Annotated in this window: 45 protein-coding genes, 1 tRNA gene and 7 pseudogenes (1 of these 53 cut by a window edge); 9 read left to right on the top strand and 44 right to left on the bottom strand. The window is 40.7% G+C overall.

Going from position 1 to position 57,671, the window contains the following annotated elements; all coding sequences use genetic code 11:
• The coding region (locus tag HMPREF0851_RS16285) for a YSIRK-type signal peptide-containing protein (RefSeq protein WP_009014218.1) at nt 1-2,016 on the bottom strand (2,016 nt) is incomplete at its 3' end.
• A 242-nt stretch (nt 2,017-2,258) separates the two neighbouring features.
• Between HMPREF0851_RS16285 and HMPREF0851_RS16180 the strand changes: the two are divergent.
• Nucleotides 2,259-2,336, top strand: a pseudogene (locus tag HMPREF0851_RS16180) (DNA-binding transcriptional regulator); the annotation flags it as partial.
• Here HMPREF0851_RS16180 and HMPREF0851_RS07450 read toward each other — a convergent pair.
• The 5 genes from HMPREF0851_RS07450 to HMPREF0851_RS07470 form a co-directional block, all read right to left on the bottom strand.
• The gene (locus HMPREF0851_RS07450; RefSeq protein ID WP_009014219.1) at nt 2,333-2,800 is read right to left on the bottom strand and encodes an 8-oxo-dGTP diphosphatase; all 468 of its coding nucleotides are present in this window, start codon (nt 2,798-2,800) and stop codon (nt 2,333-2,335) included. The pseudogene HMPREF0851_RS16180 and the gene HMPREF0851_RS07450 sit on opposite strands and share 4 nt — an antisense overlap.
• Nucleotides 2,801-2,871: 71 nt before the next feature.
• Complete coding sequence (locus tag HMPREF0851_RS07455; RefSeq protein WP_000216004.1) at nt 2,872-3,360, bottom strand: GNAT family N-acetyltransferase; 489 nt, start codon at nt 3,358-3,360, stop codon at nt 2,872-2,874.
• A gap of 14 nt (nt 3,361-3,374) precedes the next feature.
• Nucleotides 3,375-4,001: an NAD(P)H-dependent oxidoreductase gene (locus tag HMPREF0851_RS07460; protein ID WP_001024109.1), complete on the bottom strand. Its 627-nt coding sequence runs from the start codon at nt 3,999-4,001 to the stop codon at nt 3,375-3,377.
• 9 nt (nt 4,002-4,010) lie between these two features.
• Nucleotides 4,011-5,999, bottom strand: coding sequence for an excinuclease ABC subunit UvrB (gene uvrB / locus HMPREF0851_RS07465; RefSeq protein WP_000610434.1), 1,989 nt, complete (start codon nt 5,997-5,999; stop codon nt 4,011-4,013).
• A gap of 76 nt (nt 6,000-6,075) precedes the next feature.
• Complete coding sequence (locus HMPREF0851_RS07470) at nt 6,076-7,029, bottom strand: CPBP family intramembrane glutamic endopeptidase (RefSeq protein WP_000792093.1); 954 nt, start codon at nt 7,027-7,029, stop codon at nt 6,076-6,078.
• Nucleotides 7,030-7,201: 172 nt separating this feature from the next.
• On the opposite strand from HMPREF0851_RS07470, the gene HMPREF0851_RS07475 reads away from it, so the two are divergent.
• The 3 genes from HMPREF0851_RS07475 to zwf all read left to right on the top strand — a co-directional run bounded on the left by HMPREF0851_RS07475 (nt 7,202) and on the right by zwf (nt 11,745).
• Nucleotides 7,202-9,367, top strand: a complete 2,166-nt coding sequence (locus tag HMPREF0851_RS07475) for an ABC transporter substrate-binding protein/permease (RefSeq protein WP_000726250.1) — start codon at nt 7,202-7,204, stop codon at nt 9,365-9,367.
• A complete protein-coding gene (locus HMPREF0851_RS07480; protein ID WP_001096328.1) occupies nt 9,367-10,107 on the top strand; it encodes an amino acid ABC transporter ATP-binding protein in 741 nt (246 codons plus the stop codon). The genes HMPREF0851_RS07475 and HMPREF0851_RS07480 overlap by 1 nt, the downstream gene beginning before the upstream one ends.
• Before the next feature lie 150 nt (nt 10,108-10,257).
• On the top strand, nt 10,258-11,745 hold the full coding sequence (gene zwf, locus HMPREF0851_RS07485) for a glucose-6-phosphate dehydrogenase (RefSeq protein ID WP_000096101.1): 1,488 nt from the start codon (nt 10,258-10,260) through the stop codon (nt 11,743-11,745).
• Between the two features lie 45 nt (nt 11,746-11,790).
• Here the strand turns inward: zwf and ftsY are convergent, their stop codons facing one another.
• From ftsY to HMPREF0851_RS07645, 33 genes and pseudogenes are all read right to left on the bottom strand, one after another.
• Nucleotides 11,791-13,053 (bottom strand): signal recognition particle-docking protein FtsY, encoded by a 1,263-nt coding sequence (ftsY, locus tag HMPREF0851_RS07490; protein ID WP_000522296.1) that lies wholly within the window; start codon nt 13,051-13,053, stop codon nt 11,791-11,793.
• 3 nt (nt 13,054-13,056) lie between these two features.
• Nucleotides 13,057-13,875 carry a Cof-type HAD-IIB family hydrolase gene (locus tag HMPREF0851_RS07495; RefSeq protein WP_000763412.1) on the bottom strand — a complete coding sequence of 273 codons (819 nt, stop codon included), beginning with the start codon at nt 13,873-13,875 and terminating at the stop codon, nt 13,057-13,059.
• Nucleotides 13,875-14,669 carry a Cof-type HAD-IIB family hydrolase gene (locus HMPREF0851_RS07500; protein ID WP_000153025.1) on the bottom strand — a complete coding sequence of 265 codons (795 nt, stop codon included), beginning with the start codon at nt 14,667-14,669 and terminating at the stop codon, nt 13,875-13,877. The genes HMPREF0851_RS07495 and HMPREF0851_RS07500 overlap by 1 nt, the downstream gene beginning before the upstream one ends.
• Nucleotides 14,666-18,205, bottom strand: a complete 3,540-nt coding sequence (gene smc / locus HMPREF0851_RS07505) for a chromosome segregation protein SMC (RefSeq protein ID WP_000280968.1) — start codon at nt 18,203-18,205, stop codon at nt 14,666-14,668. The genes HMPREF0851_RS07500 and smc overlap by 4 nt, the downstream gene beginning before the upstream one ends.
• The gene (rnc, locus tag HMPREF0851_RS07510; RefSeq protein ID WP_000661491.1) at nt 18,196-18,894 is read right to left on the bottom strand and encodes a ribonuclease III; all 699 of its coding nucleotides are present in this window, start codon (nt 18,892-18,894) and stop codon (nt 18,196-18,198) included. The genes smc and rnc overlap by 10 nt, the downstream gene beginning before the upstream one ends.
• A gap of 321 nt (nt 18,895-19,215) precedes the next feature.
• Nucleotides 19,216-19,287: transfer RNA gene (locus tag HMPREF0851_RS07515), tRNA-Arg, on the bottom strand.
• Between the two features lie 66 nt (nt 19,288-19,353).
• On the bottom strand, nt 19,354-20,340 hold the full coding sequence (locus HMPREF0851_RS07520; protein ID WP_000931143.1) for a GMP reductase: 987 nt from the start codon (nt 20,338-20,340) through the stop codon (nt 19,354-19,356).
• 174 nt (nt 20,341-20,514) lie between these two features.
• Nucleotides 20,515-21,832, bottom strand: a pseudogene (locus HMPREF0851_RS07525) (McrC family protein).
• Nucleotides 21,816-22,469 (bottom strand): annotated as a pseudogene (locus HMPREF0851_RS16765) (AAA family ATPase); the annotation flags it as partial. The pseudogenes HMPREF0851_RS07525 and HMPREF0851_RS16765, both read right to left, overlap by 17 nt.
• Before the next feature lie 65 nt (nt 22,470-22,534).
• A pseudogene (locus tag HMPREF0851_RS16770) lies at nt 22,535-23,726 on the bottom strand (AAA family ATPase); the annotation flags it as partial.
• A 151-nt stretch (nt 23,727-23,877) separates the two neighbouring features.
• Nucleotides 23,878-24,657: an L-threonylcarbamoyladenylate synthase gene (locus HMPREF0851_RS07535; protein WP_000160498.1), complete on the bottom strand. Its 780-nt coding sequence runs from the start codon at nt 24,655-24,657 to the stop codon at nt 23,878-23,880.
• Between the two features lie 25 nt (nt 24,658-24,682).
• The gene (gene leuD, locus HMPREF0851_RS07540; protein ID WP_000410631.1) at nt 24,683-25,276 is read right to left on the bottom strand and encodes a 3-isopropylmalate dehydratase small subunit; all 594 of its coding nucleotides are present in this window, start codon (nt 25,274-25,276) and stop codon (nt 24,683-24,685) included.
• Between the two features lie 9 nt (nt 25,277-25,285).
• A complete protein-coding gene (leuC, locus tag HMPREF0851_RS07545) occupies nt 25,286-26,668 on the bottom strand; it encodes a 3-isopropylmalate dehydratase large subunit (protein ID WP_000907562.1) in 1,383 nt (460 codons plus the stop codon).
• Between the two features lie 3 nt (nt 26,669-26,671).
• A complete protein-coding gene (locus HMPREF0851_RS07550) occupies nt 26,672-26,941 on the bottom strand; it encodes a DUF1294 domain-containing protein (RefSeq protein WP_000762446.1) in 270 nt (89 codons plus the stop codon).
• A complete protein-coding gene (leuB, locus tag HMPREF0851_RS07555) occupies nt 26,938-27,975 on the bottom strand; it encodes a 3-isopropylmalate dehydrogenase (RefSeq protein WP_000162516.1) in 1,038 nt (345 codons plus the stop codon). The genes HMPREF0851_RS07550 and leuB overlap by 4 nt, the downstream gene beginning before the upstream one ends.
• 11 nt (nt 27,976-27,986) lie before the next feature.
• On the bottom strand, nt 27,987-29,549 hold the full coding sequence (locus HMPREF0851_RS07560; RefSeq protein WP_001261089.1) for a 2-isopropylmalate synthase: 1,563 nt from the start codon (nt 29,547-29,549) through the stop codon (nt 27,987-27,989).
• 303 nt (nt 29,550-29,852) lie between these two features.
• Complete coding sequence (locus HMPREF0851_RS07565; RefSeq protein ID WP_000461593.1) at nt 29,853-30,509, bottom strand: MmcQ/YjbR family DNA-binding protein; 657 nt, start codon at nt 30,507-30,509, stop codon at nt 29,853-29,855.
• A gap of 43 nt (nt 30,510-30,552) precedes the next feature.
• Entirely contained in the window at nt 30,553-31,185 is a 633-nt protein-coding gene (locus HMPREF0851_RS07570) for a copper homeostasis protein CutC (RefSeq protein WP_000638816.1), read from the bottom strand.
• A gap of 90 nt (nt 31,186-31,275) precedes the next feature.
• The gene (locus HMPREF0851_RS07575; protein ID WP_001223805.1) at nt 31,276-31,635 is read right to left on the bottom strand and encodes a YbaN family protein; all 360 of its coding nucleotides are present in this window, start codon (nt 31,633-31,635) and stop codon (nt 31,276-31,278) included.
• A gap of 258 nt (nt 31,636-31,893) precedes the next feature.
• Nucleotides 31,894-33,981, bottom strand: coding sequence for a type I DNA topoisomerase (gene topA / locus HMPREF0851_RS07580; protein WP_000179662.1), 2,088 nt, complete (start codon nt 33,979-33,981; stop codon nt 31,894-31,896).
• A 117-nt stretch (nt 33,982-34,098) separates the two neighbouring features.
• Complete coding sequence (dprA, locus tag HMPREF0851_RS07585) at nt 34,099-34,947, bottom strand: DNA-processing protein DprA (protein ID WP_000705313.1); 849 nt, start codon at nt 34,945-34,947, stop codon at nt 34,099-34,101.
• Between the two features lie 87 nt (nt 34,948-35,034).
• A pseudogene (locus tag HMPREF0851_RS07590) lies at nt 35,035-35,520 on the bottom strand (CTP--phosphocholine cytidylyltransferase); the annotation flags it as partial.
• On the bottom strand, nt 35,501-36,331 hold the full coding sequence (locus tag HMPREF0851_RS07595; protein ID WP_025169850.1) for a DMT family transporter: 831 nt from the start codon (nt 36,329-36,331) through the stop codon (nt 35,501-35,503). The gene HMPREF0851_RS07595 and the pseudogene HMPREF0851_RS07590, both read right to left, overlap by 20 nt.
• Nucleotides 36,321-37,189, bottom strand: a pseudogene (locus tag HMPREF0851_RS07600) (phosphotransferase). The gene HMPREF0851_RS07595 and the pseudogene HMPREF0851_RS07600 overlap by 11 nt, the downstream one beginning before the upstream one ends.
• A 16-nt stretch (nt 37,190-37,205) precedes the next feature.
• Nucleotides 37,206-38,228, bottom strand: a complete 1,023-nt coding sequence (locus HMPREF0851_RS07605; RefSeq protein ID WP_000609876.1) for a ribitol-5-phosphate dehydrogenase — start codon at nt 38,226-38,228, stop codon at nt 37,206-37,208.
• A 4-nt stretch (nt 38,229-38,232) separates the two neighbouring features.
• Nucleotides 38,233-38,940, bottom strand: coding sequence for a 2-C-methyl-D-erythritol 4-phosphate cytidylyltransferase (locus HMPREF0851_RS07610; RefSeq protein ID WP_000638490.1), 708 nt, complete (start codon nt 38,938-38,940; stop codon nt 38,233-38,235).
• Nucleotides 38,941-39,186: 246 nt separating this feature from the next.
• Nucleotides 39,187-39,921 (bottom strand): annotated as a pseudogene (locus tag HMPREF0851_RS07615) (alpha/beta fold hydrolase); the annotation flags it as partial.
• 168 nt (nt 39,922-40,089) lie between these two features.
• Nucleotides 40,090-43,266 carry a carbamoyl-phosphate synthase large subunit gene (gene carB, locus HMPREF0851_RS07620; protein WP_009014226.1) on the bottom strand — a complete coding sequence of 1,059 codons (3,177 nt, stop codon included), beginning with the start codon at nt 43,264-43,266 and terminating at the stop codon, nt 40,090-40,092.
• 448 nt (nt 43,267-43,714) lie between these two features.
• The gene (locus HMPREF0851_RS07625; RefSeq protein ID WP_000166837.1) at nt 43,715-44,794 is read right to left on the bottom strand and encodes a carbamoyl phosphate synthase small subunit; all 1,080 of its coding nucleotides are present in this window, start codon (nt 44,792-44,794) and stop codon (nt 43,715-43,717) included.
• Between the two features lie 49 nt (nt 44,795-44,843).
• Nucleotides 44,844-45,767 carry an aspartate carbamoyltransferase catalytic subunit gene (locus HMPREF0851_RS07630; protein ID WP_001293843.1) on the bottom strand — a complete coding sequence of 308 codons (924 nt, stop codon included), beginning with the start codon at nt 45,765-45,767 and terminating at the stop codon, nt 44,844-44,846.
• Nucleotides 45,768-45,785: 18 nt separating this feature from the next.
• Nucleotides 45,786-46,307, bottom strand: coding sequence for a bifunctional pyr operon transcriptional regulator/uracil phosphoribosyltransferase PyrR (pyrR, locus tag HMPREF0851_RS07635; RefSeq protein WP_000850022.1), 522 nt, complete (start codon nt 46,305-46,307; stop codon nt 45,786-45,788).
• A gap of 210 nt (nt 46,308-46,517) precedes the next feature.
• Complete coding sequence (gene nth, locus HMPREF0851_RS07640) at nt 46,518-47,147, bottom strand: endonuclease III (RefSeq protein WP_000244440.1); 630 nt, start codon at nt 47,145-47,147, stop codon at nt 46,518-46,520.
• A complete protein-coding gene (locus HMPREF0851_RS07645; protein WP_000773212.1) occupies nt 47,147-47,689 on the bottom strand; it encodes a YceD family protein in 543 nt (180 codons plus the stop codon). The genes nth and HMPREF0851_RS07645 overlap by 1 nt, the downstream gene beginning before the upstream one ends.
• A 553-nt stretch (nt 47,690-48,242) precedes the next feature.
• Here HMPREF0851_RS07645 and HMPREF0851_RS07650 point away from each other — a divergent pair.
• The gene (locus tag HMPREF0851_RS07650; protein ID WP_009014227.1) at nt 48,243-49,802 is read left to right on the top strand and encodes an ATP-binding cassette domain-containing protein; all 1,560 of its coding nucleotides are present in this window, start codon (nt 48,243-48,245) and stop codon (nt 49,800-49,802) included.
• Nucleotides 49,803-49,846: 44 nt separating this feature from the next.
• Here HMPREF0851_RS07650 and htpX read toward each other — a convergent pair whose 3' ends face one another.
• Both htpX and HMPREF0851_RS07660 read right to left on the bottom strand, forming a co-directional pair.
• Complete coding sequence (gene htpX / locus HMPREF0851_RS07655; protein ID WP_000895739.1) at nt 49,847-50,746, bottom strand: zinc metalloprotease HtpX; 900 nt, start codon at nt 50,744-50,746, stop codon at nt 49,847-49,849.
• A 1-nt stretch (nt 50,747) separates the two neighbouring features.
• Nucleotides 50,748-51,308: a LemA family protein gene (locus tag HMPREF0851_RS07660; protein WP_000219844.1), complete on the bottom strand. Its 561-nt coding sequence runs from the start codon at nt 51,306-51,308 to the stop codon at nt 50,748-50,750.
• Nucleotides 51,309-51,401: 93 nt separating this feature from the next.
• On the opposite strand from HMPREF0851_RS07660, the gene rsmG reads away from it, so the two are divergent.
• On the top strand, nt 51,402-52,115 hold the full coding sequence (gene rsmG, locus HMPREF0851_RS07665) for a 16S rRNA (guanine(527)-N(7))-methyltransferase RsmG (protein WP_000801939.1): 714 nt from the start codon (nt 51,402-51,404) through the stop codon (nt 52,113-52,115).
• A 301-nt stretch (nt 52,116-52,416) separates the two neighbouring features.
• Nucleotides 52,417-53,700 carry a uracil-xanthine permease family protein gene (locus HMPREF0851_RS07670; RefSeq protein WP_025169851.1) on the top strand — a complete coding sequence of 428 codons (1,284 nt, stop codon included), beginning with the start codon at nt 52,417-52,419 and terminating at the stop codon, nt 53,698-53,700.
• Between the two features lie 95 nt (nt 53,701-53,795).
• On the opposite strand, the gene ffh is transcribed toward HMPREF0851_RS07670, so the two are convergent.
• The 3 genes from ffh to HMPREF0851_RS07685 form a co-directional block, all read right to left on the bottom strand.
• Entirely contained in the window at nt 53,796-55,367 is a 1,572-nt protein-coding gene (gene ffh / locus HMPREF0851_RS07675) for a signal recognition particle protein (RefSeq protein ID WP_000863646.1), read from the bottom strand.
• A gap of 11 nt (nt 55,368-55,378) precedes the next feature.
• Nucleotides 55,379-55,711: a putative DNA-binding protein gene (locus tag HMPREF0851_RS07680; RefSeq protein WP_000402066.1), complete on the bottom strand. Its 333-nt coding sequence runs from the start codon at nt 55,709-55,711 to the stop codon at nt 55,379-55,381.
• A gap of 90 nt (nt 55,712-55,801) precedes the next feature.
• Nucleotides 55,802-56,179, bottom strand: a complete 378-nt coding sequence (locus HMPREF0851_RS07685) for a DUF1934 domain-containing protein (protein WP_000702214.1) — start codon at nt 56,177-56,179, stop codon at nt 55,802-55,804.
• Between the two features lie 71 nt (nt 56,180-56,250).
• On the opposite strand from HMPREF0851_RS07685, the gene HMPREF0851_RS07690 reads away from it, so the two are divergent.
• Together HMPREF0851_RS07690 and yidA are read left to right on the top strand one after the other, a co-directional pair.
• The gene (locus HMPREF0851_RS07690; RefSeq protein WP_001003514.1) at nt 56,251-57,555 is read left to right on the top strand and encodes an HD domain-containing protein; all 1,305 of its coding nucleotides are present in this window, start codon (nt 56,251-56,253) and stop codon (nt 57,553-57,555) included.
• Between the two features lie 12 nt (nt 57,556-57,567).
• Nucleotides 57,568-57,671, top strand: the start of a protein-coding gene (gene yidA / locus HMPREF0851_RS07695; RefSeq protein ID WP_000023510.1) for a sugar-phosphatase. Its footprint extends 703 nt past the window's final position; 104 of the gene's 807 nt are visible here — the first part of the coding sequence; the start codon lies at nt 57,568-57,570; its stop codon lies off the right edge, out of view.

The raw sequence follows: 57,671 nt of genomic DNA on the forward strand, positions 1-57,671 counted from the left end.
CGCATTTGGTGTTGTTTCTTTGGCTGGTAAGTTTGCTCTTGACGCTGTACTTGCATCACTGTTTCCATGTTTAGCAGTTGCGCTGACTTGTGTTCCTGCACTTGCTGTATTGTGTGCTACAGTGATTACTCCGCTTGTTGGATCTACACTTACTCCTTCTTTAGCTGGTGTTAGACTCCATGTTGAGCCAGTTTTCGTTGCGACCACTGTTGAGTTTCCTACTGTAACTTCTACTCGGTCTGCATCTGCACTTGGCGTTACGGTTACTCGTGCATTTGCTTCGTCACTTGCTACTGTTGGTGCTCCTGGTGTTGCTGTTTTAGGTGCTTTAGGAATTACCACAGCATCACTCATATCCGATGTGGCTTCTCTTGTTGTAAAAGTATTTCCATATGCATCTCTAGGAGGTATACCACCCTGTGCAATATTTTTAACGGTAATTCGATCATTTTCTCTCAGTGCATTAGTTGGTGTCCACGTTGCCTGTCCATTTGCTGCATTTACTACAGTTTGCTTTTGTCCATTAAGATAAAATTCTACTTTACTTATAGATGTATTCGCAACTGTTGCTGTAACAACTGGCCTTTTCCCTTCTGCATTCACTAAATCAGCAACACTTACAGTTGGTTTTTTAGGTTTTACAGTTATTGGCACATTTAATGTTGCCATTTGAGCATTATTCCTTTTATTATTTAGTACGTGAATATGCAAATCGTAAGTTCCAATCATATCATTCGGAATTTGTCCTACCAATTTTATATTAGTCCCACCATCATACGGTCCAATACCATCTTGCTGTCTTCTTGTATATTCAGTTCTTGGTCCAGTATTTGGGGTTGTAGTAATATATACATCTTTAGTACTAATGACTTTCGTATCGTATTTTACTTTGATAATAACCTTCTTACCATATCCTAATTCTTCGCCAGCAACTAAACTCGATAAATCAGCACCTACTGTTTCATAAGTGAAATTTGTATTATTTGGTGCAGCTCGTAGTCCACTACCTTCAGGTAAAGTAGTCCCATTCAAGATATGATTATGTCCTGCGATATTCCTATCATTTGGCTCAGTATTTTCGGCTTTCTTCCCTACTGTTTCTTTACCATTTGTTGTATCTAGTTTAGGAGTGTTTTCCTCTAGTGGTTTATGAGTCATTTTCACACGTCTTAAACTACTGTTTTTGTAATTAACTAACTCTTTATATACCGAATTAACTTCCTCTTGATTTTTAGCAATTGTTAATACTTCTTTAGCTTTTGCAACTTTTTCTTTTAATCCCTTTACTGAATCCTCAGTGTATTTTTCTGGATCTAATTTGTCAATTTCTTTTAAAAGCGTTTCCAATTTGGTTTTATTAGTGAACACTTCCTCGACTTTGTCATCTTTTACAGATTTTTTGATTTCTGCAGTCTGATTAACAAGTGTCACAGCATTCTCTGATACTTCAAACTCTTTTTTATCTTGAACTTTAGAACCAGATCCATCTTCCTTGTTAGAAGCTTTATCTTCAGTCTTAGACTTAAGTAGACGCACTTGCTCTGTAAGAAATTGAACTCGACTTACTTGACTTGCAATCGCTTCCTCAGAAATATTTTCTCCATTAAGTAAACGGTTATTTTCATCGGTTAATTGAATAAGTTGATTAGATAAACTTACTAAACTTTCCTCGTCTACTTTTGCAATCGCAGCTTGAAGTTCACTAATAGCCTGAACGAGAGGAGACTTATCCACTAGCTTCTGAGCAACTGGTGTTTTATCACCCACTACTTCCTCTTTTGATTTCTCTATAGGATTCTCTTTAGGTGGAACTCCTTCTGTCAGTTCCGTAACACCAACATTTACCTTTTCAGTATTCGCCGTAACAGGTGATACAGGTAAAGCATCTGCCTTAACCGCACCATTTGCAAAAAACATTAATGCTGCTACGGCAACACTTGCAGCACCAAAATGGTACTTACGAATAGAATAACGGAATACCTTTTCTCCGTTCACTTCTCGATTTGATTTTGTCATCTAATCGCCTCTCTCTTATTTTTATTTTTGAGGTACTAAAAAATACCCCCCCTTAAATATTTTAGTAATTTAAGGAAAGGATATGCTTTTTTAATTTTGGGTACCACACTGTTTTAAAAACATAGTACACTTTCTATTTTACATCTTTCTTAGAAAAATTAACAGTATAACCCATATATTTTTTCTAATTTAGCATTTAATTTTAGCAAGTATATATACTTTTTTCCTAATCTTCTATTACTATTAGACAGGAGACACAACAAGACCTCCACTATATCGAGGAGGCCTTGGATAAACTTGGTTATTTAGTAAAAGACTAGAAGATTTTCTTTTCCCAATCGTCTTCTGTACGGCGAGGGTAGAAAAATTCAGACTTGTCAGGAGCTTCCATCATCTCCATCAAGGGTAACATATCATAGGCCAGTTCCAAGCTTGGAATCTGGTCTTTTTGCACCCAAGAAACTTCTCCTTCTTCTGAAGAGCGAAGGGTACCAGAGAACTCAGTTGCCTTATAACAAACGACAATATAGCGGCCACCTGTATCTAGTGGCCAATTTTTAATGCCGACAAGTTGAGGATTTTGGATAGTCAACCCTGTTTCTTCATAGATTTCACGAATGACAGACTCTGCGAAAGACTCGCCATTTTCTACATGGCCTCCTGGAAAGGCATAACCAGACCAGCGATTAGTTTCAGGAGAGCGATACTGCATTACCACGCGCTGGGTTTCGAGGTCTTCTATTAGACAAATATTTGTTAAAATCGTTAATTGTGCTCGAGACATAAATTTACTCACTTTCTAATTTATTACATTTTCAGACTTGTACCAGTACCATTAGTTTCTACTTTTTAAAATTATTTAGAATAGAATACCATTCGTTTTTCCTTTATCGGCTTTCCAAGTTCAAGTATTTTTTCTTGGTCATCAAAAGTAAAACCCATTTTTTGATAGAAAGCAATGGCGCGCTTATTATCATTCAATACCCATAAAAAAATTTCAGAAAAATGATCAAGAGCAATCAAAGCTGCTTTCATTAACTTTTGTGCGATTCCTTTTCCACAATAGTCTTTTAAAACATATAAGGCAATAATTTCACCAGCTTGAATAATCTCATCACGAAAGCTGCCATAACTGATGAAACCAACTACCTTCATACCATCCATCGCAATCAATGTATTTTCTGGATACTTTTGACTAAAGAGTCGACATCTCTCTAATGTCATTGTCTCCTGAAATTCTGCAGGCAAAAGGTCGTCATAAGCCTCTCTCCACGTTTGCCAGTGAGCAAGGGATTTGCCTTCTATCTCTTCAGGAGTTTCCATTGATTTGATAATAACCGTCATTTATTTTCTTCTCCTTAATCCAACATCCTGACTTCCTTTGCTACTTTGTGTAGAAATTTTTGTCTTGTTGAACTTGTATTTACTTCACGGCCTAACTCTCCCAAGATTGAAACCCTCTTTGTTTTTATGCCACAGTGATTCAATACAGCATTCTTTAATACTGATATTCCATAACTGTCTGGAATGTTAATCGGACCTGAAAATACTTTGTACCACCAAGTTGGTGCCATAGAAGTTGCATAGATACTAGCTGTTTTTCCTTTTAGTAACTTTTTGAACTGTTTACCTCTCAAGTAGTTTAAAATAAAGCTTCCTCGATTATTTGCAGAGTATGCAATGCCTGGCGTAAACACACGATCAATCCACCCCTTCAATAGACTAGGCATACTACTCCACCAAATAGGATAAACAAAAATGAAATGATCTGCCCACTGAATTAATTCTTGAGAGCGTAGAATAAACGGATCGTCCTCCATCCTTTGTCGATAACCATAACGTAAAACAGGATCAAACTCTTCCTCATTAAGATTAATCACTTCAAGTTCATGTCTCTTTGAGTCTATACTTTCTACAATCGTTTGAAAAATTGCTTGACAGTAGCTTTCTTTATCAGGATGTCCATTGATAACTAAAATATTCATAAAATTTCCTTAATCCAACGCCTTGACTTCCAACATCATATCCCGAATCTGAGCTGCTAGTTCAAAGTCAAGCACTTCGACTGCTTCTTGCATTTGTTTTTCGAGTTTCTTAACAAGTTCTTTGCGCTCTTGTTTATTGAGACTGTTGATGTCAACTTCCTTGTCCTCTTCCTTAGCAACTGCCTTGGTCACAGCAATCAGGTCACGGATTTCTTTCTTAATAGTTTGTGGAACGATACCATGCTCTTCATTATAGGCCATCTGGATTTTCCGACGGCGGGCAGTTTCATCGATGGCACGTTGCATAGACTGGGTAACGGTGTCCGCATACATGATGACATGCCCTTCACTGTTACGGGCGGCACGTCCAATGGTCTGGATGAGTCCACGTTCGTTACGAAGAAAGCCTTCCTTGTCAGCATCAAGAATGGCTACGAGACTCACTTCGGGAACGTCAATCCCTTCACGGAGCAGGTTGATTCCGACCAAGACATCAAAGACACCCAAGCGCAGGTCACGAATTATCTCCGTCCGCTCCAAGGTCTTGATATCCGAGTGCATGTACTTGACCTTGATGCCCATTTCCTTGAAGTAGTCGGTTAAGTCCTCTGCCATTTTCTTGGTCAAAGTGGTGATAAAGGTTCGTTCATTCTTTTCAACACGGGCATTGATTTCACCTAAGAGGTCATCAATCTGTCCCATAGTCGGACGGACTTCCACTTCAGGATCCAAGAGTCCTGTTGGACGAATGATTTGCTCAATCACTGTCTCGGTCTGTTCATTTTCATAGTCACCTGGTGTTGCTGAAACGTAAACAATCTGATGCACATGACTTTCAAACTCTTCACGACGGAGAGGACGATTGTCCAAAGCAGACGGCAAACGGAAACCGTAATTTACTAACATTTCCTTACGCGAACGGTCTCCATTGTACATACCCTTGATCTGTCCCATGGTCATGTGACTTTCATCAATCATAATCAAGAAATCATCTGGGAAGAAGTCGAGAAGCGTATAAGGAGGCTCTCCTTCGCTACGTCCATCCATGTGGCGTGAATAGTTCTCAACCCCGTTGGTATAGCCCATCTCGCGCAGCATTTCGATATCATACTCTGTCCGCTGTTTCAAGCGCTGGGCTTCAAGTAGTTTTCCTTCCTTTTCAAAGATAGCTAACTGCTCCTCTAACTCTGCTTGAATTTTAGCAATGGCAACTTCCATATGGTCGTCATTGGTCACAAAGTGAGTGGCTGGGAAAATCGCCAAATGATCCACTTCTCCCAATACCTGACCTGTCAAAGCCTCAACTTCACGGATACGGTCAATCTCGTCTCCAAAAAATTCTACTCGAAAGGCGTGTTCATCACGGGAGGCTGGGAAAATCTCCACCACATCCCCACGTACACGAAATCTTCCCCGTTGGAAATCAATATCATTGCGCTCAAACTGGATATCCACCAATTCATTCAAGAGTTTATCACGAGAAATTTCAAGACCTGGACGGAGACTAACGACACTATCAGCGTATTCCTTGGGCGAACCCAGACCATAGATACAAGAAACGGAAGCTACGACGATAACATCATTACGCTCCAAAAGGGCCGAAGTCGCTGAGTGGCGGAGTTTGTCAATCTCGTCATTGACAGAACTATCCTTCTCAATGTAGGTATCACTAGAAGGGACATAAGCTTCTGGCTGGTAATAATCATAGTAAGACACAAAGTACTCAACGGCATTTTCAGGGAAAAATTCCTTAAATTCTCCATAAAGCTGACCAGCAAGCGTCTTATTATGGGCAATGACCAGAGTGGGTTTATTAACTTTGGAAATGACCTGACTCATGGTATAGGTCTTCCCTGTTCCAGTCGCCCCCATCAGAATCTGAGCTTTTTCTCCACCCTCGATATTATCAACCAACTGCTCGATAGCTTGGGGTTGATCTCCTGAGGGTTGGTATTTTGATACTAGTTTAAATTGATTATCTGTAATACGGTTAATCATAAGAATCCTCTCTCCATGTGCTATTCCTATTTTAGCATACTTGTATCATTTTCACGAAGAAAAGGACGGACCTAAGTCACATCCTTTCATTTTCTTTCTTCAATTGATAAGCGAGATAGACAATCAGCAGCAGCAAAATAATACTGGACACGATGGAACCCTCAATACCAAAAGATCCTCCTGATAACCAGCCTTGATCGCCTTGTGGTAAAAAGGTCATCAAAGACGTTCCTGATGGTTGACCACTAACTAAAATCCCAAAGAGATTTCCCTGAGCAAAATTCCAGGCTCCATGAATACCTGCAACACCCCAAACTGTATCAGTTTTGAGAAGGTAAAGAGACATGGCAACTCCGAATAGGAAGAGATTCACTAGAGATAGAGGTGTTAGACCAGAATTTCCCACATGAAGCAGGGTAAAGAACAGGCTAGATATAAGAATAGCCAGTTTTAGATTGGTTCTTGAGGCCAATTGAGGAAGGAGCCAAGCACGGGCTACCACTTCTTCTGTTGTCCCCTGTAAAATCCAAAAAGGGATAGTAAAGACTACAAAGACAAGCGAGTAAAGATTCAAGTGAATGGATTCCAAACGATATTGCCCCAAGGCCACTAAACCTAACAAAGTAAGAAGAAAAAGTGCCAGACCTAGCCCAAATCCTTTAACAAGATTTCTGAGGAAATTTTCTCTATAAAATCCTAAAGTTCGAATAGGTCTTTTCTCAACTTTTTTAGTCCATCTGAACACAGTGTTGAGTATAAAACCAAACGCCAGTAAATCTAAAATTAAATGAAAGTCACTTGTTTTATCCATCAAGCTCTGCTGCAAAGTCTGCAAGTATGTAGCAAAAGCTTGACCAGCCTCTCCAAAATTTCTAGCAAGTCCGATAAGAGCTAACAAACTAATACCATATAAAGTAAAAGCCACAAACTCTCCTATAAAGACAAAAACAAAGGCTAACAAGGGGCTTGTGTAAATATTTAAACTCATTTTTGAAGCTTGGAAGTCTTCAAATATTCTTTTGTTCTTCATATCCCTGTCCTCTTTTCTTCTACTATATACTATTATTATAGCACTTTATGGTAGCAATTCAAGAAAGAAAAGAAAAAACGATGTTATATTTTCTGACACAAAAAATATAAAAATTTGCCTTTTTTTACTTTTTCTGATATAATGGGAAAATATTCGGAAAAGGAGACTAAAAATGAAGAAAAAATTTCTAGCATTTTTGCTAATTTTATTCCCAATTTTCTCATTAGGTATTGCGAAAGCTGAAACAATTAAGATTGTATCTGATACCGCCTATGCACCTTTTGAGTTTAAAGATTCAGATCAAACTTATAAAGGAATTGATGTTGACATTATTAACAAAGTCGCTGAGATTAAAGGATGGAACATTCAGATGTCCTATCCTGGATTTGATGCAGCGGTAAATGCGGTTCAAGCTGGTCAAGCTGACGCTATCATGGCAGGGATGACAAAGACGAAAGAACGTGAAAAAGTCTTCACCATGTCTGATACTTACTATGATACAAAAGTTGTCATTGCAACTACAAAGGCACACAAGATTAGTAAATATGACCAATTAACTGGCAAAACCGTTGGTGTTAAAAACGGAACTGCTGCTCAACGTTTTCTTGAAACAATCAAAGATAAATACGGCTTTACTATTAAAACATTTGACACTAGTGATTTGATGAACAACAGCTTGAGTGCTGGTGCCATCGATGCCATGATGGATGACAAACCTGTTATCGAATATGCCATCAACCAAGGTCAAGACCTCCATATTGAAATGGATGGTGAAGCTGTAGGTAGTTTTGCTTTCGGTGTGAAAAAAGGAAGCAAATACGAGCACCTGGTTACTGAATTTAACCAAGCCTTGGCTAAAATGAAACAAGATGGTAGTCTTGATAAAATCATCAAGAAATGGACTGCGTCATCATCTTCAGCAGTGCCAACTACAACTACTCTTGCAGGCTTAAAAGCCATTCCTGTTAAAGCTAAATACATCATTGCCAGCGATTCTTCTTTTGCACCTTTTGTTTTCCAAAATTCAAACAACCAATACACTGGTATTGATATGGAATTGATTAAGGCAATCGCTAAGGACCAAGGTTTCGAAATTGAAATCACCAACCCTGGTTTTGATGCCGCTATCAGTGCTGTTCAAGCTGGACAAGCTGATGGTATCATTGCTGGTATGTCTGTTACAGATGCTCGTAAGGCAACTTTTGACTTCTCAGAATCATACTACACTGCCAATACTATCCTTGGTGTCAAGGAATCAAGCACCATTGCTTCTTATGAAGATTTAAAAGGGAAGACGGTCGGTGTTAAAAACGGAACCGCTTCTCAAACCTTCCTAACAGAAAATCAAAGCAAATACGGCTACAAAATCAAAACCTTCGCTGATGGTTCTTCAATGTATGACAGTTTAAATACTGGAGCCATCGATGCGGTTATGGATGATGAACCTGTCCTCAAATATTCTATCAGCCAAGGTCAAAAATTGAAAACTCCAATCGCTGGAACTCCAATCGGTGAAACAGCCTTTGCCGTAAAAAAAGGAGCAAATCCAGAATTGATTGAAATGTTCAACAACGGACTTGCAAACCTTAAAGCAAACGGGGAATTCCAAAAGATTCTTGATAAATACCTAGCTAGCGAATCTTCATCTGCTTCAACAAGCACTGTTGATGAGACAACTATCTGGGGCTTGCTCCAAAACAACTACAAACAACTCCTTAGCGGTCTTGGTATCACTCTTGCTCTAGCTCTTATCTCATTTGCTATTGCCATTGTCATTGGGATTATCTTCGGTATGTTTAGCGTTAGCCCATACAAATCTCTTCGTGTGATCTCTGAGATTTTCGTTGACGTTATCCGTGGTATTCCATTGATGATTCTTGCAGCCTTTATCTTCTGGGGGATTCCAAACTTTATCGAATCCATCACAGGTCAACAAAGTCCAATTAACGACTTTGTAGCTGGTACTATTGCCCTCTCACTCAATGCAGCCGCTTATATCGCTGAAATCGTTCGTGGTGGTATTCAGGCCGTTCCAGTTGGCCAAATGGAAGCCAGCCGAAGCTTGGGTATCTCTTATGGAAAAACCATGCGTAAGATTATCTTGCCACAAGCAACTAAATTAATGTTGCCAAACTTTGTTAACCAATTCGTTATCGCTCTTAAAGATACAACCATCGTATCTGCTATCGGTTTGGTTGAACTCTTCCAAACTGGTAAGATTATCATCGCCCGTAACTACCAAAGTTTCAAGATGTATGCAATCCTTGCTATCTTCTATCTTGTAATTATCACACTTTTGACTAAACTAGCGAAACGCTTAGAAAAGAGGATTCGTTAATGGCAAAACTAAAAATTGATGTAAATGATTTACACAAAAGCTACGGAAAAAATGAAGTTTTAAAAGGAATTACGACTAAGTTCTATGAAGGAGATGTTGTTTGTATCATTGGTCCTTCAGGTTCTGGTAAGTCAACCTTCCTCCGTAGCCTTAATCTTCTAGAAGAAGTCACTAGCGGTCACATCACTGTGAACGGTTATGACTTAACTGAAAAAACTACCAACGTTGACCACGTCCGTGAAAATATCGGAATGGTGTTCCAACACTTCAACCTCTTCCCACACATGTCTGTATTGGACAACATTACTTTTGCTCCTATTGAGCACAAGTTGATGACTAAAGAAGAAGCTGAGAAATTGGGAATGGAGTTGCTTGACAAGGTTGGGCTTGCAGATAAAGCTAATGCTAACCCAGATAGCCTATCAGGTGGTCAAAAACAACGTGTGGCTATCGCTCGTGGACTAGCAATGAATCCAGACATCATGCTCTTTGATGAACCAACTTCTGCCCTTGACCCTGAGATGGTCGGAGACGTACTGAACGTTATGAAAGAATTGGCTGAGCAAGGCATGACCATGATTATCGTAACCCATGAGATGGGATTTGCCCGTCAGGTTGCCAACCGCGTTATCTTTACTGCAGACGGTGAGTTCCTAGAAGACGGAACACCTGACCAAATCTTTGATAACCCACAACACCCACGTCTGAAAGATTTCTTGGACAAGGTCTTAAACGTCTAAACTCAAACTGTAAGGATTTCCTTGCAGTTTTTTTCTATCTCGTATTGGATTTTTTGATTTTTCGGAAAATTATGTTAGAATTAAGTTTATGAAATGAGATTTCCTCATACCTAGTAAGACTAGGAATAAAAATAGAAATTAGGTAGCTAGATGTCATCTAAGGTTATTGTTACAATTTTTGGTGCGAGTGGAGACCTGGCTAAACGCAAGCTCTACCCTTCCCTTTTTAGACTATATAAGTCCGGCAATCTTTCCGAGCACTTTGCCGTTATTGGAACTGCCCGTCGTCCTTGGAGCAAGGAATATTTTGAATCTGTAGTAGTTGAATCTATCCTTGATTTGGCAGATAGTACCGAACAGGCTCAGGAGTTTGCTAGCCACTTCTACTATCAAAGCCATGATGTCAATGATACAGAACACTACATTGCTCTACGTCAATTGCAGGCTGAACTTAATGACAAGTACCAAGCTGAACACAACAAGCTCTTCTTCTTGTCTATGGCACCTCAGTTCTTTGGAACTATCGCAAAACACCTCAAGTCTGAAAACATTGTTGATGGTAAAGGTTTTGAGCGTTTAATCGTTGAAAAACCATTTGGTACAGATTACGCAAGCGCAAGCAAGTTGAATGACGAGCTCCTAGCAACATTTGACGAAGAACAAATTTTCCGTATTGACCATTATCTTGGTAAGGAAATGATCCAAAGCATCTTTGCAGTTCGCTTTGCAAACTTGATTTTTGAAAACGTTTGGAACAAGGACTTTATCGACAATGTTCAAATTACCTTTGCGGAGCGCTTGGGTGTAGAAGAACGTGGTGGCTACTATGATGAGTCTGGTGCCCTCCGTGACATGGTACAGAACCACACTCTACAACTGCTTTCCCTCCTTGCCATGGACAAGCCAGCAAGCTTCACAAAAGACGAGATTCGTGCTGAAAAGATTAAGGTCTTTAAAAACCTCTATCATCCAACTGATGAAGAACTTAAAGAACACTTTATCCGTGGTCAATACCGTTCAGGTAAGATTGATGGCATGAAATATATCTCTTATCGTAGCGAGCCAAATGTTAATCCAGAATCTACAACTGAAACCTTTGCATCTGGTGCCTTCTTTGTAGACAGCGAGCGCTTCCGTGGTGTTCCTTTCTTCTTCCGTACTGGTAAACGTCTGACTGAAAAAGGCACTCATGTCAATATCGTCTTTAAACAAATGGACTCTATCTTTGGAGATTCACTTGCTCCAAACATTTTGACCATCTATATCCAACCAACAGAAGGATTCTCTCTTAGCCTAAATGGGAAGCAGGTAGGAGAAGAATTTAACTTGGCTCCTAACTCACTTGATTACCGTACAGATGCGACCGCAACTGGTGCTTCTCCAGAGCCATACGAGAAATTGATTTATGATGTCTTAAATAACAACTCAACTAACTTTAGCCACTGGGATGAAGTTGGTGCGTCATGGAAATTGATTGACCGTATCGAAGAACTCTGGGCTGAAAATGGTGCCCCACTTCATGACTATAAAGCTGGAAGCATGGGACCTCAAGCTAGCTTTGACTTACTTGAAAAATTCGGTGCCAAATGGACTTGGCAACCAGACATCGCCTATCGTCAAGATGGTCGTTTAGAATAAAAAAAAATCCTGCAAGTTTGTACCTTGCAGGATTTTTGCTTCTGATTAGATTAAGCCTTCCAAGAGACCCTTCATAAAGTTTTCTGAGTTAAACTCTCCAATATCATCGATTTTTTCACCAAATCCAATCAATTTTACAGGAATATTGAGTTCCTCTCGGATAGCTAGAACAACACCACCTCGAGCCGTTCCATCAATCTTAGTCAAGACAATTCCTGTCAAAGGGGTAATTTTTGAAAATTCTTTGGCCTGTACTAGGGCATTTTGACCTGTTGATGCATCAAGTGCCAAGAAGGTTTCATGCGGCGCTTCTGACACAACACGTTTGATGATACGACCAATCTTTTCCAGCTCAGCCATGAGGTTGTCCTTGTTTTGCAAACGACCAGCAGTATCAATCATTAGAATATCGATACTTTCAGCTACAGCACGTTCCATGCCATCAAAGACTACACTGGCTGGGTCAGCTTTTTCAGCTCCAGTTACAACTGGAACGTCAACACGACGGCCCCATTCAGCAAGCTGGGCTACTGCTCCTGCACGGAAAGTATCTGCCGCAACTAGCATAACCTTCTTACCTGCTTGTTTGTAGCGGTGAGCTAGTTTCCCGATAGAAGTTGTTTTCCCAACACCATTAACACCAACAAAGAGCATCACTGTCAAGCCATCTTGGAAGTGGATACTTTCATCGTAGTTACCGTCTTTCTCATAGAGCTCGACCAATTTTTCAATGATGACACGGCGAAGTGCGTCGGGTTTCTTGGCATTTTCAAGCTTGGCTTCGTAGCGTAACTCCTCAGTTAAGTTTGAAGCGACTTGAACACCAACGTCACTCATAATCAGCAGTTCTTCCAGTTCCTCGAAAAATTCTTCGTCAACAGAGCGGAAATTTGCAAAGAAGGCGTTCAAGCGAGCACCAAATCCTGTACGAGTTTTCTTAAGACTACGGTCATATTTTTCCTGAACGGTTTCTTCTGCTTGAGGAGTTCCTGGTTCAAGCACTTCAGAATTATTTTCTTCTACAGCTTCTTCAAGCTCAGGGTTCTCTTCCTCTGCGACTTCTTCTTGTTGAACTTCTACAACTGGCTCTGAATCCTTACTTTCTTCAACTGTATTTTGGATTTCCTCTTCTTCAAATACAGCTTCTTCAACAATTTCAACCTCTGCTTCTTCATGAGGAAGTTCCTCAGCTTCTGTAAGAGAAGGCTCAGCAGCTTCAGACAAATCAAGATTTTCCAGAGCTTCTTTTACAACTTCTTCGATCTTAGGTTCTTCTTTTTTTCCGAATAGACGGTCAAACAATCCCATATCTTAGTTCTCCTTTAGCACATATTCTTCGATAGCCCAGGCGACAGCCTCTTCATCGTTGGTCATTCGCGTCACTACATTTGCGACTGCCTTGACTTCAGGAACAGCGTTTTGCATGGCAACACCGAGCCCTGCCCATTCAATCATAGAGAGGTCATTGGCCTCGTCACCACAAGCCATGACTTGGCTTTGGTCGATTCCAAGATGGCTGATTAGTTTTGCCAAACCTGTTGCTTTATGAACATTTTTTGGTGACCACTCTAGCAACATTTCACGTGATTTAAAGATTTCATATTGGTCAAACAATTCTGGAGAAATCTTCTGAATAGCTGCATCCAAGGGTTCTTGAGCAAAGGCAGTCACGCACTTATTGTAGGTCATCTGACTAGATAAGTCTTCAAAATCCACTGGAACAAAGGTCAATGCTGGATTGAATTTGGCATAAAGACTTTCTTGGTCCGATTGGATTTGATAAACAGTTCCTTCTGAAATAGCGTCAAGAGGAAGTGATAATTTCTCTGTTTCTTCATACAAGCGTGCCACATCGTCGTATGAAAAGACTGTTTTATCAAGGATTTCACCTGTATTTTTCTGAACCAAACCACCATTAAAAGTAATGGTATACTCATCTTCATGGCCGTCAGTCCCTAGCTCATGGAGAAAGAAATCCATAGCTTTTAAGGGACGACCAGTTGTCAATACGACCTTGATACCACGATCACGCGCAGCTTTCAAGGTTGCCTTAGTGCGATCCGTCAGCTTTTTATCAGTAGTCAGCAAGGTCCCATCCAAGTCCAATGCAATCAATTTTATATCTGCCATTATAAACCCTCCATATAAGCTATAACCGACTGGTCCTTATGGTGACCAATCACAGTTTCTGCTAATTCTAAAATCTCTGGTCGTGCATTTTCAGGAGCCACAGGATGTCCCACAACCTGCATCATATGCAAGTCATTTAGATTGTCTCCAAAAGCCATAACCTGATCCATCGTGATACCAAGTTTTTTAGCTAATTCAACAATGGCCACACCCTTATCGACATAGTCCAGAACAATATCAATGGATTCAAAGCCAGTTGTCATGGCCTTAACACCAGGAACATGTTCATTGACCCAAGCTTCTCCAGCTTCGAGAGTTTCTTCTGTGAAGTTGGTTGTAAATTTGAAAATGTCATCTGTGATATCTTCCAGACTGGCTACTTTTTGGATATTTTCATTATAATGCTGGCTCTCTTTCAAATAGGTTGCATCAACCGTATCTAGCACATAAGAACCCTTCTTACCCGTCAAGAGCAGTTTATTGACATCTACATAAGGTGAAGTTTTTAGCTTTTCAAAAGTTGCCAGATAAAAGTCACGAGACATGGTCGCTTCATACAAGTCTTGACCTTGATATTCGACCAAACTGCCATTTTCCGCGATAAAAATAATATCATCACGAACATCAGCAAATAATTTTTCTAAGGATAGAAATCCGCGCCCCGAAGCCACCGCAAAGTAAATCCCTTTTTCCTTATAGGAAGCCAAGAGAGACTTGAGGCGGTCCATATCAAAGCGCCCATTCCCATCTAGAAAGGTTCCGTCCATATCCGTTGCTACTAGTTTAATTGTCATCCTTCAATACTTTCTAAATCTTTTAACTTAACTGAAACAATTTTTGAAACACCTGATTCTTGCATAGTCACTCCATAGATGGAATCAGCCGCTGCCATGGTTCCCTTACGGTGGGTCACGACGATAAACTGGCTATCCTTGTCAAATCGATTGAGGTAATCCCCGAAACGCTTAACATTGGCTTCATCCAGCGCAGCCTCTACCTCATCCAAAATAACAAACGGAATGGTCTTGACACGAATAATGGAGAAAAGCAAAGCAAGAGCTGATAAGGCTTTTTCACCACCACTCATAAGGTTAAGCGACTGGATTTTCTTACCTGGAGGTTGAACAGAAATCTCAACCCCAGCTGTCAGCAGGTCTCCCTCAGTCAAAATGAGGTCCGCCTGACCTCCGCCAAACATCTGCTTAAAGGTCACTTTGAAAGACTCACGAATAGCTTCAAAGGTGGATTTAAAGCGTTCCTTGACCTCATCATTCATCTCTGTAATGGTTTCTAGGAGCAGATTTTTCGCTGACAAAATGTCATCTCGCTGGCCATTTAGGAAATCCAGACGATTGTGCACTTCTTCGTACTGTTCAATAGCATCAAAGTTGACAGGACCCAGCGAGCGAATAGCCTTCTCTAAATCTTTAACCTCTTGCTCTGCCAGATTAAGATTTTCCAACTCATGAGACTTTTCTAAAGCTTCTGTATAGCTAATCTGATACTGGTCTGTTAATTGACTTTGTAGATGGCGCAAGCGCTCGCTGACCTTTTCTTTCTTGGCTTCAGCACGTGTTTGCTTGCGAATCCACTCCTCATTCTGCTGGCGAGCCTGATCCAAATGACTAGCAATATCATCCAGCTGACCTTCAATATCATCCAACTCAAACTGCTTGCGAATCAAACCTTGTTGGAGATTTGTTTTCTGGTTTTTGGCTTCTTCAGCCTGTTGACTGAGCAGTTCTGTATCAACCTTCTCAATATTATCAACCTTTTCTTGAAGAAGGCGTTGGATTTCTTCTTGCTCAATATCCAGATTATCCAATTCCTTGCCTAAACGTTCAATATCCGCAACTTCGTAACGTTTTTGCCCTTGCAGTTCTGTCTTAAGCAGGCGAGCTTGCGCTACCTCTTCCTGCAAATTTTGATAGCGTTCTTGGATGGCATTTTTGTTAGACTTAATCTCTTCAATCTCAGCTTCCAGATTTTGCTTATCACTGGCAATAGTAGCAAGACGCTCTTGGCATTTTTCCTTATCTGCTTGCCAATCTCCATCAGAAAGACGATTTAATTCCTCTTCTTGAAGTTTCCAAAGAGTTTCTAGCTCTTCAACTTGCTGACTGGTCTGCTGATAAGCGAGGGACAAGCCTTGCTCCTGAATACGTGCCTGCTCCCCCTGAGATTTGATGGCTTCTAATCTTTCTGTCAATCTAGCCATCTCATCTTGCAAGGTCTTCAAACTCGACTCTTCTGAACGCAAGCTTGCTTCTTCTTCAGCAATTTCTTTTTGCAATTGCTCCAGCTCTGGCTTGATGAAAATGCTGTTATTTTGGCGATTGGCACCACCCGCATAGGAACCACCTGTGCGCAACTCTGTGCCGTCCAAAGTCACCATACGAACCTGATAACGAACCTGACGAGCTGCTGCACGCGCATGTTCTACGGTATCAAAGATAGCCGTCGTAGCTAGCAAATTCTTGAAAATAGCTTCCAACCTATTATCGAAAGTAACCAGCTCATCTGCCATGCCAAGGAAACCTGGACTTGTAGCGATAGTATCTTGGTTCTGACTAGAAATCGTACGGGCCTTGATCGTTGTCAAAGGAAGGAAGGTCGCACGACCATATCTGTTTCGTTTAAGGAAATCAATAGCTTTAGTTGCCGACTCTTCATCTTCTACGATGATATGCTGGCTACTTGCTCCAAGCGCAATCTCTAGGGCAGTTTGATAATGCACATCAAAAGTCAAATGCTCACTGACTGCCCCAATAATTCCACCAAGGCGGTCTTTTTCTTGGAGGACACTCTTGACACCTGCATAAAAGTTACTATGATTTTTCAGGATATTTTCCAAACTTTGGGCTCTAGCCTGCTTGTTTTTGAGATTATCCAGACGGTCAAAGAGTTGACTTTGTTGGGTTTGATAGGAAGTTTTCTGTTCCTCTTGCTCCTTGGCACAGACCTGGTAATCTGCCAATAATTTCTGAACTTGCTCCTTGGCTGTTTCAAGCTCAGCATTTTCCTGCCTAGCCTTCTCTCTAGCTGTAGCCAGTTGTTCTTTCAGCTTTTCTAGTTGATCTGCTTGCTTTTGAGAAAGCTGACGGCTATTTTCCAACTCATTCTCGATGCGGGTCAGTTGATTTGAGACATCCGCTTCTTCTTGTAGAAGGGCCACAAAGCGTTCACGTAAGAGCTCAATCATCTGATCAGGATCATCTGAAAAAGCTAGCAATTCAGCCTCTAAACGATTGAGTTTTTGATTATTTTGGACTAGATTTTCTTCTAAAAGTGCTAAAGAGCTTTCTTTTTCAGCCTTTTCCTGACTTAGAGCCTTTCTCTTATCCTCCAAAGCAGCCAAACGGGCTTGTGCTTCCTGCTGATTCAGGGCTACTTGCTCAGATTCTAATTTCGATAAGGCTAATTTTCTCTCTAAATCACTAATCAGACTGGTCAAATCCATCAAACTGCCTTGGTCTTTGGCCATTTCAGCCTGTAAATCTTGGCGTTGCTTTTTAAGAGTTTGATTTTCTTCTTCTAATTTTTCACGCTTTTGGTAGTAGCTCGTCAAGAGTTCCTGAACTTGTGCCAACTCTTCTTCTGTCGACTCTAGTTCAGCCTTATTTTCCTTGATTTGAGCAACCAGCACGTCTAAATAAATAGCCTTGCGTTGACCTTCCAAGTCTAAAAACTTACGGGCATTCTCAGCTTGCTTCTCAAGAGGTTTAATTTGATTATCCAATTCGTAGATAATGTCTTCAAGTCGGTCTAAATTATCCTGAGTTTGTTGTAGTTTACTCTCAGTCTCTTTTCTGCGAGTCTTGTATTTCAAAACTCCAGCAGCCTCTTCGAAAATAGCTCGGCGTTCCTCAGGCTTAGAATTAAAAATCTCCTCAACCTTCCCTTGGGAAATAATAGAGAAGGAATCTCGTCCCAATCCAGTATCCAAGAAAAGATCATGAATATCACGCAGACGGACTTTCTTGCCGTCAATCTTGTATTCGCTATCTCCACTACGATAGATATGGCGTTCTACCCTGATTTCTTGACCTGCGTCCTTGATAAATCCGTCATTATTATCCAAAGTCACAACTACAGAAGCATAATTGAGCGGTTTGCGACTTTCAGTTCCGGCAAAGATGACATCCGGCATCTTGCCCCCACGGAGACTCTTAACACTTGACTCCCCCAAGGCCCAACGCAGACTTTCTGTAATATTCGACTTTCCAGATCCATTGGGTCCAACGACTGCCGTCACACCTTGGTCAAAGACAACCTTGGTCTTATCAGCAAAAGACTTGAATCCTTGAATTTCGATTTCCTTTAAATACATGAATCGAGCCCTTTCTCAACAGCATTTTTGGCAGCTTCCTGCTCTGCTAATTTCTTAGAACGACCTTGACCTTGACCAATGCTCTTACCTTCAACAAGAACTTCTACATCAAAAACCTTATCGTGGGCAGGCCCTGTTTCAGAAATCACCTGATAACGAATAGCCACATCCCCATTGACCTGAAGTAACTCTTGGAGATGGGTTTTGTAGTCTGTAATCATCTCAAACTCGCCTGCTTCAACCTTAGGAATCATGACTTGATAGATAAATTTCTTGACCTTGGCCACATCCTTATCCAAAAGGAGGGCACCAAGAAAAGCTTCAAAAGCATCGCCAAGAATGGTGTCACGATTGCGACCACCAGATTTTTCTTCCCCCTTACCCAGCTTAATAAACTGGTCAAACTGGCAATCACGCGCAAAGCCAGCCAAACTCTCCTCGCGGACAATCATGGCACGGAGTTTAGACAAGTCACCCTCAGGTTTTTTAGGATATTTTTTATACAGATATTCTGAAATCAATAACTGTAGAACAGCGTCTCCTAAAAATTCCAAGCGTTCATTGTGTGAAATTTTTAAGAGGCGGTGCTCATTGGCATAACTCGTATGAGTAAAGGCAGTCTCCAGCAAGTTTTTGTCTGCAAATTCGATTGCAAAATGGTTCTTTAGTACAGTTTGTAATTCTTTCATACCAACCTCTTTCTAACTGACAACAGTCCTTTTTATTATATCAAAAAAAGCCCCCTGAGTCACTTTAAAACGGGACAGGAGGGGATTTGGGAATTCTATAGAATATGATTTTCAATTTTATACTTCTTCAAACCACATCAGCTTCGCCTTGGATTATATATGTGACTGACTTTGTCAGTCTTATCTACAACCTCAAAGCAGTGCTTTGAGCAGCCTACGGCTAGCTTCCTAGTTTGCTCTTTGATTTTCATTGAGTATTAGGGGCAAATTTGAGGCAGGATAAATAAAAAGCCCTATTAAAGGCTTTTTAGGATGTTTACATCCACCCTGAGGGAATCGAACCCCCATCTCAAGAACCGGAATCTTACGTGATATCCATTACACTAAGGGTGGAAACTTGTTTTATTATAACAAAAATTTGCTCTAATAACAAGTTTTTTTCTGGCCAAATAGCCCGTCTTAGTGGGAAGCATCCCCATTCCAAATAGAGTTTTTCACGATAACATAATCAACGTGTTTAAGGTCAGCAACCTGACGTCCACCTGCGTATGAAATAGCACTTTGAAGGTCCTGTTCCATCTCAGTCAAAGTGTCTTGCAAATGACCTTTTGCAGGAAGCAAGATACGTTTGCCTTCGACGTTTTTATAAGCACCTTTTTGATATTGTGAAGCTGAACCATAGTATTCTTTGAACTGTTCACCATCGACTTCAATCGTTTTCCCTGGACTTTCGATGTGTCCTGCAAAGAGGGAACCAATCATGACCATGCTAGCACCGAAGCGGATAGACTTGGCAATATCTCCGTGAGTACGAATTCCTCCATCAGCGATAATCGGTTTACGTGCAGCCTTGGCACACCAGCGTAGAGCAGCCAACTGCCAACCACCTGTACCAAAACCAGTCTTGACCTTGGTGATACAAACCTTACCAGGACCGATTCCAACCTTAGTAGCATCCGCACCAGCATTTTCCAATTCACGCACAGCTTCTGGTGTTCCCACATTTCCAGCAATTACAAAGGTATCTGGCAATTCTTTCTTGATGTGTTGAATCATAGAAATCACGCTATCCGCATGACCATGGGCAATGTCAATCGTAATGTACTCAGGAGCATCAGCTTTGAGCTGGCTAACAAAATCATACTCATAGTCCTTAACACCAACAGAGATAGAAGCAATGAGCCCTTGCTCATGCATACGCTTAATAAAAGGAATGCGTCCTGCCTCATCAAAACGATGCATAATGTAGAAGTAACCTCCTTTAGCCAGTTGCTCTGCTACATTTTCATCCAAAATCGTCTGCATATTAGCTGGCACAACAGGTAGTTTAAAGATGTGATTTCCTAGAGTGACACTTGTATCCGCTTCTGCACGACTTTTAATCACACATTTATTTGGAATCAATTGAATATCTTCATAATCAAAAATTGGAAATTCATTTAACATATCAATGTCTCGTTTCTTTTGTAATGACCTACCTATGCTCTCGCATCACTACGCCTTTTCCGACGTTTCCTTAATTCATTATAAACTAAAGTACAGTTTTTGTCAAATAATTTTACAAATTAAAATATATTGTTCGGATTTCACTTGTATCAAAAACAAAAGAAAGAGGAGAGATTATTTTCTCCCCACTTCTTTAGTAATATTCCTTTTAAAAATTTCTTCGGAGTTTTCCATCATTTCACAAAATTCACGATAGGATGAAAAGTTCTGAGGAATTTGGATAGACCATTTCTTCAACAAAGCTCCATAACCTGCTAGCTTTCCTATCTCATTATCAATAACCTTGTCCTCGCTCGGAAAAACAAGACCAGCCTTCTCAGCTTTCAAAATATAAGAATAGGAAATCAGCTGGAATAAGTCCTCACGGTTGATTCCTTTTTCAGTCAATTCCAGTTTTTTATACTTAGCATCTAATACTATTTTAAGCTCTTCTTGATAAAAATCTGGATATACTTTCCGTTTCCCAACAGAAAATACCGAAATACCACCTAGTTTTTCTTTATTTCGTGGATGGATGAAATCTTTTGGCAATAAAGTATGAACATACTCTTCCCAAAGCCAGGCAACATCAAAAAGAATACCATGGATTTTTTGATCTTGATACCCTAAACCGTGCTTTTCTTGGTTTAGAATCATCAGACAAAGTTCTTGTAACTTTCTGTACTCGTGAAAGTATGCATGACGCAAAAGTTTAGATTGATTTCCCCGAATAATCTTAGCACGATCAGCTAGTTTATAAGAGGGCGTTACACGCACGATTTCAGCTACGTTTTCACGACTAGTTGAGAGATTATCTAGTACCCCTTGACCAATGCTTTTCTGGTTCTTAATGTATTCAATAGTGTGACGGGCCAACTGCATGAGGGGATTATCATAGGTGAACTCTCTCGTTGTGTAGGCAATATTTCCCGTGAAAGGAAGATTTTTCTTGAGATGGTTTCTTACATCAATCACTCCCTTAACATGACTGTCATTATAAGAAAATCGATGGTATTCCTTATAAAGACCTTTTCTAATAGCAGCTTGTAGATACTTAGGAAAGAGATACATCAAAAGTTGATAGAGCTTATCTTCACTCGACAAAGCTACATCTAAACTAGTGAGATTGATATGAAAAACCTTTTGTAAAAGATAATGCAAAAAATAGTCATTACTCTCATCAGAAAAGCGAGAGGAAATTGTTAATCTTTCCTGACCACACCCCAGAAAACCAATCACATTTCCAGTCTTGATTTTCTGATTAACTGTTTCAAAGATTTTTTTGGTCCTTCTCTAAGTCAGGAGAATTCTTCAAATCATTTGGAAAAATGAAAACACGTTCATCTTGGGATAAACTTTCCAAGGTTCTGTCTAAAAGAAGATTGCTTAGTTTAGGATATCCTTCAACAAATTCTTCTTTAACAATCTTGTGTTGATTATCGGTTATACGCATCATCGTTTTCATCGCTTTCATTGTCATCAGCTACTGCCTGATTTTTTTGCTTATTCTTTGTCAGATAAAATGCTTTTTTCAATGTTTCTAGAGTTTCAGCTTCATCATAAGAACCACGTACATAATCTTCCAAAAGCGGTTTGAGATAATCAAACCAGAGTAATTCATAGTCAAAATCTACATCCTTCAAGTTAAGGAAATAACTTGGCCCGATATGGTAATGACTGTTTAATTCCTGAACATTTTCAATAGCAGCATTCAAGTTCCTTAATCGAATTTTAGCTTCTTTTGCATCCTCACCTAGTTCTTCATCTAGAATGTGAAGTCGACTTTCAGCCGTAACTTCAACAAAGCGGAAACGACGACGCATAGCAAAATCAAAGGTATCAACAGATCTGTCTATATCATTCATGGTTCCGATGATGTAGACATTCTCAGGGATATACAATTTCTCATCAGTCTCATGTAAATTAGCATACTGAGTAGAAACACTCCCCTTTTCACCACGATAACCAGGGTCGATAGAGAAAAAGAGTTCCCCAAAAATCTTAGAAATCTCCCCACGGTTGATTTCATCAATGATGAAGACGAATTTCTTGTCTGTGTCAATTGTTGGAGATACATAATCACACAATCCATAACTTTCTTTCATGTGATCCAAAACAATTTTGTGGTAAGTTTGGTACTTTAGATGAGTCTCCTCGCCCTTGTATAAAAGATATACTTTTTCTTTAGTGGCAACAGGAGAATCAAACTTCACATTCCCTTGGCTATTTAAACTAGCTGGGACTGAACTACGAGGAAACAAATATTGTCCCTGTTTCTCATTGATAGCATCCGTTAGTTTAGTCCAAGCTTCATCAAAATTATCTTGGCCTCCAGTTTTCTTAGCGTCTCTAGCTTTCTGACAAAACTTCTTAAAGATGCCATCTACTAGTTTAAACTCAATGGTACCATCTCCATTAGATACTGGTCTCAATCCCTCTACAAAATCCGTATAGTCATAAGATGGATGAAACTGTACAAAGCCGATTTGATCTTTATTACTATTTGTTAACTCTTTGGCTATATCTTTGGCTAAGCGTGTTTTTCCCGTACCTGGTGCCCCACGGAGGATAAGGTTTGGAGACTTTAATAGAGATTGAGTTAATTGATGACGAAAATTGTTTGATGAATCCATTGTACTATTGTCTTCCTTATCTTCCATAAAAAGCTTAGAATACTCAAAAAGCATAGTTCCTAATTTCGATGGCTCCAACTCAGGATAAGTTTTGGACACCAGTTCAATTATTTTATGATTTTGCAGATAAGGTCCACCTTGATTTGTCTGAGAAACAAAGTGGTTCCAAAATTCTTTCTGACTATTAATATTTACACCAAAGAAAGGATCTCCCTCAGAATAGATACAAAGTAGTTTTGTCACCATAGCAGAACGACCAATAAATTCATTTGTTGATCTTTTCATATCAAAAATAGGATTTTCAAAGTTAAAACGAATACCTTCTTTGATAATTTCATACAAATCTGATTTTAATTTTGAAAATCGCTGATCCAACTCTGAAATCTCATTATTAGCTTGATCTTTATATTTGTTTGTTTTTTTATTCCAATAAATACCAAATTTTGAAGCTGAGCCACCAGAAATTCCAAGAAATAGATTTTTGTATTTTCCTTTCTCAAGAGCGTAGCACAAAGACTTATTTTGCTGTCCCTTTCCTATTACATATTCATCGATTGACATTGTTAAAATCCTATCCAAAGGCCATTCCTGGAGAAACTCTTCTTTTAATTTATCATTAAACTTTTCACCAGCAGTTGCCTTATTTAATAACTCTTCTTTATTTTGACTACACCATTTATAAAAATCTTCTAAACTAACTTTTCTTTTCAGCATAAATCGTACTCCTTTTATAATAATGTTCGAATAAAAAACTATATATTTCATATATAGAATATCATATCCTATAGAAAAAGAAAAGAATTTCTAAAGAAAAAGCCTAGTGTAGAGAGCTTTATTACTTCATAACACTAGACTTCTTTTTATCTTAATAATACTCACCCTGACGGTAGTCCCATGAGTTAAAGGTATCTGACAGGTGCATCATGATTTTATCAATGTCAAGCCCTTTGCGGATAACTACTGGAGCTGGTGAAGTTGAGCGTGCTCCTCCTTGTTCCGGGATGAGTTTGCCGTCTTTATCAACCATAGACACCATCACGCCTTGCTCGTAGCGAGTTTCAATCGTTTTGTCGGGCTGGATAGATGCCACATAGTCGTCTGCTTCAATGACAAGGTCAACTGCTCCTTCGATGCGTTCTCCGATACCTTCTACCTTACCACGGTTTCCTTTTCCAGATGGGTTTGCAGATGAGGCATAGACCATCTTGCCTTCTTCCCAAAGTTTGGCAGCTAATTGTTCACCAGCCTTACCAAACTTGATGACAAAACAGCTAGTACCACGAACGTCAGTCATCAGTTCTTCACGGCCATCACCGTATGCTTTTAGTTTTTCAAAAGCTTCTGGTTTCCATGGAAGGATACAACCAAGAAGAATATCTTCGTCCCAATGTTTTTGGTAAAAGGCTTCAATTTCTGGGTTGAGTTGTGCTAAAGCACGGAGCTCATCCATGCTACCACAGAGAACGACACCTGGTTTGTTACGATTGCGTTCTTTAGCTGCGAACTTGCGCTCAAGTCCTGCCTTGTCGCTAGTCATGATAATGTAACCAACTTTAGTAGGGCAAACGATACAACCGCCCTCACCTTTTAAAATGTCATAGCCTTCTTGTGAAAGTGTTCCGTTCCATTGAATGTGTTTTGTCATAGTTCTATTTCCTTTTCTATTTTTTCTAATCCTGCCAGTAGGCTGGTCGTTGTTTTTCATAGGCAGCAATCAAGTCTTCATACTGCAAGGTAATTCCGATATCATCCAAACCATTTAAGAGTTTGTGTTTCCATTCGCTATCTATTTCGAAAGTGAATTCTCCAACTGGTGAGATGATTTTTTGTTGTTCCAAGTCCACAGTTACCTGGTCACTTGGTTTAAGCTGGGCTAGTTTCTCTCTAACCTCTCTGGGCTGAACAATAGGTAACATGCTATTATTGAGTTCATTATTGTAATGAATGTCACCGAAAGACCCTGCAATCACAACCTTAAAACCATAGTCTGCTAGAGCCCAAGCTGCGTGTTCTCTCGAAGAACCTGCCCCAAAGTTATTCCCTGAGATGAGGATAGTTGCTTTACGGTATTCAGGTCTGTTAAAGACAAAGTCTGGATCCTCAGTATACTTGTCATCCAAATAACGCCAAGCATACATGAGGTACTTACCAAAGCCTTTTTTATCAATTAACTTGAGAAACTGCTTGGGTAGAATTTGATCGGTATCGATGTTATCATTCATGAGAGGAACAGTCGTTCCCGTATAAACTGTAAATTTCTCCATATCCTCTCCTTACTGAGCTTCTGGCATTTGTCGAACATCTACAAAGCGCCCTGCAATAGCTGCTGCTGCTGCCATGGCTGGACTGCAGAGGTGGGTCTTAGCACCAAAGCCCTGTCTGTCTTCAAAGTTGCGGTTGCTGGTTGAAGCGCAATGGACACCATCAGGAACCTTGTCCGGATTCATTCCTAGGCACATAGAACAACCTGGGTCTCTCCACTCAAAGCCAGCATCTATGAAAACCTTATCCAAACCCAACTTCTCCGCAGCTCGTTTGACAGGACGAGAGCCCGGAACCACGATAGCCGTTAGATTGGGGGCTATTTTCTTTCCTTTGACAAATCGCGCAGCCAGTTGCAAGTCGCTGAGACGAGCATTTGTACAAGAGCCGATAAAGATATAACCTAGTTCAATATCAGCTGGCTTTTGACCTGGTTCCAAATCCATATAATTGTAGGCTCGTTCATCATTCATATCCTTAATTTCTGGGAAACTACTGTCAAAGTCAACCCCCATAGCAGGGTTGGTTCCCCAGGTCACCATAGGAGCCAAGTCTGAGACATCCATCTGGATAACCTTATCGTAAACAGCATTATCATCACTGACAATTGTTTTCCAATCCGCCACAGCCTCTTCAAAGTCCTCTGGAACACATTCTCGTCCCTTGAGATAGTCATAAGTCGTCTGATCTGGGTTCATGATTCCCATCTTGGATCCAAACTCGATGGACATATTGCAAATGGTCATTCGCTCTTCCATGCTCAGTGCATCAATTGCCTGTCCACGATATTCCACCACGTAGCCAACACCACAAGCAACGCCGTACTTGGCAATCAAGGCTAAAATGAAATCCTTAGAATAAACTCCTTTTTGGGGAACACCAGTGAATTCCACCAGCATTTTCTTGGGTTTAACCTGCCAGAGGGTCTGGGTCGCAAAGACATGTTCGACCTCACTGGTCCCAATTCCAAAAGCGATCGCTCCGAAAGCCCCGTGGGTTGCTGTATGGCTATCCCCACAGACGATAAATTTCCCTGGTTGGGTTCGTCCTGTCTCTGGACCCACCATGTGAACGATCCCCTGTTTTTCAGAACCGTGGGCCGCATGTTCAATCCCAAACTCCTCAACATTTTCAGCCAGCTTATCAATTTGAGCCTTAGAAATCACATCTCGAATATCGTAGATATTGACTGTCGGGACATTGTGGTCAAAGGTTCCAAATGTCAAGTCTGGTCGTCTCAATCTGCGTCCTGCATCTCGTAATCCTTGAAAAGCCTGAGGACTGGTCACTTCATGAATATAGTGCTGATCCACATACATGAGTTGGGGCTGCCCCTCTTCTCCTGTGATGACATGACGGTCCCATAATTTATCAAAAATCGATTTTCCTGCCATCCATTATCTCCAAATAAAATATAAGGCTACTAGTGTGGACACCATTCCGAGAAACCAAACTGTTTTAAAATACCATTTTCGAGTCTTGTGGTGAAAGATGATTCCTGCTAACCAGGCCCCAAAACCACCACAAGTAAAAGCTAAAATAAGTAAGATTTTCTCAGGGATGCGCCAAGCTCTTCTCCTCGCCTTGGATTTGTCAATACTATAAATCAAGAAAACCATGACATTCCAAATCAAAAGGACTAGAGTAATTTTTTCGTCTAACTTCATAACCTTGCAATAATAGCTTCCGTCATTTCCTTGGTCGAAGCCTGTCCACCTATATCTCTTGTTAAAATGCCAGCCGCTAAACTTGCCTCAACAGCACGCTCGATACGTTCCGCATCCTCATAACGTCCAAAACTGTCTCTCAACATCATGGCAACTGATAAAATCATGGAAATAGGATTGGCAATTCCTTGACCTGCAATATCAGGAGCTGAACCGTGAATGGGCTCATAGAGACTTGGTCCATTTTCAGAATGACTGGCTGATGGCATAACTCCAAGTGTGCCTGATAGAACGCTTGATTCATCAGATAGAATATCTCCAAAAAGATTTTCCGTCACGATGACATCGAATTTAGCAGGATTGGTAATCATGAGCATGGCAGCTGAATCTACCAGCTGGTGCTCCAAGGTTACATCTGGGAAATCCTGTGCGACTTCCTCAGCTACTCTGCGCCAGAGTTTTGATGTTGCCAATACGTTTTGCTTATCGATACTGGTAAGCATTTTTCTCCGACTTCTTGCGATTTCAAAGGCTTTACGAATAATCCGCTCCATTTCCTCATAGCTATAGTCGTTGATATCACGCGCTTTTCGCTCTTCAAGGATATGGTCCCCAAAGTAGATACCTCCTGTCAACTCACGCACCACAACAAAGTCTACACCAGCAATTCGTTCAGGTTTGAGTGGTGACAAATGCTTGAGACTGTCAAAGATTTTTACAGGGCGAATATTAGCGTAAAGATTGAGTTCCTTGCGGAGAGCCAGCAAGCCTTGTTCAGGCCGAACCGCTGCTCCATCATACTGAGGACTACCGATAGCCGCTAGAAGAATGGCATCTGCTTCACGACATACCTTGAGGGTTTCATCAGGTAAGGGATGCCCTGCAGCATCAATACCTGCACCTCCAAAAGGTCGTCTGTCTATTTCATAGACAAAGCCTGTTTTTTCAGCTAGAGCTTCCAGAATCTCTAAACCAGCCTCCATGATTTCTGGGCCAATTCCGTCCCCTGCTAGAGCAACTATTTTCTTTGTCATAGCGTCCTCCTTTACACACTTGGCATGTCACGATAGGAAACACTGCGTCCCATCTCACCAGCATTCTCTTTTTGAACAAAGGTATTGGCATTGATATAGGCAATAGCAGAAGCCTTCAACACATCGAAATCCAGACCTGCTGCATTAAAGATGGTTTCTGTATCTCTATTTTCAACAGTGACCAAAACCCGAGCTTGGGCATCAATTCCATCCGTCACAGCGTCAATAGTGTAAGACACCAAGCGAACGGACTGATTGAAGAATTTGTCGATAGCATTAAAAATAGCTTCAACAGAACCTTGCCCTGTCGCATTAAATTCGACTTTTTCACCATCCATATTGGCTAGACTTACGATTGCTTCAATGTCATTATCTGCATGAGTTTGCAGTTGTAAATCATCAAAATGGAAGCCTTCTGGATTTTCAACCATGGTTCCAGCTACCAGCGCACGAATATCTGCATCTGTGATTTCTTGTTTCTTATCTGCCAGAGCCTTGAACTTAGCGAAGAGTGGTTTGATGTCCTCTTCTGTAAAATCTAGGGCCAATTCTCTTAGTTTTTCAACAAAGGCATGGCGACCAGACAATTTTCCAAGCGGAAGACTGTTACTCTTGACACCAACTAATTCAGGGGTGATAATCTCATAAGTAAGAGGATTTTTAAGGACTCCGTCTTGGTGAATACCAGATTCGTGAGAGAAGGCATTGCCACCAACCACTGCCTTGTTTTTAGGAACTGGAATTCCTGAAAAGCGAGAAACCATTTCTGATGTATTGATGGTTTCATTTAAAACAATACTAGTTTCTGCTTGATAATAATCTTGGCGAATATTGAGCCCCACTGCAATTTCTTCCAAAGCAGCATTTCCAGCTCTCTCACCAATACCGTTGATAGTCCCTTCAACACGTCCTGCACCATTCTTGACAGCAGCAAGGCTATTAGCTACTGCCATTCCGAGGTCATCATGACAGTGAGGCGAATAGATAATCTGACGATCCGTCTTGACATTTTCAATCAAGTATTTGAAGATAGCGCCGTACTCTTCTGGAGTGGTAAATCCTACCGTGTCAGGGATATTGATATAAGACGCACCTGCATCAACCGCTGTTTGAACAACTTGCAAGAGGAAATCCAACTCTGTTCTGGTTGCATCCTCAGGAGAGAATTCGACAATCTCAAACTTAGAACGGGCATAGGAAACATGCTCCTTAATAGCTTCTAAAATCTCTTTCTTACTCTTATTGAGCTTATACTTTCGGTGTATCGGACTGGTAGCGATAAAGACGTGAACCTGTGGATATTTGGCATCCTTGAGGGCTTCGTAACAAGCATCAATATCAGACTTGACAGAGCGTGCCAAACCAGTCACCGCTGTTTTTTTCAAGACCTTGGCGATCTCCTGAACTGCTGTGAATGAATCAGGACTCGCAGCTGGAAAACCAGCTTCAATGGCTGAAATACCCCATTTCTCAAGCTGTCTTGCAATGGCAATTTTTTCCTTGATTGAAAAATTAACACCAGGTGTCTGTTCTCCATCCCGAAGGCTGGTATCTAGAAATTCAACTGTTCTCATAAGATTTCCCCTTTTCCAAATATGGTTTTAAAAAAACATCTCGCTTAGAAGTCCAAGCGAGATGTTGATTTACTCCCGCTTGGTAAGCCAAACAGGACTAATGCTTTTTGCACTAGCCCGAGTACCTCAACAACAAAGCAAATTGATTAAACTTAGCTGTTTTCATGTTTGACTTTCTCCTTCGTTTGATATCTTGTTTAGTATTTTAGCATAGGCAAAAGCACTTGTCAAGAAAAAATCAAATATTTTCTGAAAATTTCTTCAGTATAGAATATTTAGCTAATTGAAAATCCTTGAAATATTTCATTTTTTAGAGGTTAAGTTCCAACTTTTTTCTATCAATTCCAGTACCATTTCATCTGACAAAGTATCATCAAGGGGCACACTAATCCAGTAGCGTTTGTTCATATGAAAGGCTGGATAAATTCCCTTTTTTGAAAGCAGGTCCGCAACTTGGTCATGCTTGAGGTTGACTGCTTCCACCTGTCCTTCTCTGCCCTTTTCCAACTTATCCCAAAAGATTTTCATCAAAACGGCATACCACTTTTGATTGCCTTCATGTCTTAACACTGCCGTATCAGGTGATTTTTCCCACAGATACTCCAACTGATTACCATACTTTTCCTGAATCTGAGCCATGATACGCTTAGTCTGAGGACAGATAAAATCCTGTACCTCAAAACAAGCCTTCCGAATTTGGTAAAGAATCTCCAGACAAGCCTCACGGACATTTCCGACAAAACTTCCTCTGATGCTTTCCATATGAACGTGAGGATAGAGGTCACCTGTTTCCTTATCAAAGACTTGAAAGCTCAAGTTTCCATCAACTACGGACACAGCCATGACAAAGTCACTCTGCAAAATCTGGCAACTATAGATCCAGACTCCACTATTTTCTACAAAACCATAAGCACGAGCCTTTTCTTGATTAAATTGATAGGATTTAAAAATTTCAAACATAAGTGAAAACTGCTACCCAAAGCTAGCAGTTCCTTTCTATTTTTTAAAAGACAACCTTGGTTCCGTGCAATTGTGTTACACCTAGCTGGTCAATAAAGGTTTGACGGTTGTCCAAGTCAATCCCTCCACCTGGTAGAATTTCAATCTTACCTTTGGCGTGCTCCAAAATTCTGTGATAGTGGGCAAAACGTTTTTCTAAGGAGTCACCAGATACACCAGCACGAGTTAGGATACGAGTGACTCCAGCTTGACTAAGCCAGTCAATAGCTTCTAACTGGTCTTCTTCGCTCAATTCATCAAAGGCCATATGAAAGACAATTTCCATTCCTTTTGACGCAGCTATCAACTTCTCAAGATTAGGCTTATCCAACTTCTTATCAGCAGTTAAAGCACCAAATACAACCCCTTGACTTCCAGCCTGAGCAGTCAAACGAATGTCTTCTAGCATAATGGCAATTTCGAGGTCATTATAGACAAAGTCGCCACCACGTGGACGAATCATGGTCATGATGGTCGTATCGTGGTTAGTTGCCAATTCAACTGCTGCCTTGGTCACTCCATAGCTGGGGGTTGTTCCTCCAACTGCAAGATTGTCACAGAGTTCGATTCGACGAGCTCCAGCCTGCATCGCTTTTTCAAGCAAGGTCACATTTTCAGCACAAAATTCGTAAATCATTTGATTCTCCTTGAAGATTACTTTAAATTTATTATATCATATTATTGTGAATATGCTTTCAATTTTATCAAGGGAAACAGATACTATTTTTTATTCTTTGTCTGGAATGACCTTAAAGAGATAATAGGTGATAAAGATGGTCAAGGCTCCTAGACCGATTTTGACTAGTAAAAGAGGGGCAAAATAAATAGAAATTCCCATCAAAATGTAGATAGATACGATAATTTTTTTCTTACGTTCACGCGCAATAGACTTAGTCTCACGAAAATCAGCTACATATGCTTGATAGAGCTTGGTATGATAAAGCCAGTCTTCGAAACGCTTGGAACTTCTGGAAAAACAAGCAATAGACAGCAAAAGAAAGGGAGTTGTAGGCAACAAGGGCAAGACAACCCCAACAATAGCCAAGGCCAGCGATAAAAAACCAATAATTAGATAAACAATACGCATAACTTCTCCTAGTTAATACTCTTCGAAAATCTCTTCAAACCGCGTCAACGTCGCCTTGACGTAGGTATGGTTCCTGACTTCGTCGGTCTTATCTGCAACCTCAAAGCAGTGCTTTGAGCAACCTGCGGTTAGTTTCCTAGTTTGCTCTTTGATTTTCATTGAGTATAAAATAATCTTCTTCTAGTTTCGCATACAATGGTGAATTTTGTCAAGCACTTACTCAAAAAGAGCCTGAAATTCACTTTCAGGACTCTCTTCTTATTTAATCTTTTCTTCTTCGTAATCACCCTTGCTACAAACAACCTGCTTGCCACCACCACGGACTTTTTTCTCCACGAGGAAGTTGCCACATTTTGGACAGTCACGACCAACAGGCTTGTCCCAAGAGGTAAATTCACATTCTGGATAGCGATTACAACCATAGAAGAGGCGGTTACGTTTTGTTTTACGTTCAATGATTTGTCCTTGATGACAACTTGGACACTCAACACCAATCTCTTTCACAATTGCTTGGGTATGGCGACAATCTGGGAAATTGCTACAAGCGTAGAACTTACCAAAACGACCAAGTTTAATGACCATTGGACTGCCACACACTTCACAGTCAAATCCAGCTGGTTCATCCTTGATTTGGATTTTTTCCATTTCTTCTTCAGCCTTGGCAACCTCTTTAGAGAAAGGTTTGTAAAAGGCATCAATGACACGTTGCCACTGCTCTTTTCCGACTTCGACATCATCCAGCTTGCCTTCCATTTCAGCTGTGAAGGTCACGTTTACGATATCTGGGAAATATTCAACGATAAGCTTGTTAACAATTTCTCCCAACTCTGTCGGTTCAAAGCGTTTGGCTGTAAGGCGAACATAATAACGTTTCTGAATAGTTTCAATGGTTGGAGCATAGGTTGATGGACGTCCAACCCCATTTTCCTCCAAGGTCTTGATCAGGGTCGCTTCAGAATAGCGAGCAGGCGGTTGAGTGAAATGTTGCTCTGGTTTGCTATTCACCTGCTTAACCACATCTCCAACAGCCATATCTGGTAACATCTTATTTTTATCAGAATCATTATAAATGGCAAGATAACCATCAAACTTAACCTGACTACCATTGGCAGCAAATTGAACCCCATTTTGAGACAATTTAACAGCCATGGTATCAAAGACAGCAGCTGTCATCTGGCTCGCTACAAAACGATTCCATATAAGGGTATAAAGCTTGAGCTGATCCTTGTTCAGATACTTAGCAATACTTTCAGGTGTATTAAAGACACTTGACGGACGAATAGCCTCATGGGCATCCTGAGCACCTGAAGCGTTTTTAACCTTGCTACCATGCTTAGAATACTTGCTACCAAAACGGTCCGTAATGAAACTTGCTGCTTCATTTTGCGCTACAGGACTGATACGAGTAGAGTCTGTACGCATATAGGTAATCAAACCTTGAACACCAGAACCGATATTAATCCCTTCATACAACTGTTGGGCAACCATCATGGTCTTTCGAGTACGGAAATTGATTTTATTGGCAGCATCCATCTGCATAGATGAAGTGGTATAGGGTAAAGGAGCATTGCGTTTGCGCTCTTTCTTATCCACCTGATCCACTGAAAAGTCTTTACCAGTCAGACGAGACAAGACTTCCTTTACCTCATCATTACTAGTCAGTTTCAGCTTTTTGCCATCCACTCCATAGAAGGATGCCTGAAATTGTTTGGTTCCCTTTTTAAAGATAGAATCAATGGTCCAGTATTCTTCAGGCTGAAAGGCATTGATTTCATTCTCACGATCAATGATTAACTTAAGCGCAATAGACTGAACGCGACCTGCTGACAAGCCCTTCTTGACCTTCTTCCACAAAATAGGCGAAATCGAGTACCCCACCAAGCGGTCTAGGACACGACGAGCCTGTTGGGCATCGACCAAGTCCATATCAATCTTACGAGGTTCTTTAAAAGCATTTTTGACCGCATCCTTGGTGATTTCATTGAAGACCACACGGTTGGCATCATTCTCATCTAAGTTGAGAATATGAGCCAAATGCCAAGAAATCGCTTCTCCTTCACGGTCCGGGTCACTCGCCAGAAAGACTTTATTAGCTTTTTTAGCTTCTTTTTTCAAGTCATTGATGAGAGGACCTTTCCCTCGGATATTGATGTATTGCGGTTCATAATTATTTTCAATATCGACGGACATACTGGATTTCTTCAAATCACGGATATGCCCGACACTGGCTAAAACCTTGTAGTTTCTGCCTAGATATTTTTCAATCGTTTTCGCCTTAGCAGGCGACTCCACGATGACTAGATTTTTTTTAACTGTTGATTTTTTCTTTTTTGTTGCCGTAGCCACAGTATCACACCTTTTCAAAGTAATAAACTTTATAAAGTGTAAACCATTTTGGCATAACTGTCAAGACTTAGCTCCTATATATGGAAGAAAAGTTTGTCTATTAAGCAAAATTTCGTCTTAAAATTCAAATTCTGCAAGCACATCTTGCCCACTTGTGACCAATTTTGCTCCTTCTTGGATCAAATGATGGCAACCATCTGATAATCCATCTAAAATGCTACCAGGAATAGCAAAGACATCGCGCCCTTCTTCCATTGCCCTCTCACAGGTAATGAGACTACCTGAACGCATCTTAGCCTCTGCGACAATCACACCACGGCAAAGTCCAGCAATGATGCGATTACGGGCAGGAAAATGAAATTTCAGAGGTTGTTCGCCAGGTCCGTATTCACTTAGAACCAGATGATCATTGCCGATGTAGTCTTGCAAACGTTTATTGGCTTTAGGATAAAACACATCCAGCCCTGTTCCAATCACTGCAATGGTTTTTCCGCCATTCTGAAGAGCAGCCATATGAGCTGCTGTGTCAATGCCCTTGGCTAATCCACTGACGATAACCAGTTCATTTTCCAAGCCCTGAATGACTTTTTCAACTGACTTAGCTCCCTGTTTGCTACAAGCACGACTGCCCACGACCGCTACCTTAGGAAATTTCAAGAGATCAAGATTTCCCTTGTAAAATAAAAGCACAGGTGCATCATATATTTCACTCAAATCCCAAGGGTAGCAGTCGTCTAAAATAAAGAAAGATGGAAACTTTTTAAACTCCTTCTCCAAATGCGTATCGTCTATCTGAAAATAACGTTCCATAAAAACGGCTGGATTTCGGCAACCTGATATATCTGCAATATCACCCAACAAAAGCTCCTGATCAACATTTTCACCGTATTCTAGGACTTTCAAAATCTGTTGATTGGTCAAACCTGATTTTTTCAACTTATAGATTTCATAGTTTGTGATTTTCATCAATAACTCCATTTCTTTTTCTACTCATCTATCTATTCGTAAAAAATCAAAAAAACATCCGACTATTTCAGCCAGATGTTGGAATCTTTAATTTTCGTTTTTAAGAATTTCTTCCAATTTATGGTAGTCTTGGACACTATCGATCTCATAGATGCTATTGCCTTCTAATTCTTCGACATAGACATCTAGCTCTTTGATATTGTCCTTAACCATATTGTCCCAGTAGAGATCAACAAATTCACCACTTGCATAAGCCTTGTCAATAAAGCTAACAATTTTTTCCGCAGTTGGAGCATCCCAGAAAGATACACCACTAAGGATGCGACCAGCCTTGCTATCAACAGTTATGTCTTGAACCTTGTAGTCATCTCCATAGACCAAGAACCATTCGTTGGTACAATCTTCACGATAGACACTAAAATAAGTCGAACGTGTCAAATCATTGCGGAACATATTTTTAAAGAGATAATTATCGGCATCAATAACATAGCTGTTAGCCAATTCTTCTTTTACGAGATAGAGAGAGTAAAAGTTATTATAGTCAGCGTATTTATCATTGAAAACGAGACGAAGGTGGTGCACCCAAGAAAACAACTGCAAACAAGACAGTCCAAACTACATAACTCACGTTCAAGCCTGTAGCCTTGGCTGGTTGCAAGCGATTGATAGCGATATAATAAGCCAAGTAGGAAATCATATCAAAGGCTGCAAAGACAATCATAAGACCTAGCAATTGTCCATTGGCCACTTCTGCAAATGACTGATGAGAGAAGAGCACAATCACAAGATAGGACAAGAATGAAGTCACTTGACGGATTAAGAGGGCTTCGATTTCACTCAATTCACTTTCCATGGCAAAGGAGCTAAGGACACTCTCACTTCCCCATGCAATAGCACAAACCAAAGCACAAAGAATCCCAATGTAGAAAGAGTTAACCTGTTCAACCTTATAAGTTTGAGCAATAATCCCTCCAATAATCAAGACAATCCCAAACACAGTATTTTTTGAAATCTTGTGCTTCAAAAAGAAGAAAGCCAATAAAACTGAAATCGCAGGATAGATAGCGGATACCGATGAAGCTAAGGAACTTCCGATATACTTAACCGCATAAAGATTGGCCTGCATTCCGATAGGACCAGCTAGCAAGGCTCCGATGATCACACTAACATTGCGAATATTTAAGAAAATTGAGAGACGAACTTTTCCTTCTTTTACTAAGAGAAAAGCTAGTAAGATAAAGATACTCAAGAAATCGTGAGCAGCGGCCACCACAAAGGGCGACAAATCTGTAAAAATCGAAAAGATATAAGCACTAATCGTTAGACCTAAACCCCAGAAAATACCTGAGAGTAGACCAAAAGAAACTCCATTTTTATTTTTCATCAGAACCTCCATAATATGACAAACCTTTAACAGCTCTTTGGTAACGACTCACACCATAGTCACCAAAATCTGCACCTTGCTCTTCTTTGTAGACTGTCCATAGACTCCAAATAGCATCTTGTAAAATTTTATAAATGGCAATCTTTTCACGAGAGACAGGTGTTTGCTCACTCTCATAGTGAGACAAGAAGTCTTCTTCCTCTTGACGAGTAAATTCGGACTCTAAAAAGAGGGCTGCCAAATCCCACATTGGATCATTCATTGATGAATATTCCCAATCAATCAAATAAAGTCGTCCTTGAGGTGATTCGATAAAGTTTTCAGGCACCAAATCGATATGACAAGATTTTCTGTCAACACCTAAATCAGCCAGTCTTTTCTCTAAGGAGAAGACTGCTTCTCGAACGGCTTCATAGTTGGAATAAGGAATTTTTTCTTCAATCAAAGATTCATATTTTTTGATTTCTTCAAAAGGAGCAAATTCTCCTCTTAATTCCTTGCCAGAAGCATGAATAGTTTGTAATATTGGAGCAATTTTATCAAATTTGGTCTTGATTGACGTTGAATCAAGCGTAATCGCAGATTCGATATACTCATTTACTTTGATACCAGCTTCAATATCAAAAAGATAATTTTTTACATCTAAGTCTAAATCCTTTAGTAGTTCAAGATTGTACTTTTCATCTTGACGATTGATCAGCTTTTCTGTCCCTTTACCAAAGAATTTAACAATGTATTGCTTATTTGTTGTTTTGGCCAAATAGTTTTGATTGGTCATTCCCCCAGTTGTTCAACACTGAGGACTTCCTCTTCTTCACTAAGTAGAGAAGAAATTTTTTCTTTAATGATTTTCTCCACAATTAACCTCCAGCACTTATACTTCCCACTTAAACACGGTTTTAAAGGCTGTGTTTAAATCGGTTGCAAAGACACGGTGAATATCTTTAATTTCTCTTACAGGTTCTTCTAGATAAAGGATATTTTTAAGACGATTGGCAAATTTCTTGACTTCCATCATTTGGATGGCATTTTCAAAATCAATGCGACCAGAACGAGAGGACCCAATTAAGAGCAAGCCTTTTTCTAAGGCATCGCGTGTATTGAGATTGACTTTATACTCACTAACTCCCATCATAAGAATCGTTCCCTGAGGACGAATATAGCGAATCAAATCATTAATGGCTGGTCCAGTACCATCACCACCACAACACTCAAAAGCATGGTCAAAGGCCAAATCTTCAGGAATATTATCAGTGATGTAGCATTCTTTGGCAAAAGAGAAAAGTTCCAACTTTTCCCAATGACGACCAATAACCACAATCTCTGCTTCTGGCAAAGTATAGTTGATAATATTGGCAACCACAAAAGCTAAACTTCCATCTCCGATAACGGCGATTCGGTCCCGCTTACTATGAGCAAGAGTCAATAAACGATTCATAGCGTGCATGCCAACACTGACAAACTCTGTAATGGCTGCAACCGTATCTTCGATAGCATCATAAGCCACCACACGATCTTTAGGGAGAGAAACAAACTCTCTCATAAAGCCATCAAAACCACTAGACAAGAAATGGGTTCCTGTCATGTAGTTCTCATAGAATTCTTCATCACTCTGCATAGGAGGCTGATTGGGAATCATGACAACTTTTTGACCAACTTCGTAGGTTCCTGTAGGGTCAGAAATAACGGTTCCACATGACTCGTGAATCATTGCCATTGGAAGCTTTTTATTCAAAATCTTGGGATCACGTTTTCCCTGGTAGTAACGCTGATCCGCATGACAGACCGCCATATAATTAGGACGGATGAGGATATGATTCTCTTGGTCAATAGCCTCTTCCTGGTATTTGACATTGATAAACTTAGGCTTAGTTAGTTGATAAATTTGATTAATCATTTTACTAGTCTTTCTCAATCATACTTTTTGCAATCTTCAAATCTGTTACGGTTGTAATTTTTAGATTTGAATATTCACCTTTGGCCAAGGCCACATCTTTTCCTTTGATTACAAAGATTTTACATGCATCTGTCAAAATTTCCTTCTCTTCATCAGAAAGAGATCCATAAAGGTCCATGAAGTCCTTGCAACGGAATGTTTGAGGTGTTTGTCCTTGATAAAGGTGAGCACGATTTGGAATATCTGTAATAAATTGACCGTTGGTGCTTTCAACGATAGTATCAACCGCTTCAACTACTGTGTCCACTGCGTCGTGATTTTGGGCAAGTTGGATATTGTCCTGAATCATGCGAAGCGTAATAAATGGACGAACAGAGTCGTGGGTAACAACGATATCCTCTGGCGTAAGCGGACGATAAGCATCGATTGCTTCAATGATTTTCTCAATACTCGTATTACGGTCAGCACCACCTTTTGTAATGATGATACGATCCTTATGAAGAGGTAGATATTTATCTACAAGATCCTCTGCATGGGAAACCCAGTCTCCATGAACCCCAACCACAATTTTTTCAATACTTGGTTCCAAGACAAATTTTTCAATTGTATGAATCAAAATAGGTCGATCGCCTAGCTCTAAAAATTGTTTTGGCAAATTACTAATTCCCATGCGAGTACCAGTTCCACCAGCAAGAATTCCTGCATAAATCATCTATTTTCTCCTTTGTCTTACTAAAAAAACTTATTCTCTCTATTATACCACAATCTAGTCCTATCATGAAAGAAATACCGGCCCTCCCGTTCTAGAATAGGAGGATTAAGTAGTTCTATTATTCAAAGAAACAGGACCATTTCTAGTAATTACTAGGAATTCTGTAGTCATTACTAATAAATGCTGTGAAATTTTAGAGTTCTTCAGAATAATATAGTTTCCTTAAAGAAAACTTAAAATTAAGATCGGATTGATACTTGAGGGAACTTTCTTAGCATTTTCCTTTACTAAACGGGATTCATGAAGTATAGCTTGTGGTATCAATTGCTTATAAGCTAGGAGTTTATATTGTTCTAGTTCATTTTCGGTCAGAGTTGGATTTTTTATATAAAAAGACTCAGGAAAGTAGCGTAATAAACCAATCTTGCTGCTCCAATATGCCACAGTGAACAAGGTCTGATTCTCCTTTAAATCTTCATAACTTGATGGCAGTACCCAATCAAGTCCTATCAAAGCTTTTACTTCATCAAGATACTTCTTCTGCCAAGCCAGACTCTCTAGACTAGCCGTGGAATGAGATGAAATAATAAAAGGACCTTTGACATTTGCTTGTGAAAGAGCTTGACGCGTCTCAGATAAAACCTCCATCACATCTCTTGAATGATTGCTATCATTACTATAACCATATCCTGCTCGCTCCACGATGACTACCTTATACCGTTTCGATAAGGATTCCGATACTTCTTTAAAGTCCAATATAGGAGAAGCAATACCAGCACCTGAGAGAACTACTATAGTCTCAGGACCACTCCCTTCAACGTAAACATTCATTTGATGTCCATCGACGAGAACTTGTTGCCCCATAGGTGTCAGTGAGGCTTGTTCCTTTTCTAAACTGATACGATGAAAGATAAATGTAGCAAGTAAGAACAAAAGAATGAAACTAAGAAAGCCAAGACTACATTGTTTTAGTTTTTTCATAGCATTATTGTACAAAAAATAGATCCTTTTAGCAGCTTAAGATTGATTCTTCTACAGTAAATGAAGTAAATATTCTCACAACAAAACGCATAATATCAAGGATTTCAACACCTGATATTATACGTTTTTCTTATCTTACAAGATTTTTTGTTCGACTTATTTTTCTATTTAAATCGCTTCTGTGACAAAACTACGGCTTTCCAATACTTTGAGCATGGCGTTAGCTGTATCTAGGGCTGTGAAGAGGGGCACCCCGTGTTCAATAGCTGAACGGCGAATCTGCTCACCATCTTCATCAGCAGTTCGTTTGGTTCCAACTGTGTTAATGATAGCTTGAATTCTTCCTTTGCGAACAAAACTTGGAATATCCTTATCGTCATCACCAATCTTACCAACAGGTTGGGCTTGCAATCCATGACTGGCAAAGAAGGCTACTGTCCCTTCTGTAGCGAGGATTCCATAGCCAATATTTTGGAAACGACGAGCCAAGTCCAAGGCTTCTTCTTTAGTATCATCAGCAATGGTAAATACAACGTTACCAAAGGTTGGTAAGTGTAAGTAAGAAGCTTCAAAGGCTTTATAGAGAGCTTTTTCCAAAGTAGTATCAGAACCCATAACTTCACCTGTTGACTTCATTTCAGGACCAAGCAAACTGTCTACCTTAGCTAGTTTGGTAAAGGAGAAGACAGGTGCCTTGATATGAACGCGAGTGCTTTCAGGGTAAAGTCCATCTTGGTAGCCAAGTTCTGATAAACTTTGCCCAAGAATGAGCTTAGTCGCCACCTGAGCCATAGGAATATTGGTCACCTTAGAAAGGAATGGAACCGTACGGCTAGCACGTGGATTGACCTCAATAACATAGACTTTTTCATTCTTGATAACAAACTGGATATTCATCATTCCAAGGCAGTTAAGACCAATTGCTAGGCGTTTAGTATAGTCGGCGATTGTTTCTTGCACCTTTTGCGACAAGGTTTGTGGTGGGTAAACAGCCATTGAATCACCTGAGTGGACACCAGCACGTTCGATATGCTCCATAATACCAGGGATAAGGACATTTTCACCGTCTGAAATGGCATCAACTTCACACTCTTGTCCAACAATATAAGAGTCAACAAGAACTGGGTGGTCTGGACTAGCCTTAACCGCTGTACGCATGTAAGAACGAAGGTCCTCCTCATTTTCCACGATCTCCATAGCACGTCCACCAAGTACATAAGATGGGCGGACAAGAACTGGGAAACCAATCTTGCGAGCTGCAAGCACTGCTTCTTCTTCATTGGTAGCCGTTTGTCCTGGTGGTTGTGGAATATCCAAGTCTTTAAGAGCTTGCTCAAAGAGGTCGCGGTCTTCGGCACGGTCTAGGTCAACAACCTGCGTACCAAGAATAGTCACACCTGCTTTTGCCAATGGTTCAGCAAGGTTGATGGCTGTCTGACCACCGAACTGAACGATAACGCCTTTTGGTTGCTCCAAGTCAATGACGTTCATAACATCTTCGAATGTCAATGGTTCAAAATAGAGCTTGTCAGATACCGAGAAGTCTGTAGAAACGGTCTCTGGATTTGAATTCATGATGATGGCTTCATAACCAGCAGCTTGAATCGCCTTAACAGAGTGAACAGTTGCGTAGTCAAACTCGACCCCTTGCCCGATACGGATTGGACCAGAACCTAGGACCAGTACAGATTCCTTGTCAGACTTGACAGACTCATTTTCCCAACCATAGGTTGAATAGAAATATGGTGTTTCAGAGTCAAATTCTGCCGCACAAGTATCTACCATCTTATAAACTGGGACAATCTTGTTTTCCAAACGAAGTTGGCGAACTTGATCAGCTGTCGTTTCCCAGAGTTCAGCAATCTTACGGTCTGAGAAACCATTGAGTTTAGCCGTTTTCAAAACGTCTAGATCTTGTGGATGAGCGCCCAATTCTTGCTCAATTTCAAAGATATGCAAGAGTTTATCCAGATAGAAGATATCAATCTTAGTCAATTCAGCAATTTCTTCTGGTGTGTAACCACGGCGAATAGCTTCTGACACATAGAAGAGACGATCATCTTGAGCCTTGACAACTTTTTCGATCAAGGCATCATCAGAAACTGATGCAAGTTCAGGTATTTCATTGTGATAAACCCCAATTTCAAGGGAACGACAGGCCTTAAGAAGTGATTCTTCGATGTTTCGACCAATCGCCATGACTTCTCCTGTCGCCTTCATCTGTGTTCCAAGACGACGTTCACCCTTTTCAAACTTATCAAATGGGAAACGAGGAATCTTAGCAACCACGTAGTCAAGGGCAGGCTCAAACATGGCATAAGTTGAACCTGTAACTGGGTTGATGACCTCATCCAAGGTCAAACCTACTGCAATCTTAGCAGCCAATTTGGCAATCGGATATCCTGTAGCCTTAGAGGCAAGGGCTGACGAACGTGATACACGAGGGTTTACTTCGATGACATAATACTTGAAACTGTGTGGGTCAAGGGCCAGCTGAACATTACATCCACCTTCAATCTTAAGGGCACGAATAATGCTCAAGCTTGCATCACGAAGCATTTGGTTTTCATAGTCTGACATGGTTTGCGCAGGGGCAAGTACAATGGAATCCCCTGTGTGAATCCCAACTGGGTCAAAGTTTTCCATGTTACAAACAACCAAAGCATTGTCAGCTGAGTCACGCATCACTTCGTATTCGATTTCTTTGAAACCTGCAATTGAACGCTCAATCAAACATTGGGTAACAGGTGACAATTTCAATCCATTTTCAGCGATTTCACGCAATTCTTCCTCATTAGCACACATACCACCACCAGTACCACCAAGTGTAAAGGCTGGACGAACGATGACTGGGTAGCCAATTGTTGCTGCAAAGGCAACTGCTTCTTCTACTGTGTTGACAATTTCAGATTCTGGAATTGGTTGCTCCAATTCTTCCATCAATTGTTTAAAGAGGTCACGGTCCTCCGCTTGATCAATGGCAGACAATTTAGTCCCCAGAAGTTCCACTCCAAGCTCATCCAAAATACCATTCTTAGACAATTCCATGGCCATATTAAGACCAGTTTGCCCACCAAGGGTTGGTAGCAAGGCATCTGGACGTTCCTTACGAAGAATACGCGTCACAAACTCAAGTGTAATCGGTTCAATATAAACCTTATCAGCAATCTCCTTGTCCGTCATGATGGTTGCAGGGTTTGAGTTAACCAAAATAACCTCATAACCTTCCTCTTTCAACGACAAGCAAGCCTGGGTCCCAGCGTAGTCAAACTCAGCAGCCTGACCAATAATAATCGGACCAGAACCAATCACCATAATTTTTTGAATATCAGTACGTTTAGGCATATATAAGATATTAAGGGCGTCAAGCGGACAAAGCTAAAATAGGAGTTATGACGAAGAACGGTCAGTCCTAGGAATAACTATCTTTTTAGCACAGTCCGTAGCCCGTATTCAGTTTAGCAAATACGGACCACCCTTCTCCTTTCTATTCGGCAACTCTCAGGTTGCCATTAAATAAATTCTCCGACGATTTTTTAGCGAAACGATACTTTTCGGTAAAAAATCTAGTGCAGGGAGTTTTTAGTTCGCCTGATAGCGACTAAAAGAAACGACCTGCCTTTCTATTCGTCGCCTCACAGAGCGACATTAAATAAGATACAAAGGACGAATAAAAAGCGATTGAATTTTAGGAAACCAAGGAAGGATTGACAATCCAAATTGGTTTCTCTAAATTCCGAGCTTTCCGTCCGTGTTCAGTTACATAAATTCTTCGACAAGCTTTTACTCGTTATTAATTTGATTGTTTAAATGCTTCCATCATCTCGATAAACTCGTCAAATAGGTAGCTTGCATCGTGTGGACCAGGGGCTGCGTCTGGGTGGTATTGGACAGAGAAAGCAGGTTGGTATCTGTGACGCACACCTTCAACTGACTTGTCATTGATTTCTTCGTGGGTAATGATCAAGTGCTCTGGCAAATCCTCACGGCTAACTGCATAACCATGGTTCTGGCTGGTGAAGTCTACTCGTCCTGTTGCAATTTCACGTACCGCGTGGTTAAAGCCACGGTGACCAAATTTCATCTTGTAAGTCTTAGCCCCGTTTGCCATGGCGAAGAGTTGGTGCCCCATACAAATACCAAAGATTGGAATTTTTCCTTGCACACCACGAATCATGTCCAGTGCTTGTGGAACGTCTTCTGGGTTACCTGGCCCATTTGACAACATAACTCCGTCAGGATTAAGATGAAGAATTTCTTCTGCAGTTGTCGTGTATGGAACCACGGTCACATTACAGTTGCGCTTAGAAAGTTCACGTAAGATTGAGTGCTTGAGGCCAAAGTCCACTAACACCACGCTCAAACCAACTCCTGGAGCTGGATAGGATGTTTTAGTAGAAACCTGCTTAATATTGTCTGTCGGCAATACTGTTGCTTGGAGCTGGTCCGTCACATGGTCCATGCTGTCCCCAACATGGGTCAAGGTTGCACGCATGGTACCATGCTTACGGATAATCTTGGTAAGTGCACGCGTATCAATCCCTGAAATACCAGGAATTTTCTTGGCTTTCAAAAATTCATCCAAGGTCATTTGATTACGCCAGTTACTTGCTCTACGCGCTTCTTCGAAAACAACAACTCCCTTACAAGTTGGAATAATGGATTCGTAATCATCACGGTTAATTCCATAATTTCCGACCAAAGGATAAGTAAAGGTCAAGATTTGTCCATTATAAGACTGGTCTGTAATGGATTCTTGGTAGCCGGTCATGCCTGTATTAAAGACAATTTCACCAGTTACATCAATATCTGCTCCGAAGGCCTTGCCTTCGAAAATTGTTCCATCTTCTAATACTAGAAGTCTTTTTGTCATATTTTCACCTCTCGTGGACGCTCACTGGCGTCTTTTAACGTCTTGTGTTTTAGTTGGCGTTTCTACTCGCCAATACGGATTCTAAGATTGCCATTCGAACAAAGACACCATTGGTCATTTGTTGGACAATCCGTGATTTTGGTGCTTCAACCAAGTGATCTGCGATTTCTACATCACGATTGACTGGAGCTGGGTGCATAAGGATTGCTGTTTCTTTCAAACGATCGTAACGTTCTTGAGTCAAGCCATGTTGGGCATGGTAGTCTTCTTTTGAAAAGATAGCTCCACTATCATGACGTTCATGTTGCACACGGAGAAACATCATGACATCCACCTGATCAATGATTTCATCAATGGTTACAAACTGTCCATAGTCTGCAAACTCTTGACTTCTCCATTCCTCAGGTCCAGCAAAGTAAAGTTCAGCTCCCAAGCGTTTCAAAATCTGCATATTAGATTTGGCAACGCGTGAGTGGTCCAAGTCACCTGCAATCGCAACCTTGAGCCCCTCAAAGTGACCAAATTCCTCATAAATGGTCATCAAATCCAGCAAGCTCTGGCTAGGGTGTTGTCCCGAACCATCTCCACCATTGATGATGGAAGTCGTAATCGTCGGACTAGCAATCAACTCTCTGTAGTAGTCGACCTCTGGATGACGAATCACACAGACATCCACTCCTAAGGCAGACAGAGTCAAGATAGTATCATAAAGTGTTTCACCCTTATTAACCGAACTAGTCTTCACATCAAAGTCAAGTCGTTCCAGCCCCAGTTTAATCTCTGCCACTTCAAAGGACTTATGCGTCCGTGTAGAATCCTCAAAGAAAAGATTGGAAACAATCGGATGGTCTTCATAAGGAAGCTGAGCTCCGTTTTTAAACTCAATTCCTCGCTTGATCAATTTCATCACTTGATCGACAGTGAGATCTTCCATGGACACCACATGGTTCAATGCTTGTTGATTTTCTGACATGGCTACTCCTTTAGCTTTCTAAGCTTCTTCAGTAATCAGAACTCTGTCTTGGCCATCAAGTTCTGCCATCTCCACGATGATTTCTTCAGAACGACTGGTTGGGATATTTTTTCCAACGTAATCTGGACGGATTGGCAATTCTCTATGTCCACGATCGACTAGAACTGCTAAACTCACACGCGCAGGACGGCCATGACCGACAATATTATCAATAGCAGCACGGATAGTACGGCCTGTATAAAGCACATCGTCCACCAAGATAACTTCACGGCCTGTCACATCAACAGAAATCAAAGAAGTATCTTCTCCACTTTTAATATCATCACGGAAAGGTTTAGTATCCAATTCCACAACAGGAACCGAAAGATTTTCTAGTTGCTCCAAACGTTCTTGAATACGGTGGGCGATAAAGACACCACGAGTTTTAATACCAGCCAAGACGATTTTATTCAAATCTTTGTTGCGTTCGATAATCTCGTAAGTAATACGCGTAATCGCCCGTTTGACGGTCAATTCGTCTACAACTTCTTTTGTCTTCATGACAAACCTCCAAAAAGAAAAGTCTCCTTAAACAAGGAGACTTGAAATGTATAGCTAAGTAAGCCCTACTGCAAACAGTATAGACTTCACCCTTCTACTTTATCACGCTCCTTGCCTGCCTCACGGGACAGGTTTAAAGGAATATTTAGTTATCAAATACTATAGCACAAAACAGACCTAAAATCAAGCAAAAACTTTTGAGCTCCCATCTTATAAATTGCTAAAATCATATAACTGTGGGTACTGGTCACACTCTGGATTTTTAGGATGACAAATAGCTCTTCCAAAATAAATCATAGCCTGATGAGCAGCTAGCCACTGCTCCGGTGGCAAGATACCCATGACCCGCTTTTCCACCTCAAGCGGTGTCGCTGATTTTTTGACAATATCGTGATGTTTGCAAATACGCTCCACATGAGTATCGACTGCAAAGGCTGGAATCCCGAATCCTACACTCATGACAACATTGGCTGTCTTGCGACCAACACCTGCCAGACTTTCCAATTCCTCTCGAGTCTGAGGGACTTGACCATCAAAATCGTCTAGTAACTGTTGGGCACATTTTTTAAGGAATTTAGCCTTATTCCGATACAGTCCTAGGCGGGAAATGTGTGAAGCAATCTCACTCTCTGTTGCAGCAGACATGGCTTGTGGCGTTGGAAAGGCAGCAAAGAGACCTGGTGTGGCCTTATTTACCGCTGCATCCGTTGTCTGAGCTGACAACATGACCGCAACCAAGAGTTCAAAATGATTGGTGAAATCAAGACTGGGCTTGGCATCTGGAAACAGAGCAATGATTTCTTCTAGCACTTTTCGTGCTCGTTTTTTTGACAAGACCATTATTCGTCTCCGTCAAATAGTCCTTGTAAGCCAGCAAAAGGACTGTTTTCTTCTTTCTTAACTGCCTGTTGAGCTTGGTATTCTTCCTCAGTCATGATTTGCCAGTCATTTCCTGAAACAAATCCTTGACCAGCCTCTTCTTCAGCCGTCAAAACCTTGATAGGAATGTTTAGTAGGATATTATCTGACACGCTCTCAGCAAGGTCAAGTTCTCCATTTTCGATAGGCAAGACCAAATCATCGTCTAAAACTTCCTGATCTAGTTGGTTAGTTGCGCCTTCCATGAAAACTTCTGTGACTGGATAAGATTCAACTAACTCAACTGGCTCCATACTGCGACTTGAAGCAAGAACAATGGTGTAAGATAGTTGATAATCTAAGAAATACATACGGTCTTCGTACTGTACTTTCCCAACCGCAAGGATATCTTTTACATCTAAAATTTCTTGATTACGTGCACGCAGGTCTGCGGCTAGGTCTAACGTTTGTTCAAAATGCAAGCCTTCAGACTGCTTACGAATTTCTTGAATATTTAATTTCATACTTCCTCCATAAAGATTTACTCTCTTGATTATACCATGAAAAGCCTACAAATCAGCCCACCAAACTTTGTAATTAAAATTCGATTTTTTAACATATTTACTATGACATTTTTGTTTTTTAGTGCTATACTATAGGTAAGAATACATCAGAGCAAGGAGGATGCTCACATGGAAGACAAAGAACTCATTACTAATGCTTACCACTCGGATTTTAGAGCTTAGAATTTCCAGTTTTCTGTTGACAAAATATCCTTAAAGGTATAGGATAGAGGTACTAATACTCGGAGGTAAGGGAGACATGAACAACTAAGTCTATCAAATAAAGAACCTTTATTTAGTAGATCTTGTTTTTGTCTCTTTTTGTGTGCTCGTTTCATACTAGATTTTCTAGTATCTTATCCTCATTGAAAATCAAAAAACTAGAAAGCTAACCATCTGCTCCTCTTGAGTTGTATTAGGCAATCCTAAGCTAGTTTGACGAGCTTTTCAACGGGGATAATAGAGTTTTCGATAGTGACTTTGGGCTCTACTAGGTAAAGTAGAGCTTTTTGTTATGCATAATCGACATTCTAGAAAGGGCAATCATATGATAAACATCAATCATCTAACCATCACACAAAACAAAGATTTACGGGACCTTGTATCAGACTTAAACATGACTATCCAAGACGGGGAAAAGGTAGCTATTATTGGCGAAGAAGGAAATGGCAAATCAACCTTACTTAAAACTTTAATGGGGGAAGCTTTGTCTGATTTCACTATCAAGGGCGACATCCAGTCTGACTATCAGTCACTGGCTTACATTCCTCAAAAACTTCCCGAGGACCTGAAAAAGAAAACTCTACATGACTACTTCTTTTTGGATTCTGCTGATTTAGACTACAGTATCCTCTATCGTTTGGCAGAGGAGTTGCATTTTGATAGTGATCGTTTCGCTAGCGATCAAGAGATTGGGAGCCTTTCGGGCGGCGAATCTTTGAAAATTCAGCTCATCCATGAGTTATCCAAACCCTTTGAGATTCTATTTTTAGATGAACCTTCAAATGACCTAGACTTTGAGACGGTTGATTGGCTAAAAGGTCAGATTCGAAAGATTCGGCAAACTGTTATTTTCATTTCCCATGATGAAGACTTTCTTTCTCAAACGGCAGACACTATTGTCCACTTGCGACTGGTCAAGCACCGAAAAGAAGCCGAAACGCTAGTAGAGCATTTAGACTATGATCGATACAGTGAGCAGAGAAAGGCTAATTTTGTCAGACAAAGCAAGCAAGCTGCTAACGACCAAAGAACCTATGACAAAACCATGGAAAAGCATCGGCGAGTCAAGCAAAATGTAGAAACTGCACTTCGAGCTACCAAAGACAGTACTGCCGGTCGCCTATTGGCTAAAAAGATGAAAACTGTCCTCTCACAAGAAAAACGCTACGAAAAGGCGGCTCAGTCCATGACCCAAAAGCCACTTGAAGAGGAACAAATCCAACTTTTCTTTTCAGAGATCCAACCACTACCGGCTTCTAAAGTCTTAATCCAGCTGGAAAAAGAAAATTTGTCCATTGGCAACCGAGTTTTGGTTCAAGAACTACAACTAACTGTCCGTGGTCAAGAAAAAATCGGTATTATCGGCCCAAATGGTGTTGGAAAATCAACTCTGTTAGCCAAGTTACATCAACTACTAAGCGCCAAAAGAGAGATTTCTCTTGGTTTTATGCCACAAGATTACCAGAAAAAACTGCAATTGGATTTATCACCAATCGCCTATCTAAGTAAAACTGGGGAAAAAGAGGAACTGCAGAAAATCCAATCTCACTTAGCTAGTCTCAATTTCAGTTATCCAGAAATGCAGTATCAAATTCGCTCCTTATCTGGCGGACAACAGGGAAAACTTCTGCTTTTGGATTTAGTCTTGTGCAAACCAAACTTTCTCCTGTTGGATGAACCTACACGAAACTTTTCTCCAACTTCTCAACCCCAAATCAGAAAACTCTTTGCAACCTATCCAGGCGGTCTCATCACTGTTTCGCATGACCGTCGTTTCTTAAAAGAGGTCTGTTCAAGCATCTATCGCTTGACAGAACATGGTTTGAAGGTAGTTAATTTAGAAGATTTATAAATTTGCAACATAGTAAAAATCCAGAGACTATCTCTGGATTCTTTTTACATCTGTTTCAAACGTTCAATCCGCTCTGCGATAGGTGGGTGGGTGTAAAAGAGTTTTTGGAACCCTCCACCTTTCTTGGGATCATTGATATAAAGTGCACTGCTGGCATCATCTACAGGACGACTCATCGGTTTACTATTATCCAACTTACCTAGAGCATTTATCATTCCTTGAGGATTGCGCGTCAACTCAACACTAGAAGCATCAGCTAGGAATTCCCTCTGACGAGAAATAGCGAGTTGCACCAAGGTTGCAGCGAGAGGTGCCAGCACAATTGCAAGTAGGGAAACCACTAGCATAATGATTTCAAGACCATTTCCATCTCTATCATCGTCATTTCGTCTGCGATCTGCGCCACCCCACCACATCATACGACCTGCCATACTAGAAAGCATGGTGATAGCACTAGCAAGGGCAACGGCAATAGTCGAAATTCGAATATCATAGTTACGGATATGACTGACTTCATGCCCCATAACAGCTTCTAGTTCTTCACGATTCATGATAGCTAGGAGACCTGACGTCGCAGCAACCGCCGCATTTTGAGGGTTAGAACCTGTCGCAAAGGCATTTAAGGCTGGATCATCAATGATGAAAACACGGGGCATAGGAATCTGAGCGACCATAGCCATATCTTCCACTACATGGTAGAGGTCTGGTGCCGTTTGCTCATCCACCTCACGCGCTCCATTCATGGACATGACAATCTCTGTCGATTGAAAAATCATGGACAAGGCATAGATAAAGCCGATAATCAGTGCGATAAGCAAACCACCAATCCCAGACCGCATAAAGAGGTAACCAACCGCATAACCAACAAGAGCTAAGAGTAGGAAAAATACCAGCAACAAAATCCACGTTTTTCGTTTATTGCTTGCAATTTGATCAAACAACATTTTAGTCACCTAAACCGCTAAAATCAACCTTAGGAACTGCCTTTTCCTCTTCTGGTGTTTGAAGGAAATCTGCTGCTTTAAATCCAAACATTCCAGCGATAATATTGCTTGGGAAAGTTTCTAATTTTACATTGTAGTTGCTGACAACACTGTTGTAGAGTTGCCGAGAGTAAGAAATTTTATTTTCTGTATTGGTCAACTCCTCTTGCAATTTTACAAAGTTTGCACTAGCTTTCAAATCTGGATAGCTTTCTGCAACTGCAAAAATACCTGAAACCTGACGAGTAAGGGCATCACTAGCTTTCATAGCTTCTGCTGGTGAAGTCGCTGCCGCCACTTGGTTACGCAGTTCTGCCACCTTTTCAAGGGTAGAACCTTCATATTTGGCATAACCTTTTACAGTTTCAATCAAGTTTGGCAAAAGGTCATTTCGACGTTTCAACTGAACATCAATCTGACTCCAAGTCTCCTTTGTTTGCATACGATTCTTAACCAAACCGTTATAGCTAACAATTACAAAAATAACAATAAGAGCTAAAACTCCAAGAATAATCCAAGTCATGATATAAGTCCTTTCTACTTTTAGATTAGTACCAGTATATCAAATTTTTAATGATTGTGGTAAAATAAGATGATACTAAAGAAGGAAATAACTATGAAACCAGAAACATTTTACAACCTGCTTGCCGAGCAAAATCTTCCACTTTCGGACCAGCAAAAAAAACAATTTGAACGTTATTTTGAGCTCTTGGTTGAGTGGAATGAAAAGATTAATTTGACGGCTATTACGGACAAGGAAGAAGTTTATCTCAAACATTTTTACGATTCGATTGCACCCATTCTGCAAGGCTTGATTCCCAACGAAACTATCAAACTTCTTGATATTGGAGCTGGAGCAGGATTTCCTAGTCTACCAATGAAAATCCTCTATCCTCAGTTAGATGTAACTATCATTGATTCTCTCAACAAGCGCATCAACTTCCTCCAACTTTTGGCTCAAGAACTGGATTTGGACGGTGTTCATTTCTACCATGGACGTGCAGAAGACTTAGCTCAAGACAAGAACTTCCGTGCTCACTATGATTTTGTAACAGCTCGTGCTGTAGCCCGTATGCAGGTCTTGTCTGAATTGACAATTCCCTACCTTAAAGTTGGCGGAAAACTATTGGCACTCAAGGCTAGCAATGCGCCTGAGGAATTATTAGAAGCTAAGAATGCCCTCAACCTCCTCTTCAGTAAGGTCAAAGATAATCTCAGCTACGCCCTACCAAATGGAGATCCGCGTTATATCACAGTGGTGGAAAAGAAAAAAGAAACGCCAAATAAATATCCAAGAAAGGCTGGCATGCCCAATAAACGCCCGCTTTAAATTTTTTAGTAAAAAATATTTACAAAGTAAACCTCGCTCTTTTATTTCTAGGCTCGGAAAAAAATGATTTACAAAATCAACCTCGCTCCTTTATTTCCAGGATCGGGAAAAAATGATTTACAAAATCATTTTTTTCTGCTATACTATCACAAGCAAAGGTTTTTAATGTCATCCCGTGAGGTGACGAAGACGCAGAAATACTTGAAACTCTTTAAAGTCTAGATTTTAGAGAAGTCTTACTCTGAGGGCCTATTGCTGTAAAATAATGGGCTCTTTTTTGATGCCCAAAAGTGAGGTTTATATGAAACAAGAATCAACTGTTGATTTGTTACTAGACGTTGACCAACGTCCTTCGGCTGGAAAAGGAATTCTCCTTAGTTTCCAACACGTTTTCGCCATGTTTGGTGCGACCATCTTGGTACCATTGATTTTGGGAATGCCTGTATCTGTTGCCCTTTTTGCTTCGGGTGTTGGAACACTCATCTACATGATCGCAACTGGTTTTAGAGTTCCAGTTTATCTAGGATCATCATTCGCCTTTATCACAGCTATGTCGCTAGCTATGAAGGAACTAGGAGGAGATGTATCAGCTGCACAAACAGGGGTTATCCTTACAGGTTTTATCTATGTCCTTGTGGCTGCTGGTGTTCGTTTTGCAGGTACAAAATGGATTGATAAACTCTTGCCACCAATCATCATCGGACCTATGATCATCGTTATCGGTCTTGGACTTGCAGGTTCAGCTGTTACCAATGCTGGTCTTGTAGCAGACGGGAATTGGAAAAATGCTCTTGTAGCCGTTGTTACTTTCTTGATTGCTGCCTTTATCAATACAAAAGGAAAAGGCTTCCTACGAATCATTCCATTCCTCTTTGCCATTATCGGCGGTTACCTCTTCGCACTAACTCTTGGCTTGGTTGACTTTACACCAGTTCTTAAAGCTAACTGGTTTGAAATTCCTGGTTTCTACTTACCATTTAGCACAGGTGGTGCCTTTAAAGAATACAATCTTTACTTCGGTCCAGAAACTATCGCTATCTTGCCAATCGCTATCGTAACAATTTCTGAGCATATTGGAGACCATACTGTTTTGGGTCAAATCTGTGGCCGTCAATTCTTGAAAGAACCAGGTCTTCACCGTACTCTTCTTGGTGACGGTATCGCAACTTCTGTTTCTGCCTTCCTTGGTGGACCAGCCAATACAACTTACGGAGAAAATACAGGGGTTATCGGTATGACTCGTATCGCTTCTGTCTCAGTTATCCGTAACGCTGCCTTTATCGCGATTGCCCTTAGCTTCCTTGGTAAATTCACAGCCTTGATTTCAACTATTCCAAATGCTGTACTTGGTGGTATGTCTATCCTTCTCTATGGAGTTATCGCCAGCAACGGTTTGAAAGTCTTGATTAAAGAACGTGTTGATTTCGCTCAAATGCGTAATCTCATCATTGCTAGTGCCATGTTGGTACTTGGACTTGGAGGAGCTATCCTTAAACTCGGTCCAGTTACCCTTTCAGGTACTGCCCTATCAGCCATGACAGGAATCATCTTGAACTTGATCTTGCCATACGAAAATAAAGACTAATACTCTTCGAAAATCAAAAAACGAGCATTTCCAACTACGGAAGTGCTCATTTTTCTTCTTTCCAAAAAAGGAAAGCCCTGCAGCCTTCCTTTGTCTTACTTGCGTTTCTTCTTCGCTTTTTTCATTTTGTTAGCCATGCGTTTCATGGACTGTTTCATGGCAAATTCACCGATTTTACCTTTGAGTCCGCCACCAAACATCTGACTCATATCTGGCATTCCTGCTCCTCCGAGAGCTGACAAGTCAGGCATACCACCTTGTCCCATCATTCCTTCAAGGGCAGACATATCCATTCCTCCCATATTTGGCATATTTTTTGGAAGGTTGTTTGGATTGATTCCCATCTGCTTCATCATCTTGTTCATATCCCCAGACATAACACCTTGCATGAGCTGTTTAGCCTGGTTAAAGTCCTTGATGAATTTATTGACTTCGACAAATGTATTTCCAGAACCTGCAGCAATACGACGGCGACGGCTCGGATTTAACAAATCTGGATTTTCACGCTCTTCAGGTGTCATGGAGGACACAATAGCACGTTTGCGCGCAATCTGGCGCTCATCCACCTTCATATTTTGAAGGGCTGGATTGTTGGCCATACCTGGAATCATCTTGAGCAAGTCTTCCATTGGACCCATGTTTTGCACCTGATCCAACTGATCGATGAAATCATTGAAATCAAAGGTGTTTTCACGCATCTTCTCAGCCATTTCAAGGGCTTTTTGCTCATCGTATTCTTGAGAAGCTTTCTCAATCAAAGTGAGCATATCCCCCATACCAAGAATACGGCTAGACATGCGATCTGGGTGGAAGGTTTCAATATCCGTGATCTTTTCACCTGTACCAGTGAACTTGATTGGTTTTCCAGTAATGTGACGAACAGATAGAGCAGCACCACCACGAGTATCGCCATCAATCTTGGTAAGGATGACCCCAGTCACTTCCAACTGAGTATTAAACTCACGCGCAACATTGGCTGCTTCCTGACCAATCATAGCATCAACGACAAGCAAGATTTCATTTGGTTGAGCCAAGGCTTTCACGTCACGAAGCTCATTCATGAGGAGCTCATCAATCTGCAAACGACCTGCCGTATCGATCAAAACATAGTCGTTATGGTTAGCTTTCGCTTGCTCCAAACCTTGACGAACAATCTCAACAGCTGGTACTTCTGTTCCAAGTGCAAAGACAGGAACATCAATCTGTTGTCCGAGTGTCTTGAGCTGGTCAATGGCAGCAGGACGATAGATGTCAGCCGCAATCATCAAAGGACGGGCATTTTCTTCTTTTTTGAGTTTATTGGCCAATTTACCAGCAAAAGTTGTTTTACCAGCCCCCTGCAAACCGACCATCATGATGATGGTTGGAATCTTAGGTGACTTGATAATCTCAGCCGTATCAGAACCTAAAACGGTTGTCAGTTCCTCATCAACGATTTTAATAATTTGTTGTGCAGGATTAAGGGTATCAATGACCTCATGCCCAACTGCACGCTCACGAACTTTCTTGATAAAGTCCTTTACAACAGATAAAGCAACGTCGGCTTCAAGCAAGGCCAAGCGAATCTCTTTGGTTGCCTCTTGGACATCAGATTCAGAGATTTTTCCTTTTTTACGTAGATTTTTAAAGACGTTCTGCAAACGTTCTGTTAAACTTTCAAATGCCATGTTTCTTCCTCTTATTCTCTATTATCAATGCTTGTTAAAATTTCTATCTGCTCCTGCAGAAAGTCATCCTTGGGATAGCGCTCCAAAATCTGATCAAAAATCTGACTGCGAACAATGTAGTCCGAGTACATGTGCAATTTCATCTCATAATCTTCCAGAATCTTTTCTGTCCGCTTGATATTATCATAGACAGCCTGACGACTGACACCAAATTCCTCGGCAATCTCAGCAAGGCTATAGTCATCAGCGTAGTAGAGCTCTATATAATTCATTTGCTTGTCTGTCAAAAGCGCCGCATAAAATTCAAAGAGCGCATTCATACGATTGGTTTTTTCAATTTCCATAACTTTTATTATACCAAAAATTAGCCTAATCTACCACATTAGCAGGCTAATCCGAGAAGATAGCCAGGTAAATTTGAAAAAGACATGAGCCTAGCCCCAAGTAATTTCCAATTGATAGCTAGCAAAGGGATGTCCTTCTTGATTTTGTAGTTGATAATCTAGTTCAATCTTTTGCCCATCAACTTGATAATGGCTCGTTTGGATGATAAACTCCTGCATGCCCATAGGTGTCGGAATATAGGCTAAACTATCACTATCCTTTAGAAAACGCATATTGGTCTTGGGATTGGAAAAACGGCTCATCACCAGTTCTTGATCATGAAATTTAATAACTACTTTTTCCTCTTCCTCATTATAGAAAAGCAGGTATCTATAATCTCCTTTTTCATGCACTTCCACGTCATAAAGCTGGTCAATCACTTCCAACTGCTCATCAAACTGAATCGTATTTCGTATTCGAATCTTCACATCAGGTCCTCTTTCTTCTCTCTTGTCCTACTATTTTACCAAAAACTCTGGCTTTTTGCTATAATGGTCATATGAACGAAAAAGTATTCCGTGACCCAGTTCACAACTACATCCATGTAAATAACCAGGTCATCTATGACTTGATCAATACAAAAGAATTTCAGCGTTTACGTCGTATCAAGCAACTGGGAACTTCCAGTTATACCTTCCACGGTGGGGAGCACAGCCGCTTCTCCCACTGTCTAGGAGTCTATGAAATTGCACGACGCATCACAGAGATTTTTGAAGAAAAATATCCAGACGAATGGGAACCTGCCGAGTCTCTCTTGACCATGACCGCTGCTCTCCTACATGACCTTGGGCATGGTGCCTACTCCCATACTTTTGAACATCTCTTTGATACAAATCATGAGGTCATTACTCAGGATATTATCCAAAGTCCTGAGACAGAGATTCACCAAGTCTTGCTACAAGTATCGCCAGACTTTCCAGAAAAGGCGGCTAGTATCATTAACCATACCTATCCTAACAAGCAGGTCGTGCAACTCATTTCTAGTCAGATTGATGCAGACCGCATGGACTATCTCTTGCGCGATTCCTATTTTACTGGAGCATCCTATGGAGAATTTGACCTGACTCGCATCCTCCGAGTCATTCGCCCTGTCGAAAATGGTATCGCCTTTCAGCGTAATGGCATGCACGCCATCGAAGACTACGTCCTCAGTCGCTACCAGATGTATATGCAGGTCTATTTCCACCCAGCAACACGTGCCATGGAAGTTCTCCTACAGAATCTCCTCAAACGCGCCAAGGAACTCTACCCTGAGGATAAGGACTTCTTTGCACGAACATCTCCACATCTCCTGCCTTTCTTTGAAAAAAATGTGACCTTGTCTGATTATCTGGCTCTGGATGATGGTGTGATGAATACCTACTTCCAACTCTGGATGACCAGTCCTGACAAGATTCTTGCAGACCTGTCGCAACGGTTTGTCAACCGCAAGGTCTTTAAATCCATTACCTTTTCACAAGAAGATCAAGACCAACTAGCTAACATGAGAAAATTGGTTGAGGACATCGGCTTTGATCCCGACTACTATACTGCCATTCATAAGAACTTTGACCTTCCTTATGATATCTATCGTCCCGAATCTGAAAATCCACGGACACAGATTGAGATTTTACAAAAAAATGGAGAACTGGCCGAACTCTCTAGCCTGTCTCCTATCGTCCAATCCCTTGCTGGCAGTCGCCACGGAGATAATCGCTTTTATTTTCCAAAAGAAATGTTGGACCAAAATAGCATCTTCGCAAGTATTACCCAGCAATTTTTACACTTGATTGAGAACGATCATTTTACCCCAAATAAAAACTAGAAGAGGAAATTTATGAGTATTAAACTAATTGCCGTTGATATTGACGGAACCCTAGTCAATAGCCAAAAGGAGATTACTCCTGAGGTCTTTTCTGCCATCCAAGATGCCAAAGAAGC

The sequence above is a fragment of the Streptococcus sp. M334 genome (assembly GCF_000187745.1).
Taxonomy (GTDB): Bacteria; Bacillota; Bacilli; order Lactobacillales; family Streptococcaceae; genus Streptococcus.

Bases quoted from the DNA above. Each gene is read 5' to 3' on its own strand.
- HMPREF0851_RS07475 (WP_000726250.1), top strand. From the start codon at position 7,202: ATGAAGAAAAAATTTCTAGCATTTTTGCTAATTTTATTCCCAATTTTC.
- HMPREF0851_RS07680 (WP_000402066.1), bottom strand. From the start codon at position 55,711: ATGGAAATTGAAAAAACCAATCGTATGAATGCGCTCTTTGAATTTTAT.
- rnc (WP_000661491.1), bottom strand. From the start codon at position 18,894: ATGAAAGAATTACAAACTGTACTAAAGAACCATTTTGCAATCGAATTT.
- HMPREF0851_RS07605 (WP_000609876.1), bottom strand. From the start codon at position 38,228: ATGATTAATCAAATTTATCAACTAACTAAGCCTAAGTTTATCAATGTC.
- HMPREF0851_RS07610 (WP_000638490.1), bottom strand. From the start codon at position 38,940: ATGATTTATGCAGGAATTCTTGCTGGTGGAACTGGTACTCGCATGGGA.
- HMPREF0851_RS07625 (WP_000166837.1), bottom strand. From the start codon at position 44,794: ATGACAAAAAGACTTCTAGTATTAGAAGATGGAACAATTTTCGAAGGC.
- HMPREF0851_RS07630 (WP_001293843.1), bottom strand. From the start codon at position 45,767: ATGTCAGAAAATCAACAAGCATTGAACCATGTGGTGTCCATGGAAGAT.
- HMPREF0851_RS07595 (WP_025169850.1), bottom strand. From the start codon at position 36,331: ATGAAAAATAAAAATGGAGTTTCTTTTGGTCTACTCTCAGGTATTTTC.
- uvrB (WP_000610434.1), bottom strand. From the start codon at position 5,999: ATGATTAACCGTATTACAGATAATCAATTTAAACTAGTATCAAAATAC.
- HMPREF0851_RS07660 (WP_000219844.1), bottom strand. From the start codon at position 51,308: ATGACTTGGATTATTCTTGGAGTTTTAGCTCTTATTGTTATTTTTGTA.
- smc (WP_000280968.1), bottom strand. From the start codon at position 18,205: ATGTATTTAAAGGAAATCGAAATTCAAGGATTCAAGTCTTTTGCTGAT.
- ffh (WP_000863646.1), bottom strand. From the start codon at position 55,367: ATGGCATTTGAAAGTTTAACAGAACGTTTGCAGAACGTCTTTAAAAAT.
- HMPREF0851_RS07480 (WP_001096328.1), top strand. From the start codon at position 9,367: ATGGCAAAACTAAAAATTGATGTAAATGATTTACACAAAAGCTACGGA.
- HMPREF0851_RS07520 (WP_000931143.1), bottom strand. From the start codon at position 20,340: ATGTTAAATGAATTTCCAATTTTTGATTATGAAGATATTCAATTGATT.
- HMPREF0851_RS07450 (WP_009014219.1), bottom strand. From the start codon at position 2,800: ATGTCTCGAGCACAATTAACGATTTTAACAAATATTTGTCTAATAGAA.
- leuC (WP_000907562.1), bottom strand. From the start codon at position 26,668: ATGGCAGGAAAATCGATTTTTGATAAATTATGGGACCGTCATGTCATC.
- HMPREF0851_RS07575 (WP_001223805.1), bottom strand. From the start codon at position 31,635: ATGCGTATTGTTTATCTAATTATTGGTTTTTTATCGCTGGCCTTGGCT.
- leuB (WP_000162516.1), bottom strand. From the start codon at position 27,975: ATGACAAAGAAAATAGTTGCTCTAGCAGGGGACGGAATTGGCCCAGAA.
- rsmG (WP_000801939.1), top strand. From the start codon at position 51,402: ATGAAACCAGAAACATTTTACAACCTGCTTGCCGAGCAAAATCTTCCA.
- dprA (WP_000705313.1), bottom strand. From the start codon at position 34,947: ATGAAAATCACAAACTATGAAATCTATAAGTTGAAAAAATCAGGTTTG.
- HMPREF0851_RS07455 (WP_000216004.1), bottom strand. From the start codon at position 3,360: ATGACGGTTATTATCAAATCAATGGAAACTCCTGAAGAGATAGAAGGC.
- HMPREF0851_RS07690 (WP_001003514.1), top strand. From the start codon at position 56,251: ATGAACGAAAAAGTATTCCGTGACCCAGTTCACAACTACATCCATGTA.
- pyrR (WP_000850022.1), bottom strand. From the start codon at position 46,307: ATGAAGACAAAAGAAGTTGTAGACGAATTGACCGTCAAACGGGCGATT.
- HMPREF0851_RS07570 (WP_000638816.1), bottom strand. From the start codon at position 31,185: ATGATTTACGAATTTTGTGCTGAAAATGTGACCTTGCTTGAAAAAGCG.
- HMPREF0851_RS07495 (WP_000763412.1), bottom strand. From the start codon at position 13,875: ATGGCAGATATAAAATTGATTGCATTGGACTTGGATGGGACCTTGCTG.
- HMPREF0851_RS07460 (WP_001024109.1), bottom strand. From the start codon at position 4,001: ATGAATATTTTAGTTATCAATGGACATCCTGATAAAGAAAGCTACTGT.
- nth (WP_000244440.1), bottom strand. From the start codon at position 47,147: ATGGTCTTGTCAAAAAAACGAGCACGAAAAGTGCTAGAAGAAATCATT.
- HMPREF0851_RS07670 (WP_025169851.1), top strand. From the start codon at position 52,417: ATGAAACAAGAATCAACTGTTGATTTGTTACTAGACGTTGACCAACGT.
- HMPREF0851_RS07550 (WP_000762446.1), bottom strand. From the start codon at position 26,941: ATGAAGTTAGACGAAAAAATTACTCTAGTCCTTTTGATTTGGAATGTC.
- ftsY (WP_000522296.1), bottom strand. From the start codon at position 13,053: ATGGGATTGTTTGACCGTCTATTCGGAAAAAAAGAAGAACCTAAGATC.
- HMPREF0851_RS07470 (WP_000792093.1), bottom strand. From the start codon at position 7,029: ATGAAGAACAAAAGAATATTTGAAGACTTCCAAGCTTCAAAAATGAGT.
- HMPREF0851_RS07565 (WP_000461593.1), bottom strand. From the start codon at position 30,509: ATGTTTGAAATTTTTAAATCCTATCAATTTAATCAAGAAAAGGCTCGT.
- zwf (WP_000096101.1), top strand. From the start codon at position 10,258: ATGTCATCTAAGGTTATTGTTACAATTTTTGGTGCGAGTGGAGACCTG.
- HMPREF0851_RS07645 (WP_000773212.1), bottom strand. From the start codon at position 47,689: ATGAAATTAAATATTCAAGAAATTCGTAAGCAGTCTGAAGGCTTGCAT.
- carB (WP_009014226.1), bottom strand. From the start codon at position 43,266: ATGCCTAAACGTACTGATATTCAAAAAATTATGGTGATTGGTTCTGGT.
- HMPREF0851_RS07560 (WP_001261089.1), bottom strand. From the start codon at position 29,549: ATGAGAACAGTTGAATTTCTAGATACCAGCCTTCGGGATGGAGAACAG.
- leuD (WP_000410631.1), bottom strand. From the start codon at position 25,276: ATGGAGAAATTTACAGTTTATACGGGAACGACTGTTCCTCTCATGAAT.
- HMPREF0851_RS07500 (WP_000153025.1), bottom strand. From the start codon at position 14,669: ATGACAATTAAACTAGTAGCAACGGATATGGACGGAACCTTTCTAGAT.
- HMPREF0851_RS07535 (WP_000160498.1), bottom strand. From the start codon at position 24,657: ATGACAAAACACATTCAATGGAACGGAACACTTTCACAAGAAGGCTAT.
- htpX (WP_000895739.1), bottom strand. From the start codon at position 50,746: ATGTTGTTTGATCAAATTGCAAGCAATAAACGAAAAACGTGGATTTTG.
- HMPREF0851_RS07650 (WP_009014227.1), top strand. From the start codon at position 48,243: ATGCATAATCGACATTCTAGAAAGGGCAATCATATGATAAACATCAAT.